Annotated in this window: 51 protein-coding genes and 6 pseudogenes (2 of these 57 running past the window's edge); 27 read left to right on the forward strand and 30 right to left on the reverse strand. The window is 70.0% G+C overall.

The annotated features are described in order from the left end of the window. The 3 genes in view from otnK to ABZ484_RS04025 are tightly spaced (each overlapping or abutting the next) and all read left to right on the forward strand, a layout consistent with a single transcriptional unit that may run on beyond the window. On the forward strand, positions 1-90 hold the end of the coding sequence (gene otnK / locus ABZ484_RS04015; RefSeq protein WP_358864319.1) for a 3-oxo-tetronate kinase. 1,194 nt of this gene lie to the left of the window's left edge; 90 of the gene's 1,284 nt are visible here — the last part of the coding sequence; its start codon lies off the left edge, out of view; the stop codon is at positions 88-90. After that, positions 87-749, forward strand: coding sequence for an aldolase (locus ABZ484_RS04020; RefSeq protein WP_358864320.1), 663 nt, complete (start codon positions 87-89; stop codon positions 747-749). The genes otnK and ABZ484_RS04020 overlap by 4 nt, the downstream gene beginning before the upstream one ends. After that, complete coding sequence (locus ABZ484_RS04025) at positions 746-2,461, forward strand: glycoside hydrolase family 13 protein (protein ID WP_358864321.1); 1,716 nt, start codon at positions 746-748, stop codon at positions 2,459-2,461. Before ABZ484_RS04020 ends, ABZ484_RS04025 begins: the two co-directional genes overlap by 4 nt. Before the next feature lie 148 nt (positions 2,462-2,609). Here ABZ484_RS04025 and ABZ484_RS04030 read toward each other — a convergent pair whose 3' ends face one another. Then, entirely contained in the window at positions 2,610-2,783 is a 174-nt protein-coding gene (locus tag ABZ484_RS04030; protein ID WP_358864322.1) for a CsbD family protein, read from the reverse strand. Positions 2,784-2,899: 116 nt separating this feature from the next. Further along, positions 2,900-3,265, reverse strand: coding sequence for a DUF6233 domain-containing protein (locus ABZ484_RS04035; protein ID WP_358864323.1), 366 nt, complete (start codon positions 3,263-3,265; stop codon positions 2,900-2,902). A gap of 104 nt (positions 3,266-3,369) precedes the next feature. Here ABZ484_RS04035 and ABZ484_RS04040 point away from each other — a divergent pair, with 104 nt between their 5' ends. Then, on the forward strand, positions 3,370-4,023 hold the full coding sequence (locus ABZ484_RS04040; protein ID WP_358864324.1) for a hypothetical protein: 654 nt from the start codon (positions 3,370-3,372) through the stop codon (positions 4,021-4,023). Positions 4,024-4,546: 523 nt separating this feature from the next. Here ABZ484_RS04040 and ABZ484_RS04045 read toward each other — a convergent pair. Together ABZ484_RS04045 and ABZ484_RS04050 are read right to left on the reverse strand one after the other, a co-directional pair. Beyond that, complete coding sequence (locus ABZ484_RS04045) at positions 4,547-4,924, reverse strand: hypothetical protein (RefSeq protein ID WP_358864325.1); 378 nt, start codon at positions 4,922-4,924, stop codon at positions 4,547-4,549. A 125-nt stretch (positions 4,925-5,049) separates the two neighbouring features. After that, complete coding sequence (locus ABZ484_RS04050) at positions 5,050-5,628, reverse strand: helix-turn-helix domain-containing protein (RefSeq protein WP_358864326.1); 579 nt, start codon at positions 5,626-5,628, stop codon at positions 5,050-5,052. 296 nt (positions 5,629-5,924) lie between these two features. Here ABZ484_RS04050 and ABZ484_RS04055 point away from each other — a divergent pair, with 296 nt between their 5' ends. Continuing rightward, a complete protein-coding gene (locus ABZ484_RS04055) occupies positions 5,925-7,358 on the forward strand; it encodes an MFS transporter (RefSeq protein ID WP_358864327.1) in 1,434 nt (477 codons plus the stop codon). A gap of 297 nt (positions 7,359-7,655) precedes the next feature. Here ABZ484_RS04055 and ABZ484_RS04060 read toward each other — a convergent pair whose 3' ends face one another. Then, a complete protein-coding gene (locus tag ABZ484_RS04060) occupies positions 7,656-8,567 on the reverse strand; it encodes a helix-turn-helix transcriptional regulator (protein WP_358864328.1) in 912 nt (303 codons plus the stop codon). Between the two features lie 84 nt (positions 8,568-8,651). Here ABZ484_RS04060 and ABZ484_RS04065 point away from each other — a divergent pair, with 84 nt between their 5' ends. Genes ABZ484_RS04065 through ABZ484_RS04075 form a run of 3 tightly spaced genes read left to right on the forward strand, consistent with a single transcriptional unit; the run spans position 8,652 to position 10,996 of the window. Then, on the forward strand, positions 8,652-9,254 hold the full coding sequence (locus ABZ484_RS04065; RefSeq protein ID WP_358864329.1) for a non-oxidative hydroxyarylic acid decarboxylases subunit B: 603 nt from the start codon (positions 8,652-8,654) through the stop codon (positions 9,252-9,254). Positions 9,255-9,281: 27 nt separating this feature from the next. Continuing rightward, positions 9,282-10,709, forward strand: coding sequence for a non-oxidative vanillic acid decarboxylases subunit C (vdcC, locus tag ABZ484_RS04070; RefSeq protein ID WP_358864330.1), 1,428 nt, complete (start codon positions 9,282-9,284; stop codon positions 10,707-10,709). Positions 10,710-10,750: 41 nt separating this feature from the next. Next, positions 10,751-10,996 carry a non-oxidative hydroxyarylic acid decarboxylases subunit D gene (locus ABZ484_RS04075; RefSeq protein ID WP_358864331.1) on the forward strand — a complete coding sequence of 82 codons (246 nt, stop codon included), beginning with the start codon at positions 10,751-10,753 and terminating at the stop codon, positions 10,994-10,996. 138 nt (positions 10,997-11,134) lie between these two features. On the opposite strand, the gene ABZ484_RS04080 is transcribed toward ABZ484_RS04075, so the two are convergent. Further along, positions 11,135-11,722 (reverse strand): helix-turn-helix transcriptional regulator, encoded by a 588-nt coding sequence (locus ABZ484_RS04080; protein ID WP_358864332.1) that lies wholly within the window; start codon positions 11,720-11,722, stop codon positions 11,135-11,137. A 140-nt stretch (positions 11,723-11,862) separates the two neighbouring features. Between ABZ484_RS04080 and ABZ484_RS04085 the strand changes: the two genes are divergently transcribed. Then, positions 11,863-12,849, forward strand: coding sequence for an alpha/beta hydrolase (locus tag ABZ484_RS04085; RefSeq protein WP_358864333.1), 987 nt, complete (start codon positions 11,863-11,865; stop codon positions 12,847-12,849). 176 nt (positions 12,850-13,025) lie between these two features. Here the strand turns inward: ABZ484_RS04085 and ABZ484_RS04090 are convergent, their stop codons facing one another. Further along, the gene (locus ABZ484_RS04090; RefSeq protein WP_358864334.1) at positions 13,026-13,304 is read right to left on the reverse strand and encodes a hypothetical protein; all 279 of its coding nucleotides are present in this window, start codon (positions 13,302-13,304) and stop codon (positions 13,026-13,028) included. Positions 13,305-13,933: 629 nt separating this feature from the next. Here ABZ484_RS04090 and ABZ484_RS04095 point away from each other — a divergent pair. Next, positions 13,934-14,554 carry a DUF6082 family protein gene (locus tag ABZ484_RS04095; protein ID WP_358864335.1) on the forward strand — a complete coding sequence of 207 codons (621 nt, stop codon included), beginning with the start codon at positions 13,934-13,936 and terminating at the stop codon, positions 14,552-14,554. Positions 14,555-15,027: 473 nt separating this feature from the next. Here ABZ484_RS04095 and ABZ484_RS04100 read toward each other — a convergent pair whose 3' ends face one another. The 4 genes from ABZ484_RS04100 to ABZ484_RS04115 form a co-directional block, all read right to left on the reverse strand. Then, complete coding sequence (locus ABZ484_RS04100; protein ID WP_358864336.1) at positions 15,028-17,538, reverse strand: FtsX-like permease family protein; 2,511 nt, start codon at positions 17,536-17,538, stop codon at positions 15,028-15,030. Further along, positions 17,535-18,323 carry an ABC transporter ATP-binding protein gene (locus tag ABZ484_RS04105; protein ID WP_358864337.1) on the reverse strand — a complete coding sequence of 263 codons (789 nt, stop codon included), beginning with the start codon at positions 18,321-18,323 and terminating at the stop codon, positions 17,535-17,537. Before ABZ484_RS04105 ends, ABZ484_RS04100 begins: the two co-directional genes overlap by 4 nt. Before the next feature lie 397 nt (positions 18,324-18,720). Next, positions 18,721-19,365 (reverse strand): response regulator transcription factor, encoded by a 645-nt coding sequence (locus ABZ484_RS04110; RefSeq protein ID WP_358864338.1) that lies wholly within the window; start codon positions 19,363-19,365, stop codon positions 18,721-18,723. Further along, complete coding sequence (locus tag ABZ484_RS04115; RefSeq protein ID WP_358864339.1) at positions 19,356-20,621, reverse strand: histidine kinase; 1,266 nt, start codon at positions 20,619-20,621, stop codon at positions 19,356-19,358. Before ABZ484_RS04115 ends, ABZ484_RS04110 begins: the two co-directional genes overlap by 10 nt. A 565-nt stretch (positions 20,622-21,186) precedes the next feature. Between ABZ484_RS04115 and ABZ484_RS04120 the strand changes: the two genes are divergently transcribed. Then, on the forward strand, positions 21,187-21,654 hold the full coding sequence (locus ABZ484_RS04120; RefSeq protein ID WP_358864340.1) for a hypothetical protein: 468 nt from the start codon (positions 21,187-21,189) through the stop codon (positions 21,652-21,654). 386 nt (positions 21,655-22,040) lie between these two features. Here ABZ484_RS04120 and ABZ484_RS04125 read toward each other — a convergent pair whose 3' ends face one another. After that, the gene (locus ABZ484_RS04125; RefSeq protein WP_358864341.1) at positions 22,041-22,202 is read right to left on the reverse strand and encodes a hypothetical protein; all 162 of its coding nucleotides are present in this window, start codon (positions 22,200-22,202) and stop codon (positions 22,041-22,043) included. 347 nt (positions 22,203-22,549) lie between these two features. Between ABZ484_RS04125 and ABZ484_RS04130 the strand changes: the two genes are divergently transcribed. Then, positions 22,550-22,870, forward strand: a complete 321-nt coding sequence (locus ABZ484_RS04130; protein WP_358864342.1) for a hypothetical protein — start codon at positions 22,550-22,552, stop codon at positions 22,868-22,870. 516 nt (positions 22,871-23,386) lie between these two features. Here the strand turns inward: ABZ484_RS04130 and ABZ484_RS04135 are convergent. Beyond that, the gene (locus tag ABZ484_RS04135) at positions 23,387-24,382 is read right to left on the reverse strand and encodes a LacI family DNA-binding transcriptional regulator (RefSeq protein ID WP_358864343.1); all 996 of its coding nucleotides are present in this window, start codon (positions 24,380-24,382) and stop codon (positions 23,387-23,389) included. Positions 24,383-24,431: 49 nt separating this feature from the next. Continuing rightward, positions 24,432-25,529, reverse strand: coding sequence for an alpha-L-rhamnosidase C-terminal domain-containing protein (locus ABZ484_RS04140; RefSeq protein WP_358864344.1), 1,098 nt, complete (start codon positions 25,527-25,529; stop codon positions 24,432-24,434). Between the two features lies 1 nt (position 25,530). Between ABZ484_RS04140 and ABZ484_RS04145 the strand changes: the two genes are divergently transcribed. Continuing rightward, the gene (locus tag ABZ484_RS04145; protein WP_358864345.1) at positions 25,531-27,822 is read left to right on the forward strand and encodes a glycosyl hydrolase; all 2,292 of its coding nucleotides are present in this window, start codon (positions 25,531-25,533) and stop codon (positions 27,820-27,822) included. A 504-nt stretch (positions 27,823-28,326) separates the two neighbouring features. Here ABZ484_RS04145 and ABZ484_RS04150 read toward each other — a convergent pair. Together ABZ484_RS04150 and ABZ484_RS04155 are read right to left on the reverse strand one after the other, a co-directional pair. Further along, positions 28,327-29,013 carry a TMEM175 family protein gene (locus tag ABZ484_RS04150; RefSeq protein WP_358864346.1) on the reverse strand — a complete coding sequence of 229 codons (687 nt, stop codon included), beginning with the start codon at positions 29,011-29,013 and terminating at the stop codon, positions 28,327-28,329. Positions 29,014-29,545: 532 nt separating this feature from the next. Further along, positions 29,546-31,009 carry a carboxylesterase family protein gene (locus tag ABZ484_RS04155; RefSeq protein WP_358864347.1) on the reverse strand — a complete coding sequence of 488 codons (1,464 nt, stop codon included), beginning with the start codon at positions 31,007-31,009 and terminating at the stop codon, positions 29,546-29,548. Between the two features lie 107 nt (positions 31,010-31,116). On the opposite strand from ABZ484_RS04155, the gene ABZ484_RS04160 reads away from it, so the two are divergent. Further along, positions 31,117-32,094, forward strand: a complete 978-nt coding sequence (locus ABZ484_RS04160) for an Lrp/AsnC family transcriptional regulator (protein ID WP_358864348.1) — start codon at positions 31,117-31,119, stop codon at positions 32,092-32,094. A 205-nt stretch (positions 32,095-32,299) separates the two neighbouring features. Here ABZ484_RS04160 and ABZ484_RS04165 read toward each other — a convergent pair whose 3' ends face one another. Both ABZ484_RS04165 and ABZ484_RS04170 read right to left on the reverse strand, forming a co-directional pair. Then, positions 32,300-32,764: a DUF417 family protein gene (locus tag ABZ484_RS04165; protein ID WP_358864349.1), complete on the reverse strand. Its 465-nt coding sequence runs from the start codon at positions 32,762-32,764 to the stop codon at positions 32,300-32,302. Positions 32,765-33,509: 745 nt separating this feature from the next. After that, positions 33,510-34,865 (reverse strand): mycothione reductase, encoded by a 1,356-nt coding sequence (locus ABZ484_RS04170; protein ID WP_358864350.1) that lies wholly within the window; start codon positions 34,863-34,865, stop codon positions 33,510-33,512. 459 nt (positions 34,866-35,324) lie between these two features. Between ABZ484_RS04170 and ABZ484_RS04175 the strand changes: the two are divergent. The 4 genes and pseudogenes from ABZ484_RS04175 to ABZ484_RS04190 form a co-directional block, all read left to right on the forward strand. Then, positions 35,325-35,495, forward strand: a pseudogene (locus ABZ484_RS04175) (IS5/IS1182 family transposase); the annotation flags it as partial. 65 nt (positions 35,496-35,560) lie between these two features. Next, a complete protein-coding gene (locus ABZ484_RS04180) occupies positions 35,561-36,091 on the forward strand; it encodes an IS5 family transposase (RefSeq protein ID WP_358864351.1) in 531 nt (176 codons plus the stop codon). Positions 36,092-36,938: 847 nt separating this feature from the next. Next, entirely contained in the window at positions 36,939-37,781 is an 843-nt protein-coding gene (locus tag ABZ484_RS04185; RefSeq protein ID WP_358864352.1) for a maleylpyruvate isomerase family mycothiol-dependent enzyme, read from the forward strand. An 84-nt stretch (positions 37,782-37,865) separates the two neighbouring features. Further along, positions 37,866-38,009, forward strand: a pseudogene (locus ABZ484_RS04190) (IS481 family transposase); the annotation flags it as partial. A gap of 36 nt (positions 38,010-38,045) precedes the next feature. Here the strand turns inward: ABZ484_RS04190 and ABZ484_RS04195 are convergent. The 3 genes and pseudogenes from ABZ484_RS04195 to ABZ484_RS04205 all read right to left on the reverse strand — a co-directional run. Then, positions 38,046-38,207, reverse strand: a pseudogene (locus ABZ484_RS04195) (carboxylesterase family protein); the annotation flags it as partial. Beyond that, positions 38,204-39,250, reverse strand: coding sequence for an alpha/beta hydrolase (locus ABZ484_RS04200; protein ID WP_358864353.1), 1,047 nt, complete (start codon positions 39,248-39,250; stop codon positions 38,204-38,206). The pseudogene ABZ484_RS04195 and the gene ABZ484_RS04200, both read right to left, overlap by 4 nt. Before the next feature lie 65 nt (positions 39,251-39,315). After that, positions 39,316-40,587: a lipase gene (locus ABZ484_RS04205; RefSeq protein WP_358864354.1), complete on the reverse strand. Its 1,272-nt coding sequence runs from the start codon at positions 40,585-40,587 to the stop codon at positions 39,316-39,318. Positions 40,588-41,109: 522 nt separating this feature from the next. On the opposite strand from ABZ484_RS04205, the gene ABZ484_RS04210 reads away from it, so the two are divergent. Continuing rightward, the gene (locus ABZ484_RS04210) at positions 41,110-41,574 is read left to right on the forward strand and encodes a hypothetical protein (protein ID WP_358864355.1); all 465 of its coding nucleotides are present in this window, start codon (positions 41,110-41,112) and stop codon (positions 41,572-41,574) included. A gap of 83 nt (positions 41,575-41,657) precedes the next feature. On the opposite strand, the pseudogene ABZ484_RS04215 reads toward ABZ484_RS04210, so the two are convergent. Beyond that, positions 41,658-42,077: pseudogene (locus ABZ484_RS04215) on the reverse strand (transposase); the annotation flags it as partial. 105 nt (positions 42,078-42,182) lie between these two features. On the opposite strand from ABZ484_RS04215, the gene ABZ484_RS04220 reads away from it, so the two are divergent. Together ABZ484_RS04220 and ABZ484_RS04225 are read left to right on the forward strand one after the other, a co-directional pair. Further along, a complete protein-coding gene (locus ABZ484_RS04220) occupies positions 42,183-42,767 on the forward strand; it encodes a DinB family protein (RefSeq protein WP_358864356.1) in 585 nt (194 codons plus the stop codon). A 39-nt stretch (positions 42,768-42,806) separates the two neighbouring features. After that, positions 42,807-43,510 (forward strand): annotated as a pseudogene (locus ABZ484_RS04225) (transposase). A 297-nt stretch (positions 43,511-43,807) separates the two neighbouring features. Here ABZ484_RS04225 and ABZ484_RS04230 read toward each other — a convergent pair. The 4 genes from ABZ484_RS04230 to ABZ484_RS04245 form a co-directional block, all read right to left on the reverse strand. After that, positions 43,808-44,464 carry a helix-turn-helix domain-containing protein gene (locus ABZ484_RS04230; protein WP_358864357.1) on the reverse strand — a complete coding sequence of 219 codons (657 nt, stop codon included), beginning with the start codon at positions 44,462-44,464 and terminating at the stop codon, positions 43,808-43,810. Positions 44,465-44,645: 181 nt separating this feature from the next. Then, the gene (locus tag ABZ484_RS04235; protein ID WP_358864358.1) at positions 44,646-45,851 is read right to left on the reverse strand and encodes a cytochrome P450; all 1,206 of its coding nucleotides are present in this window, start codon (positions 45,849-45,851) and stop codon (positions 44,646-44,648) included. Between the two features lie 696 nt (positions 45,852-46,547). Beyond that, complete coding sequence (locus ABZ484_RS04240) at positions 46,548-46,886, reverse strand: hypothetical protein (RefSeq protein ID WP_358864359.1); 339 nt, start codon at positions 46,884-46,886, stop codon at positions 46,548-46,550. Then, positions 46,867-47,439 carry a hypothetical protein gene (locus ABZ484_RS04245; protein ID WP_358864360.1) on the reverse strand — a complete coding sequence of 191 codons (573 nt, stop codon included), beginning with the start codon at positions 47,437-47,439 and terminating at the stop codon, positions 46,867-46,869. The genes ABZ484_RS04240 and ABZ484_RS04245 overlap by 20 nt, the downstream gene beginning before the upstream one ends. Before the next feature lie 156 nt (positions 47,440-47,595). Between ABZ484_RS04245 and ABZ484_RS04250 the strand changes: the two genes are divergently transcribed. Continuing rightward, positions 47,596-47,805 carry a hypothetical protein gene (locus ABZ484_RS04250; RefSeq protein WP_358864361.1) on the forward strand — a complete coding sequence of 70 codons (210 nt, stop codon included), beginning with the start codon at positions 47,596-47,598 and terminating at the stop codon, positions 47,803-47,805. Positions 47,806-48,592: 787 nt separating this feature from the next. Here the strand turns inward: ABZ484_RS04250 and ABZ484_RS04255 are convergent. Then, a complete protein-coding gene (locus ABZ484_RS04255; protein WP_358864362.1) occupies positions 48,593-48,895 on the reverse strand; it encodes a hypothetical protein in 303 nt (100 codons plus the stop codon). 133 nt (positions 48,896-49,028) lie between these two features. Here ABZ484_RS04255 and ABZ484_RS04260 point away from each other — a divergent pair, with 133 nt between their 5' ends. Next, the gene (locus ABZ484_RS04260; protein ID WP_358864363.1) at positions 49,029-50,450 is read left to right on the forward strand and encodes a DHA2 family efflux MFS transporter permease subunit; all 1,422 of its coding nucleotides are present in this window, start codon (positions 49,029-49,031) and stop codon (positions 50,448-50,450) included. After that, a complete protein-coding gene (locus ABZ484_RS04265) occupies positions 50,447-51,394 on the forward strand; it encodes a sigma-70 family RNA polymerase sigma factor (protein ID WP_358864364.1) in 948 nt (315 codons plus the stop codon). The genes ABZ484_RS04260 and ABZ484_RS04265 overlap by 4 nt, the downstream gene beginning before the upstream one ends. 62 nt (positions 51,395-51,456) lie before the next feature. On the opposite strand, the pseudogene ABZ484_RS04270 reads toward ABZ484_RS04265, so the two are convergent. The 3 genes and pseudogenes from ABZ484_RS04270 to ABZ484_RS04280 all read right to left on the reverse strand — a co-directional run. Further along, positions 51,457-52,202, reverse strand: a pseudogene (locus ABZ484_RS04270) (transposase family protein); the annotation flags it as partial. A gap of 144 nt (positions 52,203-52,346) precedes the next feature. Then, positions 52,347-52,970 (reverse strand): NAD(P)-binding domain-containing protein, encoded by a 624-nt coding sequence (locus ABZ484_RS04275; RefSeq protein ID WP_358864365.1) that lies wholly within the window; start codon positions 52,968-52,970, stop codon positions 52,347-52,349. 33 nt (positions 52,971-53,003) lie between these two features. Beyond that, the gene (locus ABZ484_RS04280) at positions 53,004-53,738 is read right to left on the reverse strand and encodes an SDR family oxidoreductase (RefSeq protein ID WP_358864366.1); all 735 of its coding nucleotides are present in this window, start codon (positions 53,736-53,738) and stop codon (positions 53,004-53,006) included. 144 nt (positions 53,739-53,882) lie between these two features. Here ABZ484_RS04280 and ABZ484_RS04285 point away from each other — a divergent pair, with 144 nt between their 5' ends. From ABZ484_RS04285 to ABZ484_RS04295, 3 genes are all read left to right on the forward strand, one after another. Next, on the forward strand, positions 53,883-54,494 hold the full coding sequence (locus ABZ484_RS04285) for a helix-turn-helix domain-containing protein (RefSeq protein WP_358864367.1): 612 nt from the start codon (positions 53,883-53,885) through the stop codon (positions 54,492-54,494). Between the two features lie 626 nt (positions 54,495-55,120). After that, positions 55,121-55,582 (forward strand): hypothetical protein, encoded by a 462-nt coding sequence (locus tag ABZ484_RS04290; protein ID WP_358864368.1) that lies wholly within the window; start codon positions 55,121-55,123, stop codon positions 55,580-55,582. A 46-nt stretch (positions 55,583-55,628) separates the two neighbouring features. Next, positions 55,629-56,046 carry the 5' portion of a hypothetical protein gene (locus tag ABZ484_RS04295; protein ID WP_358864369.1) on the forward strand. It continues 77 nt past the right edge of the window, so only the first 418 of its 495 coding nucleotides appear in the window; its start codon is at positions 55,629-55,631; the stop codon falls past the right edge of the window.

Raw genomic sequence — 56,046 nt, forward strand, 5'->3', positions numbered from 1 at the left:
CACGCAGGCCACACCGTCAACCTGGCGCTGAAATCAGGAAACTTCGGCGCCCCGGACTTCTTCACCACCGCCCAGGAGGCCCTGAAGTGAACGACCCGTGCCGTGCCGTCACCGAGGCCGGCCGCCGCCTGCACGCGCTGGGCCTGAGCCCCGGCGCCTCGGGCAACATCAGCGTGCGCACCCCCGACGGCATCCTGGTCACCCCCACCGGCCGCGGACTGGACGAGTTGGCCCCGGAAGAACTGGCCGCACTGGACGCCGACGGGACACACACCTCCGGCCCGCCGCCCACCAAGGAGGTGCCCCTGCACCTGGCCCTGTACGCCCGTGACCCGTCGGCACGGGCGGTCGTCCACCTGCACTCCACCCATGCCGTCGCCGTCTCCTGCCTGGAGCCCGAGGACCCCGACAGCTGCCTACCGCCGCTCACCGCCTACTTCCTGATGCGCGCGGGCCGCACTCCGCTGATCCCCTACGCGGCTCCCGGCGATCCGGCCCTCGCCGCCCATGTCCAGGCCGTCCCCTTCCTCTTCCGCGCGGCACTGCTGGCCAACCACGGACTCGTCGTCACCGGTAGCGACGTGGAGCAGGCGGTCCGGTCGGCGATCGAGGTGGAGGAGACCGCCCGCCTGCACCTGCTGCTGCACGGCCGCCGAGCCCGCCCCCTGGACCCGGCGCAGATCACCGACCTGGCCAGTCGGCACAGCGTGCACTGGCCCGCCCGCCCCAAGGAAGGCGGGGCCGCATGAAGAGCTCTCCTGCCCCCGCCTCCCAACCTGCCGCGCACGGAGCCGGGCGTGAACCCTGGTGGCGACACGCCGTCATCTACCAGATCTACGTCCGCAGTTTCGCCGACTCCGACGCAGACGGCGTCGGCGACCTGCCCGGCGCCACGTCCAGGCTGGCGTACATCGCCGACCTGGGGGCCGACGCCGTGTGGCTGACGCCCTTCTACCGCTCTCCGATGGCCGACGGCGGCTACGACATCGCCGACCACCGCGACGTGGACCCGGCCCTGGGCACTCTGTCCTACGCGGAAGAACTCGTCACCGAGGCCCACCGGCTCGGCCTGCGCGTCATCGTGGACATCGTCCCCAACCACACCTCCGATCGGCACCCGTGGTTCCGTGAGGCGCTGGCCTCGCCCCCCGGATCCGCGGAACGCTCCCGCTACGTCTTCCGTGACGGCAAGGGGCCCGACGGCTCCTTGCCGCCGAGCGACTGGCAGTCTGTCTTCGGCGGCAGCGCCTGGCAGCGGACGCCCGACGGTCAGTGGTATCTCCACCTGTTCGCCCCCGAGCAGCCCGACCTCGACTGGAGCCATCCCGAGGTCCGGGCCGACTTCGAGTCGACCCTGCGCTTCTGGCTCGACCGCGGGGTCGACGGCTTCCGTATCGACGTGGCCCACGGCATGGCCAAGGACCTCGTCGAGCCTCTGCGCGACCTCGGCGCCGACCAGGTGCACCACGGCATCGTGGGCGCGGGTGCGAACGGCGACCACCCCTTGTGGGACCGCGACGAGGTTCACGGCATCCTGCGCGGCTGGCGCGCCCTGCTCGACACCTACGAGCCGCCACGCGCAGCCGTGGCCGAGTCCTGGGCAGAGGGCTCCCGCCGGACCCTCTACACCAGGCCCGACGAACTCCACCAGGCGTTCAACTTCGACTTCCTCCAGGCCCCATGGGAGGCGTCCGCACTGCACCGGGTCATCGACACGTCCCTCGCCGCCGCCCACGCCGTGGGTGCGTCGCCGACCTGGGTGCTCTCCAACCACGACGTGGTCCGTCACGCCTCCCGGTTGGCCCTGCCGCCCGACACGGACCCGAATGCCTGGCTGCTCAGCGACGGCAAGCAGCCCCCGCTGGACCCCACGACCGTGCAGCGCAGGGCACGCGCCGCGGCCCTTCTCCTGCTGGCACTTCCCGGTGCCGCCTACCTCTACCAGGGGGAGGAGCTGGGCCTGCCCGAAGTCGCCGACCTGCCCGACAACGTTCTGCACGACCCGGTGCGGGTGCGCTCACGGCGGGCCAGGAAGGGGAGGGACGGCTGTCGCGTGCCCATCCCGTGGCAGCGCTCCGGGCCGTCGCTGGGCTTCGGCTCCGCGCCGCCGTGGCTGCCGCAGCCCGCGGACTGGTCTCAGCGGTCGGTGGCCGCGCAGAGCGACGCCCCCGATTCGGTGCTCAGTCTCTACCGGGCAGCCCTGCGCCTGCGTCGACGCCACGGCGGCGACGGCGACCTGACCTGGCTGGAGCCGGACTCCACGGCAGCGGTCCTCGCCTTCCGGCGGGACACCGGCCTGGTGTGCGCCGTCAACCTGGGCAGCGAGTCCGTACCTCTGCCGGCGTGCGATGTCGTCTTGGCCAGCGGCCCCCTGGACAAGGACCCATCAGGCCGGCAGGCGATCCCGGCCGACACGGCGGTGTGGCTCCTCCCGGACGTTCGGGGCGGATTCGGCGGGTGAGCCTGCGGCTCATGAGGTCGATGTGAGCTTGCCGGGCTCCACGGGCAGGGACGCTGCCCGCCGCACCCGACGCGCGCACCCCGCACAGGAAGGGCCTTCACCCCTTGGCCGGGGGTGAAGGCCAGCACTCATGAGGGGCGACCAGAGGTCAGCGCCTGAACATGTCCTTGATCTTCTCCTTGGCCTGGCGTGCGTCACCCTTGGACTTTTCCGCCTGGCCCTCTACGACCATCGGTTCATCGACAGCGGTTCGTCCCATGGCCCTCTTGAGCTTTCCCTTGACCTGCTCGGCCTTGGCCTTGGCCTTCTCACCAGCCGACATGGCAGACGCGCCTCCTGCCGTGTTAGGTGATCTGTTCGGGTTCTCTGGTAAATCCCATTTGCCCGGTATTGCCACTCGCAAACAGCCTGTAGAGCTGCAGCCCTCGTGTGCACCGCTCATTCCAGGATCCCCAGCCCGGTGCCCGGTCGGCGGAACGGGCACGGCTCGATGTCTGGACCGGTGAGCACTGCCCGTGCCTCGTCTGTCCTGATGCGGTGCGGTGTGCCCTCGATCATCGTGCAGTCGGACCAGGTGGATGAAGGCGGGCTCGCGGGCCTCGGTTCTCGGGGCCACTGATCAGTGCGGCCCGACCCGGATGACATCGCCCCCGGCCTGAAGGCATACGCCGGCCCTTCGTGCCGCGCCCGGCGCGATGGCCCACTACCGGCGGCGCCGCGACGATCACGGAGACTGGCATGCACCGTCTGCTTGATCACCCACCGCCACGTCCAACGCCGTTGCCAGGACCCTTTAACCGGCATCGACCCACAGATCACTCGCGACGGCGGCTGACGGTCTCGGTTCGTGGGCGGCGCCTTCGGTGCGAAGACGGTCCGCGTAGGATCACCGCTCGAGGGGTGGTGGCATGACCATGAGGAACTACCGGTGGTCCGTGGCGATCGCGGCGGCACTGCTGCTGGCCGGCTGTGGCGGTGGTGCGGAGAGCGACAGCGGGAACGGCAAGGCGGTGGCGCTCACGAAGGAACAGGTACGGCAGACGTTGCCCGATGGCGAAGCCATGACGGGCTGGAAGGAGTCCGCTCAGCCGACGGCCGTCGAGATGGACAAGCTCTACCGTTCGCAGGCCTGCCCCATCAAAGGCAACGCGGGCTGCGAGAACTCCCGCTTCTACGGCGCCTCGACCTTCCGGCACGACGACACTGCCGCCACCGTCACCTTTCTGATCATCGCCTACGACAGTGAACAGGCCGCCCGGGAGGCGTACGACGTGCTCTGGGACGGCTACTACGGCAAGAGGGCGGGACAGAGGGCCAAGACGTTCGGGATCGGCCCGATCGGTGACGAGCGCGACGCTCGATTCGGTTCCTCCGGCTTCGGCGGCGAGCCCGGCGCCGTGACCCAGACCCGGGTCGGCACGACGCTGCTGTGGACCGAGGCGGCTTCCTCGAAGAAGGGCGGCATCGACGAGGACGGAGTCCGGGACCTGGCCACGGTGCTCGCCGAGCGGGCCCGACAGGCTCAGAACGGGGACGCGCCTTCCGCCGCGCTCGACGGCTGACCGGACGGCCACGCCGGGACCGGGTGTGTCCAGCCGGCGGTGCAACTCCTTCGTCGGGTTTCCAGCGGCGGGCGGCCGAGAGCTGTTCCGCCGAAGGTGATGTCGAATGCTTACAGCGCCGGCTCCCACCGGATCGCCCGTCGTCGGCGTCCTGTCCCGGCCGCGGGTCTGGCGCCCGGTCCGGGCGGCCGCCGGACACGGCCAGGTCGCGGAGGGCAACCCCGTCACAGGGGTCGACCCGGCGGCCACCCTCGTGAACAATTCCGCCCTCGCCGAGCCTGCCGTGCAGCACGTACCCCGCGACGTCCGTCGGATCCTCCGGCACGAGTGCCTCGATCATGGCGGTGTTCCCTGCCCCCTTGTGTTCCCGGATCGAGCCGAGGCGTCAGGGTAGGGGATCGTGCCGGGCCCCGGAACACGGTTTTCGCCGCGCGAAGGCGGTGGCGTCGGCTTCGAGCGCGCTGACCCGCCGAGTCCGAGGGCACGTCAGGAGGTGTCGCTCACGTCGCGCGCTCGGCTGTCGTCACTCGATCCAACGGGCGGCGGCTTCGTAGGTAGTGGCTGGGGTGCTGTTGAACGCGATGGCCGCATCGGGTGCGTGCCGTCGAACCAGGTTGATCACCCGCTCGAGCAGTTCAACATGATCGCCCGAGTGCCGCAGGCCACCGCCGACGGTGACGCACTCCCACGGATGGGCTCGCAGCGCACTCCCGACGACCGCGTCCACATCATCACTTCCATCGAGGCCGATGAGGCACGTCTCGACGCCCACGTCGTGTTCGGCGAACTTGGCCAGTCCCGCCCGGATCGCCTCGGCTGCCGGTTCGGGGTCCCACGGCCCGGGCACACGATACGGGTCAAGCCCGATGACGAGGACGCGGGGTGACGCACTGGTGTCCATGTCCGGACGATAGACGTCGAATGGGCCGCGCGGGCCCCCTCGACGCCGCCCCACGACACGTCGCAACCCAGGCGTGACCGTCGGACTGGCCGGCGCCTGGGGGTGTGGAGGGAGCGACCGGGTGATCAGTGCGCCGCGCGTACTCCGTCCAGTGCGATGGACAGCACCCGCTCCCGCTGGGCCTCGTCGTCGAAGGCCGTCGCGGTGATCCCGGCGACCATCCGCAGCAGGTCCACGAAGGTCATGTCCCTGCGCGCCGCGCCGGCCTGCTGGGCCCGCTCGAACAGCGGGCCGCCCGCCGCGTACATCGACTCCCGGCAGGCCTGGAAGACCTCCGAGTCGTCGTTGAGGGCCTCACGGACGGCCCGTTTGGTGACCATGTAGCCCGCGAAGCGGTTCAGCCAGGTGTTGAGCGCCTCCCATGGCTCAAGGCCGGCTGCCTCGTCGGCGACCCGGCACAGCTCGTTCACCTCGTCCGCGTAGACGCACTCGAACAGGTCGCGGCGGGTGGGGAAGTTGCGGTAGAGCGTGCCGATGCCGACGCCCGCGCGCCGGGCGATGTCCTCCAGTGAGGCTTCCGCGCCGTGCTCGGCGAAGGCCTCGCGTGCGGCGGCCAGGAGGGCGTCGTAGTTGCGGGCGGCGTCCTTCCGGTGCGGCCGCCGGGACGCCACGATGTCGCTGACGGGGAACGGCTGGGGCGTCATGGCTGTCTCCCGGGACGGGTCGGTTGAACCGGAGGTGAGCCTCCGCTACAGTGGAGGTGTGCCTCCACTTTAGCAAGCGTGGAGGTGCTGTCGCGCCACTGGTGCACGCGGCCGTGCGCACGAGCGACGCGACAGCACTCCTGCACGACCTCCGGCACGGGCCTGCGCCGCGCGCATCGCCCGGCCGCCCGACACTTTCCGCGACCGCTCCCCGTCCTCGTCGGCGTGCCCGATGCGCACCATCCGTGCGACCGAGGCGGCACAGACCGGTCGCATCCCGTTCGGAGAGGCTCTTCATGCCCCGCAAGTCCACCCGCCTCACCTTCGCCGTGCTCGCGACCGGTGCGGGCGTGTTCTCCATGCTGCAGTCGCTGATAGCGCCGGCCCTGCCGACCGTCCAGCATGCGCTGCACACCTCGCAGTCCACCGCGACCTGGGTGATGACGGCGTATCTGCTGTCCGCCTCGGTCTTCACTCCCATCCTCGGCCGGGTCGGCGATCTGGTCGGGAAGAAGCGCACGCTCGTCGCCGTCCTGCTGGCGGTGCTCGCCGGCTGTCTCCTCGGCGCGCTCGCGCCGAATATCGGCGTGCTGATCGTCGCCCGTGTCGTCCAGGGCGTCGGTGGTGCGCTGTTCCCGCTGTCCTTCGGCATCATCCGGGACGAGTTCGCGCCCGCCGAGGTGCCCGGCAGCATCGGCAACCTGTCCGCCGTGATCGCCGCCGGAGGCGGCGTCGGCATGGTGGCGGCCGGACCCATCGTGTCCGCGCTCGACTACCGATGGCTGTTCTGGATCCCGGTCGGCGTCGTCGCCGTCACCGCGCTGATCGCGCTGCGCTGCATTCCCGAGTCCCGCAACAGGGCCGAGGGAGGCGTCAGTTGGCTCGGCGCCGGGCTGCTGTCGGCATGGCTGGTGGCCCTGTTGCTGCCCGTCAGCCAGGCCGGCACATGGGGGTGGACCTCGGCTCGCGTGACCGGCCTGCTCGCTGCCGCGGTCATCCTGTTCGTCCTGTGGGTGTACGCCGAGGCCCACTCCGCCACGCCGCTGATCGACCTGCGCGTGATGCGGCTGCCCGCGGTGTGGACCACCAACACGGCCGCGCTGCTGTTCGGCGCCGGTATGTACGCCATCTGGTCCTTCCTGCCCGGCTTCGTGCAGACCCCCGGCCGGGCCGGATACGGCTTCGGTGCGAGCGTCACGGCCGCCGGGCTGCTCATGCTGCCGATGCTGGTCGCGATGTTCCTCTCGGGTGTGCTCAGCGGCCGCCTGCAGCCGGTCCTCGGTGCCAAGGCCCTGCTGGTGGCCGGCGCCGGACTCGGAGCAGTGGCCTGCGGTTTCCTCGCCGCCTGGCACGACCAGCAGTGGCAGGTGGCCCTCGTCGCCGGCGTGTTCGGCTTCGGTATCGGCCTGGCCTTCGCCTCGATGGCAAACCTCATCGTCGGCAGTGTCCCGGCGGACCAGACCGGCGCCGCGACCGGCATGAACGCCAACATCCGCACCATCGGTGGTTCCCTCGGCACTTCGGTGACCAGTCTGCTGGTCACCGGTCACCTCCAGCCCTCCGGCCTGCCGTACGCCTCCGGTTACACCCACGGCTTCGCCCTGCTGGCCCTGCTGTGCCTGGGCGCGGCGTCGGCGGCGCTGCTGGTGCCGGTGGGGCGCACCGGTCACCGCACCGCGACGATCCCGGCCGTCGACGCCGAGCCGGAGCCCGCGGGTACGCGCCGTTGAGCGTGATGCGGCCGTCACGTCGCTGAAGCAGCAACACGGCCTGGGCCCGGACCACTTCGAGGGTCGCACCTGGCCGGCGTGGCCGGCACACCACGTCACCCTCGAACGGAGACCTGATCGGGCCGGCAGCGTGGTCGGCCCGGTCGGTGCGGGCGTCGCGGACCTGGGCAGGAGCCGTTCGAAGACGGACCCTGGCCCAGCGGCCCGAGCCGGGTGCTGAGGCCTCCGGCCGAGGGCAGGCCATGCGCCGACCCGTCCTGCGGCAGTCCCCGGGCGCCGACGGCGGAGCGAGGAGCGTCAGGTGGGCGTGTGGTGCCCGCTCTGATGACGCGGCGACGGGTCCTCGCGGAAAGCGCCCGGTGTCACGCCCGTCCGCAGTCGGAAGAACTTCGTGAAGTCGCTGGCGTCGGTGAACCCGAGCCGGTCCGCGACCTCCTTCGCGGCGAGTCCGCTGTGCCACAGCAGCCGCTTCGCCTCGAGCAGCACCCGGTCGTCGACGTACTGCTTGGCCGTACGTCCCGTCGCGGCGAGCGTCGCACGAGTCAGCGTGCGCGGGCTGTAGCCGAGCGCCGCCGCGTAGTCCTCCACGCGTCGGGTCACCGCATGGTCCCGCTCCACGGCCGCGTGGAAGCGGCTAAAGGTCGCTGACACGGGGGCCGGCCGGGGCGCCGGGCCGCGCGCCTGTGCGAGCCGCACCACGAGGACGGACAGCAGCGCGCGCAGCACCTCGGTGTGTGCCTGGAGGGGAAGCGAGGCCATCGCCGCGTACTCGTACGAGAGGTGGTCGAGAGCCCGCCGCAGCCCCTCCGCCGCCGCGCTGTCCGGCGTCATCGGACACTGCTCGTACGGCGGGTCCATGTGCGCCGCCGACACCGCGGCCGACGGCAGGAAGCCCGGCTGGAACAGCACCACCACCCCGTCCGCCACCACCAGGTCGGGGCCGAACCGCTGCACCTGGCCCGGCCGGATCCACAGCCACGACCCGGGCCGCAGCTCGTGCTCGACGAAGTCCACCCACATCCGCAGCGGTCGCGAGCGGGCGCCGATCAGCTGGTGGAAGGCGGGCCGCAGTGGCGCGTACGGGTCGTTGCCATGGCGGTGCGAGCGTTCGTAGAGATCGGCGAGCTCCATCACCTCGACCCCGGCCGCGGCGCCCACGGTCGGGGTGTACGCCAGCTCCCTGACCTCAGACTGTCCGTTTTTCCCCATCGTGAGTCCCGAGGGTACCGCCGCCCGCCCAGAACCGCCTCCTAGCGTGGAAACGCAGGTCAGCGACGTGTGAGGAGTGGTCTTGTGCGGTTGGTCGTGGGAATGACCGGGGCGACGGGAGCCCCCTTCGGTATCCGGCTTCTGGAGCATTTGCGACAGCTGCCGGATGTGGAGACACATCTGGTGCTGTCCCGGTGGGCGCGCACCACCATCGAGCTGGAGACCGGCCTGTCCGTGACCGACGTGTCCGCGCTCGCCGATGTCACGCACCATCCCGAGGACCAGGGCGCCACCATCTCCTCCGGCTCCTTCCGCACCGACGGCATGGTGATCGTGCCGTGTTCCATGAAGACCCTCGCCGGGATCAGGACCGGCTACGCCGAGGGGCTCGTGGCCCGCGCCGCCGACGTCGTCCTGAAGGAGCGCCGCAAGCTCGTCCTCGTTCCGCGCGAGACACCGCTGAGCGAGATCCACCTCCAGAACATGCTCGAACTCGCCCGCATGGGTGTGCACGTCGTGCCGCCCATGCCCGCCTTCTACAACAATCCGCGGACCGTCGACGACATCGTCGACCACATCACGGCCCGCATCCTCGACCAGTTCGACCTGCCCGCGCCCGCCGCCGAGCGCTGGGCCGGGATGCGCGCGGCGCGCAGCGCCTCCCGATCGTCGGCTGACGCCGCCTGAAATCTGCAACACACAAAGGAGTTCACCATGGCCTACGACGATCTGCGCGGTTTCCTGGACGCGTTGGAGAAGGAGGGGCAGCTGCTGCGCATCACCGACGAGGTGCTGCCAGAGCCGGATCTCGCGGCCGCCGCCAACGCGACGGGCCGCATCGGCGAGAACGCCCCCGCCCTCTACTTCGACAACGTCAAGGGCTTCACCAACGCCCGCATAGCCCTCAACGTCCACGGCTCCTGGGCCAACCACGCGCTCGCCCTCGGACTGCCGCGGAACACCCCGGTCAAGGAGCAGGTCGAGGAGTTCGCCCGCCGTTGGGACGCGTTCCCCGTCGCGCCCGAGCGCCGCGAGGACGCGCCCTGGCGCGAGAACACCCAGGAGGGTGAGGGCATCGATCTGTTCTCCGTGCTGCCGCTGTTCCGGCTCAATGACGGAGATGGTGGCTTCTATCTCGACAAGGCCGCCGTCGTCTCCCGCGACCCCGAGGACCCGAACGACTTCGGGAAGCAGAACGTCGGCACCTACCGGATCCAGGTCATCGGCCGGGACCGGCTCGCCTTCCAGCCCGTCCCGATGCACGACGTCGCCCAGCACCTGCGCAAGGCCGAGGAGAGGGGCGAGGACCTGCCCATCGCCATCACCCTCGGCAACGACCCGGTGATGGCGATCGTGGCCGGCATGCCGATGGCGTACGACCAGAGCGAGTACGAGATGGCCGGCGCCCTGCGGGGCGCGCCCGCACCGATCGCCACCGCGCCGCTCACCGGCTTCGACGTGCCCTGGGGGAGCGAGGTCGTCATCGAGGGCGTCATCGAGTCCCGCAAGCGGCAGATCGAGGGGCCCTTCGGCGAGTTCACCGGACACTACTCCGGCGGCCGCCGTATGCCCGTCATCCGCGTCGAACGCGTCTCGTACCGCACGAACCCGGTCTTCGAGTCCCTCTACCTCGGCATGCCGTGGACCGAGTGCGACTACCTCGTCGGGCCCAACACGTGCGTGCCATTGCTCAAGCAGCTTCGCGCCGAGTTCCCCGAGGTGCAGGCCGTCAACGCCATGTACACCCACGGCCTGATGGTCATCATCTCCACGGCCAAGCGGTACGGCGGCTTCGCCAAGGCCGTCGGCATGCGCGCCATGACGACGCCGCACGGGCTCGGCTACGTGGCGCAGGTGATCGTCGTCGACGAGGACGTCGACCCCTTCAACCTGCCGCAGGTCATGTGGGCCATGTCCGCGAAGGTCAATCCGAAGGACGACGTCGTCGTGATCCCCAACCTGTCGGTCGTCGAACTCGCGCCCGCCGCGCAGCCCGCCGGCATCACCAGCAAGATGATCATCGATGCGACGACGCCGGTCGCCCCGGACGTCCGCGGCAACTTCTCCACCCCGGCCAAGGACCTGCCCGAGACCGCCGAATGGGCGGCCCGCCTGCAGCGCCTCATCGCCGACCGCCACTGACGCCGGTCACTCCTGCCCTCCTCCCTGAAAGGACAAATCCCGTGAACGACGACCACCGTGAGTGCCCCCGTTGCGCTTTCGGCACGATCACCCAGCTCGCCGCGTCCCCGGTCCCCGGTGTGTGGGACGTGCTGCAGTGCAGCCGTTGCCTCTACACCTGGCGCACCATCGAACCCGCCCGCCGCACCCGCCGCGACACCTACCCCGAGGCGTTCAAGCTGACGGAGGCCGACATCGAGAACGCGATCGAGGTGCCCGCGATCCCGCCTCTGTCAAGCCGCAGTTGACGACGGAGCCGACGCCCCAGGTTGCGCCGGCGCCGCGCCGCGGGGCCCGGACAGCTGCGGCGAGGGCGAGCGGCACTACGGCTGTTCTTCTCGGCCGGCCTGGGCACGATGCGGCCGGCGGCTCCCGCGGCCAACGGCTTAAGGGGTGCGCGGCCGTAGGCGCTCGCCCTGCGGTCCGAACATGACCAGGTACTCGACCGGACCGCCGGGGCTGGTGTTCGCCACGCCGTGCGGGGTGCGGGTGTCGAACTCGGCGACGTCCCCGGCGGTCAGGACGAGGTCGTGGTCGCCGAGTGCGAGCCACAGCCGCCCGTACAGGACGCACAGCCACTCGTAGCCGTCGTGGGAGGCCTGACGCGGCCGCGCGGGCGGGTCCTCGAGGGCGGGCAGGACGTGCTTGTGGGCGTGCAGGCCGCCGACGTACCGGGTCAACGGCAGCACCGCCTTGTCGTCGCCGAAGCTCAGGGGCGCCATGGCGCGCGGCTCGGCCGCGGGGGCGGGTGCCGTGCCGGCCAGCTCGTCCAGACAGACGCCGTACTCCTTCGACAGCCGCAGCAGCACCTCCAGCGTGGGCTTGCGCCGGCCGGTCTCGATCCGGGACAGCGTGCTGGCCGAGATGCCGGTCGAGCAGCTGACACCGGCGAGCGTCGCTCCGTGCTGCTCGCGCGCGGCCCGCAACCGGGGCCCGATCGCGGCCAGTGTTCCGTCCACGTCGTCGACTGCCACCTTTCCCGTTCCTTCTTGGCGTGCCGCTCCACCGCTCTGTCCCGCGAGTTTGCCAGACTGGCAAGGCTGTTCGCGTCGGGTGGGTGCCGCACCGCATGATCGATGGGCTGCCGCGTCCGCCGTGAACCGAGGAGAGATCCATGCAGCCCGAGCCGACCGCCGAGTTCCGCCACCGTACCGTCGAGGCCCCGGCCGGGCGCCTGCACCTGGTCGAACAGGGCACCGGCCCACTGGTCCTGCTCGTGCACGGCTTCCCCGAGTCCTGGTACTCCTGGCGCCGCCAGCTCCCGGCCCTCGCCGCGGCCGGCCACCGGGCGGTGGCGATCGACGTACGCGGTTACGGCCGCTCCTCCAAGCCGGAGGCGACCGACGCCTACCGGATGCTTCACCTGGTGGAGGACAACGTCGCCGTCGTGCGCGCCCTCGGCGAGGAGAACGCGGTGGTCGTCGGCCACGACTGGGGCTCCAACATCGTCGCCGCCTCCGCCCTGCTCCACCCCGAGGTCTTCCGCGCCGTCGGCCTGCTGAGCGTCCCCTACGCGCCGCCCGGCGGCCCCCGCCCCACCGACATCTTCGGCCGGATCGGCGGCCCCGAGCAGGAGTTCTACGTCTCCTACTTCCAGGAGCCCGGCCGTGCCGAGGCGGAGATCGAGCCCGACGTCCGGGGCTGGCTCGCGGGCTTCTACGCGGCCCTGTCCGCCGACACCATGCCTGCCCGGTGCGAGCCCGACCCGCACTTCGTTGCCCGCGGCGGCCGGCTGCGCGACCGCTTCCCCACGGGGGTCCTCCCGGCCTGGCTGACCGAGGACGACCTCGACGTCTACGCCGGAGAGTTCGAGCGCACAGGGATCACCGGCGCACTCAACCGCTACCGCAACATGGACCGGGACTGGGAAGACCTCGCCCCGCACCGCGGAGCCCCGATCAAGCAGCCCTCCCTGTTCATCGGCGGCGCCCTGGATGCCTCCACCACCTGGATGTCCGACGCCATCGACGCCTTCCCCGCCACCCTCCCCGGCCTGTCGGCCTCCCACCTCCTGGACTGCTGCGGCCACTGGATCCAGCAGGAGCGCCCCGACGAGGTCAACCGCCTGCTGACCGACTGGCTCGCCACCCTCCAGGGCTGAACAAGGCGGGCTGCCTGGCCGCTGGGCGGTGCGTTCGGGGTGGGCGGCGGCGGTGACGTCGCGCATGGCGGCCTGCTCGGTGATGCACCATCCTGGCGTAGCCGACGAGCTCTCCCCAGGCTCTTGCCGACAGGCAATGCCCGTGAGCGGCCCCTTCCGAAGCGCCGGGCCGTACGTCACCCGGCGGGTTCGATGCGGAGGACGGCGGCCGCATGCAGGATGTCGACGACCTTCAGGCTCATGGCGTCGTTGATGGTCGCAGCGGGCCCTTCGCCGCAGCTGAACCCGACCCCGCCTTCGCCCTCCGACGACACGCCGCCGCCACCGGAACAGCCCGAAATGCTGTAACCCGACCCTGTCAGCCGGGCGGTCATGTCCACCTTTCCGCCGGCGATCGCCGTCACCTTGATCGGCCCCAGGCCGTACGTCTCCGGAACCGTCACGACGTCGCCCACGGCGACCTTGATCTCGCACGTCCCGTCAGCACAAGGCCCGGTCGGCGAGGGCGACGGCGTGGTCGTCCCCGTGGGATCGGACACCGGCCTGGATCCGGACCTGCTGGGCCGGCCCTCGGCAGGGGACCCGTCCGAAGAACCCGAGGAACACGACGTGAGAACGGCGAACACACAAGCGACGACAACGGCGACGGCGACGGCGGGGGATGACGTGCTTCTACGCATCATGATTGCCATTCAACCCCCGCGACCCGCCGCCCGGGGCCAGTGCGCCCAAGACCTCCCGGAGACGTTCGCCACCGCGCTGTGCGCAGGCTGCACAGGGTGTCCGGACACGCCGTAACGCCCCATCGGATGCCGCGCCTTGTATGCGAGAGAGATCAACGGCTCCGTGGCAGCTTCTGACCGCACGGCCACAGCCGCAGCGGCGCCCCGCCGGCACCCCCTTGGGTTCTGATCAACGTCGCAACACCCGGACAGGCGCGGCTCCCCGGACGGCACGGGAGGCGCAGCGCGCCAGTTGCGCGCCCCGGCCGCGACACGGAACCGTGCGCTCTACCCAAAGTCCGACGTGGTTGATTACATGGCAAGTCCGGTTGTCCAGCGAGAATCTGACGGAATGTGGAGCGTTGAAGCGGTGGAAACTCAGGCGGTTCTTCGCCCGGACTCCCGTGGTGCTGCTGGTCGCGTCCGTGTCGGTGCTCGCGGTCGTGGCCCTGTCGCCCTACCTCCTGCAGCGGTTGGCACCGCCGATGGGAGGAGACTGGAACGACCTCAGTGACATAGGGCAGACCTATGCCGCGGTGGCGGCCATCCTCTCCGCTCTCGCGGTGGCGGGCGTCGCCGTGTCCCTGGTCATCCAGTCGCGCCAGGCCCGCGTCGAGCAGTGGCAGACCGTGCGCGGCTTCCAGAAGGACCTGCTGCTCATGGCCCTTGACAACCCCATTTACCGGGACGCGTGGGGGGAGAAGGGGGAACTGACGGGCGAGGAGTGGCAGAAGCACACCTATACCCGGATGGTCCTGCACTACATGTGGCTGGGTGCGGACACCGGCGCGATCCCGTGGGGTTCGCTGCCCCGGATCGCGGCCAACACCTTCCGGGTCGAGTCGAACGTCCGTGTCTGGGCCCGCATGAGGCAGGGCTGGCTGGTGGAGGCCCAGACCGCTCGCGAACGGGAGTTCGTGGCCATCTTCGACACGGAGTACCAGGCGGCGCTCAGGCGGGCCCCGGCCCCCGTCCCGGAGTAGCAGTGCGGTGAGGAGGGCGCGCCGACGAGGTACCGTGCCGGCAACGGGGAGACACCCGCGGGCAAGGGTGCGCGGCACACGCTGGCTCGCCCTGCTCTGCCTGGCCCTCGCTTCGGCACGAGCATCGGCGAAGGCGCCCGCAGCGTCGCTCCCTCGCCGCCCTCACGGCCGCACCGGTGGAACAGCAGAGCATCCGGGATGACCCCTCACCACCCCCGATAGGGTGTGAGGCCTCGGGGATCCGGTCCAGCGGCCGGCAAAAGCTCCGCGCGCCGCCGCGCATCCCGCAGGAGGGCCAGGCCGGTCTCGGTCACCGCCAGAGGCGTGCCCGACCCGCAGCCGCACCGCGGTCCCGGTCCGGCACCGTCAGGCCCGCTGCCGCCCAGGCCCGCCTACCGGACTGGGCGGCTGCACGAGGCCCGTACCGCTCCCTGCACCGCACGCCGGCGCGGGTGGACGCAGCGCGACCGCGGCTATTCGCGGGCCGTGACGAGGTGCAGGGTGCGCGCCCGCAGCGCGGCGCGGACCGGCAGCACGGTACCGATCAGGGCGAGCAGTCCGGCGATCGCGGCGATGGCGGCGACGACACCGAGCGGGGCGCGCATCGGCCCGACGCCGAACACGCGCAGCAGCGCCACCCACAGGGCGCCGAGGTTCACCGCCGTCGCAGCGAGCGCCAGCACCAGACCGAGGGCGACTGCGAGCAACGCGTCGGCGACGAAGTAGCGCAGCACCTGCCGGGGCGTCGCCCCCGCGGTGCGCAGCGCGGCGACGTCGCGGCGCCGGTCGGCGGTGGCCATCAGCAGGGTGTTGAGAACGGCGACGAAGCAGAACAGCAGGATGATGACGGCGGTGGACTGCTGTCGCACCTTGATCAGACGGAGTGAGTAGGTGCTCTCGGACGACATCAGTTGGTGTCGTGTCACCAGTTTCGTACCGCTTCCGCGCAGGGCCTCGCCGATCGCCGCGACCGCCTGCTCCCGGTCGGTGCCCGCGGCGAAGGAGACGTAGGCGGCGTCGAGGAGCCCGTCGCGGGCGTAGGCGGCGCCGGCAGCGAACAGCTCGGGCAGGTAGGCGACGTCGCCGCCGCGCACCGCGTGGTACGTGGCGGCTACGCGCAGCGCGGCCCTGGTGCCGTCCGGCAGATGGACGGTGACGCGGGAGCCGACGTCCCAGTGCCAGGAGTCGGCTACGACCATGGCCGAGTCGTCCAGGCGGGCCAAGGAGCCGGCCGTGATCCGGAGGCTGAACACGTCGCGCAGCGCGGACGGCTGGAGGACGACCGCGTCGTTGACGTCCATACCGCCTCCGCAGTACGACCCGCAGTCGTTCTTGGTGAAGAAGGTCGTGCGCAGCGGCGTGGCCACGCGCACGCCGGGGATGCGCGCCACCTTCTCCGCGACGGCGGGACTGACGCCGGGCGTGCCGTCGCCGGTGAGCGCGTACGGCGCGGCCACCTGGTTCTGAGCGAGCCCACCCCGGGCCGCGCCGATGGAGTCGGTGGCGGCCGGCAGGGAGAAGGCGAGGCCGACGGTGAGGGCGATCGGCGCTGCTGTGGCGGCGGTGCGGCGCAGTGCGGTGACCGCACCCTCACGCACCAGCATCGCGGTCGGCCCGGACGAGTTGCGCCACGGCCGCATCAGCGCCCGGGTGAGGGGGCCGACGGCGAACGGGGCGAGTACGGCGGCGGCCACCACCGGGATGGTCAGTGAGATCACGTAGGTGGTGGGGGAGAGGACGGTGGCCGGATCGACCGCGGCGATCCACACCGCCCACCCGGTGCCGGCGACCAGCCCGGTCAGGCCGGACAGCCGCCGCCCGGAGCCCCGGCCGGTGTCGTCGGCGGCGGCCTCGCGCAGCGCGTCGATGGGCCGGATGTCACCGGCGCGGCGTGCTGCGACCGCGGACCCGCTCACCGAGACGGTCACCCCGGTCAGGAACGCCCCGACCAGCGGCGCAAGCACCGTCCAGTGCGGGGAGAACCCGACGTGGAACCAACTCGGCGTCACCCCCAGGAAGATGAGGAGGGCGGTGACGGCCTGTGCGCAGACCATGCCGAGGACCGTGCCGAAGGCCCCGCCGGTGACGCCGACGAGCAGGGCCTCGCCGCGCACCATGCGCCGCACCTGTCGCGGTGTGGCGCCGACGGCGCGCAGCAGCGACAACTCGCGGCGGCGCTGCACGACGGCGAACGCGAACGTCGAGGCCACCACGAAGACCGCGGTGATGCCGGCGACCGCGGCCATGACCGGCACGAGGGTGACGGTGTCGTCCAGGGCGCGCTGCTCGCGGTCCCGGCTCGGGTCCGCATTGTGCCGGTCGGCCCCGGTGAGGACGGCCGCGCGAGCGCCGGAGACGGCGTGACGCGCTCGGTCCACCGGACCGAGCACCGCGGCCGCGTTGATCCGGGGACACAGCCGAGCGGCCTCGGCGTCGGTGAAGAAGACGGCATGCTCGTAGGGGACGTCCGTGACCAGGCCGGTGACGGTGTAGCGGGCGGGCCCCGCGACGGTGTGGACGGTGACGGCCCGGCCGAGTCGTGCGGTGCCCTCGGGGACGGCGATCTGCCCTGCGGATTCCGGGGCATGACCGTGCGTCAGGCGATAGCCGCCGAGCCGGGCGACGGACCACGGGTGGCCGAGGCCGTCGCTCGGGCCATCCGTGGTCTGGGCGTAGAAGGACCGGTCGACGACCACGGGGCCGGTGTCGCGGAGCTTGGCCAGCAGCGCCGGTTGGAGACCCGCGGCCTCGGCGGGGGAGCGGGTGCCCAGGTCGTGGTGGGAGGGGTTCCAGCCGGGGTCCTGGGGGACGACGACGGCAGGGGCGTACGCGAACCGCTGAGCGGGCCGCTGCGGCGGATCGAGCGCTGCGATCAGCAGCACACCGAGCGCGGCCAGCTGGGCCACGCCGAGGACCAGGGCGACCAGGCTGCCGAGGAATGACACCCAGCGGCCGCGGAGCGTCTGAGCGGCGATGCAGATCACCTGGCCGCTCCCGTCCCCGTCCGATCCGCCACCGCGGTCAGGTCGGTCACGCGCGCGGCGACCGCGTCGGCGGTCGGCCGGGGCAGCTCGCCCACCAGCAGGCCGTCGGCGAGGAAGAGCACACGGTCGGCGTAGGCGGCCACGTTCGGGTCGTGGGTGACCATGATGATGGTGGTGGTACCGGGCGGCTCGGGATGCTCGTCGTCGACGGGGGCATCGCACAGACGGCGCAGCGTGCTCAGCAGCTCCCGACCGGTGGCCAGGTCGAGCGCGCCGGTGGGCTCGTCGGCGAACAGCACCGCGGGCCGGGTCACCAGAGCGCGGGCGATGGCCACGCGTTGCTGCTGACCGCCGGACAGCCGACCGGGCCGGGTGCCGGCTTTGTCGACGAGGCCGACCCGGGCCAGGGCGGCGCGCACCGCAGCGCGGTCCGGATGCTGCCCGGCCAGCCGCAGCGGCAGCGCGACATTCTGCTCCGCGGTCAGCGATGGCAGCAGATTGAAGGACTGGAAGACAAAACCGGTCGACTTGCGTCGCATCTCGGTCAGTCGGGTCTCGTCGAGACCGGAGATGTCGACACCGTCGATGACGACCCTGCCGGAGCCGGCACGGTCGAGACCGGCCGCGCAGTGCAACAGCGTCGACTTGCCGGAGCCGGACGGCCCCATGATCGCGGTGAAACTGCCTTCCGGGAACACGGCGTGCACGCCGCGCAACGCGGTCACCGCGCCGTCGCCGACTCCATGACTCTTGGTCAGTCCTTCCAGCCGAACGGCTGCGCGCATGCTTTCCCCCGGGGGTTCGTTGCGACGCCCGGATCAGCGCCGCGCCTTCACCGCCAAGCCTTCCGGACCCGCTCGGTGGGGGCAGGAGGGACAGGGCCCCGATTCACGGGTGGTGGCAGCACCACCCCCGGCGGTCGGATTCGGCTTGTGGCCAGCGGAACAGTGCTGCATCCGATGCGCTTCATCACCGCGCGGGCGCGAGTGGGAACAGCGAACCGGGCACCCGGCAACAACCGCGTGCCCCGCGGTGAATGACCGCCTCTCCAAGGGCTCCCGGAGCGTTCCCCGAAGCTGCGATCGGTCAGCGGCTACGCCGCCGAGGGAAGAGAAGGGAAGGGAAGGGAAGAGAAGGGAGCGGGGCCGGAGCCGACCCCGGCACCGCGAAGACCCGCACCCGTCAACCGTTCAGATACGCCAAAACCGCCAGCACTCGCCGGTTGTCGCTGTCCGAGACCGGCAGATCGAGCTTCACGAAGATATTCGACACGTGCTTGTTGACGGCCCGCTCCGTCACCACCAGCCGCTGTGCGATCGCCTGGTTCGACCGTCCCTCCGCCATCAGCGCCAGCACCTCCCGCTCCCGCGGCGTCAGCCCCGCGAGCGGCCCCGCCTGCGCCGTGCCCGCCAGCAGTTTGGCGATCACCTCCGGGTCCATGACGGTCCCGCCCCCGGCCACCCGACACAGCGCGTCCACGAACTGATCGGAGTCGAACACCTTGTCCTTCAGCAGATATCCGACCGCGCCCGTCCCGTCCGCCAGCAGCTCGCGCGCATACAGTTGCTCGACGTACTGGGAGAGGACGAGCACCGGAAGCCCCGGTGCCTCCCGCCGGGCCCGCAGCGCGGCCTGCAGTCCCTCGTCGGTGAACGTCGGCGGCATCCGCACGTCGACCACCGCAACGTCCGGCCGGTGTTCGAGCAGCGCGGCGACCAGATCGGGGCCGTTGTCGACCGATGCGACGATCTCGAAGCCGTATGCCCGGAGCAACCGCGTCAGCCCGTCGCGCAGCAGGAACAGGTCCTCGCCCAGTACTACCCGCACGGGATCTCCATGCCGAGCAGCGTCGGCCCGCCCGGCGGGCTGCTCACCGCGAGGACACCGTCGAACGCGGCCAGCCGTCTCTCGATGCCGCGCAGGCCGCCGCCCTTGGCCGGGTCGGCGCCACCTGAGCCGTCGTCCTGAACGCTCATGCACAGCCGCCCGTTCTCATGCCGCATCTCCACCCATACCCGCGAGGCACCCGAGTGTTTCGCGGCGTTCGCGAGGGCCTCGGCCGCGGCGAAGTACGCGGCCGACTCGACCGGAGCGTCCAGCCGCCCCGGCAGGGCGGCGTTGACCTCGACGGGCAGCGCGCAGTCCAGGGCGAGGGCACGCACCGCGTCGGCCAGGCCGCGATCGGCGAGTACCGGCGGCCGTATGCCGCGTACCAGGCCGCGTAGCTCGGCGAGGGCGCGCGCGGAGGCGTCCCGCGCCTCCAGCAGCATCGCCCGCGCTTCCTCCGGGTGCTTGTCCAGGAGCTGGGCGGCCGCGCCGAGGGTCATGCCCATCGCGGCGAGACGGGCCTGCGCCCCGTCGTGCAGGTCGCGTTCGATGCGGCTCAGCTCGGCGGCCTGCGCGTCGATCGCGTCGGCTCGGGACTCCGTCAGGTGCCGCACCCGGCCGGTCAGCAGCGCCAGCCGCGCCGCCTCGGTCGGCGCGAGCAGCATCGCCGTCCAACGGCCGTGCCAGGTGATGACCTTGAGCGCGCACCACAGGCCGAACAGGACGAGCGCGGCCGCGGCGAGCGCCATGAGGGTCAGGGGGCCCGTGTGGCCTTTGTGGACGGTGACGAACGGGTACCAGTCGATGTATCCGTTCCGGAACATCGTCCCGTTGGTGATCGCCAGGTAGAGACCGTACAGGCCCTCACCGACCGGGACGAGCGAGGAGAGCGCGAGCACTGGCCCGACGGCCGGCTCCAGCAGCAGCCACACCGCGTCGCGGCGGGTCGCCGGGTCCTCGGCGGGGCGCCGCTGCGGATCGTACGGGCTGTCGACCTCCTCGCCCGTCCACTCCTTGACGAGACCTCGCCTCATCCGGGCCGTGGCGCGGGCGGGCAGGATGACGGCGTCGACGGCGCTGTCCGAAACCCCGGAACGGGCCAAGGCGAGGCCGAGCACGGCCAACAGGCCGGCCGCCAGCGTGGGCGCCGCGAGCAGGCAGACGGAAGCGCAGCGCGCCGCCGCGCGGACCCGCTCCGCGATCCAGGGGAGCCAGCGATCCCGCGCGACCTCGCCGATGCGCGCACTGGTGGTCATGGTGCTCCTGTCCCTGTCTCCTCGTGGAGGCTGTTGATCCAGCCGTCCGGGCCGCAGAGACCCCAGTCTGCCCGCACCCGGGAAGCGGACGCACGGGTGCCAGGGACCGGACCCAGGGGTGGTGCCAACGCCACCACGCAGGCGGTGGCGAGGCGACGAAGTAGCTCAACCCTCGGCATCAAGGGGCGTCGATTCCTCCGCACGGGCACCGCCCCGGATTCTCGGGGCCGCGGGCGGGACCGAAAGGCCCCGGGGCGACTACCAGCGCCAGTTGCACACGATCGAGGGGCGCTCCCTTGCAGACCGACGCCGATGGAGCGCTCGCCCACCACACCGCGGAACGCGGAGCGGTTACGCGGGAGCGGTGTCGACGCTCTCGGAAATCCGAGCCCCGACCAGTCTCGGAAATCCGACCCCCGGCGCGGTTGTCAGCAAGCGCCCTGCTTGTGCCGGCCAGGCGGTCAGCCGTGGGTACTTCGAACGCCCTCGAAGCAGCTCCCGGCCAAAGTCGCTGCGCCGACCGCGCGGTATCGTGCCGCCGTCACGGGGAGGCGAGGAGCACACCATGGGCGAGAGCATCGGCGAACAGCAGTTCAAGGTTGGCGACGTCTTGCTGGTCAGCTGCCCGTCAGCGCGTGCACGAGTCGCCCATGTGACCCCGTTCGAAATCTCGGTCGAGTGGCCGTGGGCACAGATTGATCCGGACTCTGAGATCCGGTGGAACGGCCACAGGGCGATTCCGCGCGCTACGCCTGACGGTGAGTGGGGCGGGCTCTTTCAGGTGGACCCGCATCCAGGACAGCTGGAGGTCGGCGACTCCTGCCTGGTGGGCATCCCCGAGACCCTCGTGCGGATCATCGACATCGGTCGCTTCGACCCATCCGCAGACGTCGGATGGCTTCCGAGGCCCCACACCATGTTGATCGTGTTGCCGGTCGATCATCCTCACGATCCTCACGCAGAGGAAGAAGGCGACACCATCGACCTCGAATCCGCGGCTCCCATCAAGATCGAGCCTGTATCGCGCGGCTGAGCGAGCCCTCTGCCGGGCCGTCTCTGAGCCGTGCGAGGCGCATCTCGGATCAAGAGCGTGCGATGGTCACTCGTGGCGGCTCGGGGAGACCTGACAGGCGCTCAGTGGACACGGCTGGAATCGCTGCCGGCGACGGGCATTACGCCCGTTCGGCCGCCGGTTCACGCCAAGCATCAGCTGATCACGGCATACGGTTCCGCACTCGGACAGAGATACGTGGCGGGACCTGCCGGAACGGTACGGGCCGTGGGTGAGCGTGTACGGGCTGTTCCGCCGCCGGCAGGGCGAGGGAACGTGACACCGCATCTTTGAGCAAGCTCTCCGTCCGCTACGAGGCCACGGTGCTGATCGCGGCCATCAACGAGTGGCTCGAGTGGCTGTGACCGCTACCGCTTGCGGGCCAACAGCTGCACGGCCTGCGACAGGTGGCCATTCATCGTGGCGACCTCGATCCTGCGCTCCTCCACCAGGTCGAAGTCCGACAACAATGCTCGCGGCTCCGCAATGTCGTGGTGCCGGCACACCGCACCGTCGTCCGTGGCGAACACGCCACCTGAACGGAGTCTGGCTCATCGTTACTGAAGTCCTTGGGCCGTACGTGTGAGGCGGGAGCGGGGGGACCGTCAAGGAGTCACGAGCCGTCAGTCGCTTTTGCGCTGATCACGGGTGTGGTGTGCCGCGGGGTCGGACCGTGGCCCGCTTCCCTCCTCCGTATTGATGTCCCTTACAAGGGAGAGTTACGGATATATCCGGGTTTTGTCACGTGGATTCTTTGGCCGAGGTGGCGTCGGTGAGGAGGGCCACAGTGTCGGGTCTCGGCATTGAGCCGGGAATTGGGATCGCACGCCGGGCCCTGAGCGGGATGGGCGTGCGCGAACGTGAGAGGAAAAGCTTCATGTCTGTTGCTCGCACGACAGCCCGACTGATCGCCACCTGTGTGGCGTCGGGCGTCCTCGTCGGCGGGGCCGCCGTTCCGGCCCTCGCCGCCGGAGCCGGCCATGACCGCGACAACGGGAGGAGTTACCCGCAGAGCTACCACTCGCAGGGCATCAGGAGCGACCACGACCACGACGGGCGCCACGACCGTTTCGGCGACCGGGACCGCGGCTGGCACCACGACCACGACCGTGACCGCTGGGATCACGACCGCGGCCGGCACCACGGCTGGCACCACGGCTGGTACCGGCACCACGACCACCACTTCAACCGCCGCTAGACCGCTTGGACGGGCGTGCTGTGATGCGGTCGGGCCGACCGCACCCCACTGCCTCGTCCCATGACGGTCGTCTCGCCGGGCGATCGCTGGACTGGTGACCCGGGCCGGGAACCGCGAAGGGGCCCCTGCACTCGACGGTGCGGGGGCCTCAGCACGTGCCGACGAGCCCCTGCCAGCCCATCCCGAGCCGATCGGGATCGGGTCGCCGTTACGTGCGGCGAGATGGACGTGTACTGGGCGCACGTCGCCCACACCAGTGGCGGTGGCGCTACGACTGGGAGGGCAACAGGAGGGACGGGCGACTTCGTGCCCTACAGCCACCCTGCCCGCCCGCCGGCCGTCCTCTTGGCCGACGCCGCCGGAAGATCCGCGGGGCCTCCGTCACACGATGGTGGGATCTTCGGTGCACGACGAACCACGCCAAGCACGACGAACCACGCCAGACCAACCGCGGACCTTCGCGTCAGGTCACGCGCGCCGTGTCTGCGGTTCGGGCAGTCCTCAAGGGAACTGGAATCAGGAGGAGTTCCGTTCGATGAGTCGGGGTGGGAAGACCAGGCGGCGATGAGTGTGACCAGGGCGGTCCTCGTCCAGGAGCAGTTCGGCGGCCGCCCTGCCGAGGTCGTACCCGCCGACGTGGACGGAGGTGAGGGGCACGCCGGCCGTCGCGGCCGAGTGGATGTCGTCGTACCCGACGATGGCGAGGTCGTCGGGCACCCGCAGCTTCGCCCGGAACGCCGTTTGCATCATGCCCAGGGCGAGCAGGTCGTTGGCGCAGAACGCCGCCGTGACACGCTCACTCACGGTCAACAGTTGCTCACCAGCGCGTCGGCCCTGGTCCACGGTGAACGCCGAGGTTTCGACGACCTGGAGGGCGTCGGCGGGACGGCCGGCGCGCTCGAGGGCCTGGCGGCTGCCCGCGAGCCGGTCCTGGGACTGCCGCATGGTCATCGGGCCCGTGACGAAGGCGAGGCGCTGATGCCCCCGTGCCAGAAGGTGTGTGACGGCGGCGTCCGCGCCGGCCACGTCGTCGACGGCGACGGAGCAGACATCGGGGTATGTCTCGGCGTTGTCCAGCAGGACGACGCGCAGCCCCCGGGCGCGCAGCCCTTCCAGCCACTCACGGCTGAGGTCGGCGGGCGTGATCAGGGCCCCGTTGGCGTTCTGCTGGGCCAGTTGTCTGAGGTAGCGCTCCTCCTTGTCGGGCAGGACGTCGGTGTTGCACAGGACAACGGTCTGTCCGGCGATGTGCAGGACGTCCTCGGCCCCGCGGGCGACGTCGGTGAGGAAAGGGTTGCGTACGTCGAAGAGGACCAGTCCGATGACGTTGCCGCGGTTGCCGGTCAGCTGTCTGGCGGCCATGTTGGGGACGTAGCCGAGGATGCCGATGGCGTCCTCGACGCGTTCTCGGGTGGCTGGCGCGACCTTCTCGGGCCGGTTGAGCACGTTGGAGACGGTGGCGACGGAGACTCCGGCGCGCAGCGCGACGTCCTTGATGCCGATGGTGTTCATCTCCGTGCGTCCTTCAGGGTGCCGCCCTCGACCGGGCGATTGTAACGCTTCAATTCTGGACAGCCATGGTACTGGCCGAAGCCTGCCCTCCGGGCTGCCCGGACCAAGGTCGCTCGAAACGGTGAGTGCCGCTTCCGACGCGGGTCGTCAGCCCGGGCAGGTCGACGTCGGCCGTGGTGTTCGGCGGCACGGTGGCGTCGACGGTGAGTGTCCCTGCGGAGAGGGACCAGCGGACCTCTGCCGGTCCGTAGGGTGTGAGGTGCCGGGCGGCGGCGTGCGTGAGACCGCCGCCGGGACGCGGGGCGATCCGCAGGCGCCGGTAACCGGGTGCGGCGGGGGCCAGTCCCGCGACCGCGCGGTGCAGGAAGTCGGCCACGGCGCCGAGGGCGTAGTGGTTGAACGAGGTCATCTCACCGGGGTTGACGGTGCCGTCGGGCAGCATGCTGTCCCAGCGTTCCCACACGGTCGTGGCGCCCTGGGTGACCGGGTAGAGCCATGAGGGGCAGGCCCGCTGCAGCAGCAGCCGGTAGGCGGTGTCGATCCGGCCTGCGTCGGCAAGCGCGTCGCAGACCTCCGGTGTCCCCGCGAATCCGGTGGCGATGCGGTGTCCGTCCTTGCCGACCAGTTCCGCCAGGCGCTCGCCGGCCGTCGCGGCCGTTTCGGCGTCGGGCAGCAGGCCGAAGCGCAGCGCCAGGGCATAAGCGGTCTGGGTGTCGGAGGTCAGGCGGCCGCCGGGCGCGACGAAGACACGCACGAACGCCTCGCGGGCGTCCCCGGCGAGTCGGCCGTATTCCTCCGCGTCGGCGTCTTCGCCCAACTCCCCGGCGATCAGTGCGAGCACCCGCGCGGAACGAGCGAGGTAGGCCTGGGCCACCAGGTGGGGGTCGGTGCGTGCCTGCCAGGGGTCTTCCGCAGGTGCGGCCGGATCGAGCCAGTCGCCCAGCTGCTTGCCGTGCCGCCAGATCCCGTCGTCCTCGCGCTGGGATGCCGCCAGGTCGACCCAGGCACGGGCGCTGTCGTACTGGGCACGCAGTACACCGCGGTCCCCGAAGCGCTGGAACAGCGTCCACGGCACCAGCACGGCGGCATCGCCCCACACCGCGGCCGCCCAGGCCGGTGTCCACTCGGCTACGGGGATGGCGGGCACGATGAACGGCACAGTCCCGTCGTCGTACTGGTCGTGGGCCACCGTCGGCCTCGCAGGGACCAAGCAGACGACGTACCTCGTGGACCACTTCAGCAGCACGGGGTTCGAAGCGATCAAGGACTACTGGGAGAACCACGTCCTCACCCCCGAGCTGGAGAAATCCATCGAGAAGTCCGGCGGCTCGGTGTTCTTCGACTCCCTCGAACTGAACAGCAACGGCAACCAGGTCCGCCACTGGACCGCCGACTTCCTGAAGGAGTTCCACAAGCGCCGGGGCTACTCCCTCATCCCCTACATCGCCGCGATCGGCGTCACCGACCCCGCCTACGACTTCACCGGCGGCATCGGAGAGCGGGTGCGGGAGGATTACCGGACCACCCTGAGCGACCTGTTCCGCGACTACCACCTCAAGCCGCTGATCAAGTGGGCACACCAGCGCCACCTGACGGTGCGCGGCCAGCCCTACAGTTCGTGGGGGCCCACGCCTGTCGACACCCAGGAGATGGCGGCTCTGCTCGACGTCACCGAGGGCGAGGACCGCTCCTTCAACGCCGGCAGCGACCTCGACCCGCTGATGAACCGCAGCGCCGACGCCTGGCGATCGCTGGCCAGTTCCGTAGCCCAGTCGGGCAAGAACCTCGTCTCCAGCGAGTGTTGCGCGGAGGGGTCGGCGCACCGGGTGCCCCGGTCGACTCTGCTGGCCCGCGTCAATCAGCAGTTGGTCAACGGGGTCAACATGTTCGTCTGGCACGGCTGGGGTGACAGCACCGAAGGCGCGGCCACCTCCTGGCCCGGCTTCTCGCTGTTCGGCGGCGGTGTCGGCGACGCCTACGGGCCGCAGAGCCCGACCTGGTCGGACGATGCCACCATCAACGACTACACAGCCCGTATGCAGACGGTCATGCGGCGCGGTGAACTCCGCGACGACGTGGCCATCTACCGGCAGGGCGGCGGCCACAGCAAGGACGGAGCCACCGGCGACGCCTACTTCACCGACCGGAGCCTGTCCCAAGCCGGCTACACCTACGGCTTCATGAACCAGGACCTCGTCACCGACAAGGACGCCGAGGTCAGCCACGGGCAGTTGCTGTCGGGCAGTCTGTCCTACAAGGCGTTCGTCCTGAACAACACCCCCGACGTGAACTACGAGACGCCACTCGACCTCGACACCGCCACGCGGATCCTGTCGTGGGCCAAGGCCAGGCTGCCCATCGTGATCGTGGGCGACCCGGTCGAGCGCACCCGTGGACTGCATCAGGGCTCCGATGCCGAACTGCGCAAGGTGCTGGCCGAACTCCGCAGGCAGCCCTCCGTCACACAGGTCGGCAAGGAGTCCGAGGTGCTGTCCGCCCTGCGGTCGGCGAAGGTCACACCCGCCGCGTCCTACTCCGGGTCCTCCTCCTTCCTGAACATCCGCCGCACGACCGGGGACACCAACTACTACTACTTCTGGAACTCCGGCAAGAACCGGGAGACCACCACGGTCACCCTGACCGGTTCGGGCCGGCCGTACCGCTACGACCCGTGGACCGGGAAGGTCACCCCGATCCCCGAGTACACCCGCAGGGCCAACGGAGTCCGCGTCGAGATCTCCGCCGCGAGCGGGGACGGCGTGCTCCTCGCCCTCACCCCCGGCAACGACGACACCCGTACGTTGCCGCAGGCCCGCGCGTCGGTGGTGTCCACGACCGCCGACGAGGCCGTGGTCGCAGACAACGGCGACCTTCGCGTACGTGCCGGCTCCGCCGGCACCTACACCACCCGGCTGAGCGACGGCAGCACCGTCACCTCCCGCGTCCCGTCGGTCGCCGCCATCCAGACGCTCACCAGCTGGAGTCTGGACGTACAGGCATACGTGAAGGGCGACACCGTCGAGGAGACCCGCAAGGAACCACTCGGTCCCTTCACCGTGAACGCCGGGGACGACGGCAGCCTCCCCGCCTGGCAGCACATCTCCGGCCTGGAGAACCGCTCCGGCAGGTCGACGTACCGGTCCACCGTCGACCTCGACTCTTCCGTGATCAGGAATGGCGGGGCCCACCTCGACCTGGGCCAGGTCGACGGCACCTACACCGCCGAGATCAACGGCCACGAGCTGCCCAAGCCCAACCTCGTCGACGCCTCCACCATCGATGTCTCCGGCTACCTCAAGCCCGGCCGCAACGTCGTCGAGGTGCACGTGGCAACCCTGCTCGGCAATGCCGCGTACGACGCCAAGCAGCCCTACGGCCTCGTCGGCCCCGTCGTCCTCAGGCCCTACGCGGAGAAGACCGTCGCCGAAGGGGGGCGCTGAACTGCGGACACGCAGCCCGTGACACGCTGACCCGCCAACCGGCCGGTCGCGCGGGTTCCGATGACACACCGGTGGGGCACCGGCCACCCAGCGGCCGGTGCCCCCAGCCTCGGACAACTTGCCCCACGTGCACACGGCCGTGGGGCTGTCCGCCGGCGCCGATCGATGTCTGGGCTGTGCACCCGCACAGGAGTCGGGCGAGGGAGCCGTCCGAGGGGCCGCACACTGTCGCCTTGGGCACGCCGATCAGCTTCTCCGTCACCCCCAAGGCCCCCCGGGCAGCCCCGCCCGCATGACGGCAACAGGGGCACGCCATGGAGGGGTTACTGACCTTGCCGACGCGATGTCGCGGGGGCTGACCAGTCGACGATCGCGCCGGTTTCCTCGGCACCCAGGACTCTCTGGTGGCCGCCGGCACGCGACTCGATCCGGGCGATGCCGACCAGCCGGGTCCACGATCCGGCCGCAGAAGCGGTTGGCCAGCCCGTGGACGAGCTTCGGCTGTCACGTTCGGTGCCGGCGGCCGCGTCGACGCTGCACCTTGGCGATCTCGCCCGCGATGGGAAGCCAGTAGTACGGGATGAAGGCGGCGATCACGGCAACGCCGAGAGGGGGAAGCAGGAGACCGAGCAGGGTTCCGGTGGCGAGCCAGATGAGGGCGAGCCTGAAGCGGCGGCTGATGGCTGCGACGCCGGTCTGGTCGATGGTGTTGGTGAGCAGCCGACGATCACGGCGTGCGTACCACCAGATGATGTTGAACAGAAGGTCCATGAACCAGAAAGCGGTGCCCTCGAGGACGACGGCGGTGCGTTGCCCCTGTCCGTCGCGGAACGCCGCGGCCAGTACGGAGGTGACGAACGGCAGAAACGCGATGGCCATCAGCAGCACGGTGTTGAGGAACAGCACCACCCGGTCGGCGGTGCGGATGTGGTCGAACATGATGTGGTGGTTGGCCCACACCTGCCCGATCAGCATGAAGGTGACGACGTAGGCCAGGTAGGACGGCCAGAGTGCGGCGAGTCCGTGCAGCAGGTGGCTCGTGTCGTGGGGCGGGCGGATCTCCAGGACGAGCAGCGTGATGGCGATGGCGATGACGCCGTCGCTGAACGCGACAACCCGGGCAGGATGGCGCTCGACGCCGAACGGCGTCGACGTCTTTGGCCCGTCTGGTCCATGAACAGGCTCTGTCATCGCTCCGTTGCAACGTCACTGTCGGGGGAGGCCGGAAGAACCCGGGACGCCCAGGGGAGACCGCGGGTGGGGATGGCATGGCCCACTCTAGTGGCGACGGACACCACGAAAATCCAGATCGGAAAAGTCGGGTCATACCACCAGTCCATGCCGCACGCAGACAGCATGGACCCCTCCGCGTACCGCGTGGACAAGGGACAAGGGACAAGGGACAAGGGACAAGCGAGGTCTCGCTGACGGGAATGCCGTCGCTTTGCGCCAGGAACCCCGAACGTGGCTCGCCCAGCAGCCGACCGTCAACCGGGTGCTGGGCGGGCCCGGCCGTTTGAGGACACCCTGACCCCTTGGCGTCAGCCGACGGAGATGGCCCCCGGGAGCGGGCGCACGCATGGGTTCCAGTGCGCGAGCCGGTCGGCGGCGGTCAGGGCGTACAGCCGGTCCGAGTAGTTGATGGTGGCCGGCAGGGTGCGGAACTCCGACCGGTGAGGAATGGTCGGCTTGCTGAAGATGTGCTTTATGGTCCCCTTCTCGATCAGCCGAAGTGGCGGATGCGAGCTGTGGTCGCGGGGGCGTAGGGCAGCCAGTCATTGGTCGAGCCGGCGGTGACGAACCCGGCGACGGCGGTGGCGAATTCGTGGCCCAGGGCGCGCTGGGCGTCTCCGGCCCCGACGAGGACGGGGCTGCCGGGATAGGCGTCGAAGGTGTTGAAGAGGAAGGGCAGTTCGGCGCAGTGGGTGGCGCCCAGGGCGTACGGGTCCTCGGCGGGGGCGCAGTCGAACTGGTAGACGTAGGTGGTGTTGCCGCCGGCCGCGTGATGGTCGGCGATCTCCAGCGAGCCGTCGCGGAAGAGTCCGTCGGTCAGTACGGCGGTGAAGATCTGCGCCGGTGTCGCCTGCGGGTGACCGGTCGCGTGCTGCTGGTAGACGTCCTGGGCGGCCTGCCGGCCGATCTGGGCGGTGAGCAGGTCCAGGGCGGCGGTGGTGGTGAGGTTCTGGATGCGGGGGTCGAAGGCGGTGAAGGCCGTCGCTTCGTCGCGGGTGGTGCCGATCAGGAGCGGCTTGCCCTCCAACGCGCCATCCGCGAGCGCCTGTTGCCGGGTGCGGGGCATGCCGGGGGCGCCCAGGACCGGGTACATCGGCGGGGCCGCGTTGCCCGGAACCGCGAGCCGCATGGAGAGCCGGCCATAGGCGTTCAGCAGGCGCTCGACCGGCAAGGCGCGCAGGGCCTTTGCGGGGTCGGTGCCGGCCGGGATGTCCAGCAGGCGCAGATAAGCCTCCGCGTTCTCGGCGGCCTGGTGCGCATCCTGCGGGTTCAGCCCGAAGGGGCCGCTCTGCAGCAGCAGCCGCGTGATGGATCCGTTCGTCGCGGGGGCGAGGGCGAGCATCAGGGAGGAGTAGGCCCCGGCGGACTGCCCGCCAACCGTCACGGTGTGCGCATCGCCGCCGAAGGAGGCGATGTTGTCCTGCACCCAGCGCAGTACGGCAGCCTGGTCCTGGAAGCCTAGGTTGGCCGCGCCGATCTCCGGCAGGTACAGGTAACCCAGCGGACCCACCCGGTAGTTGGCGGTGACCACCACGATGTCACCCAGGGCGGCCAGGCGACCGCCGTCGTACCAGTCCCAGCCGCCGGAACCACTGGTGAAGCCACCCCCGTGCCACCACACCAGGACCGGGCGGGACGCCCCGTCCACCAGCGCCCGGCGCGGGGTGAAGACGTTGACGGTCAGGCTGCCGTCCTCGTTCCAGTCCGGCACGCGCGGCCCCTGCACCCGCTCCAGCCGGGAGGCCGCCTGCGGCACGGACGGTCCGGCCTGCGCCGCATCCCGCACGTCCGTCCAGCCCCTGTGCGGCTGCGGCGGCGCGAACCGCAGCTCGCCCACCGGCGATGCGGCATACGGGATACCCCGGAAGCAGACCGCCTCGCCCTCTGCGCTTCCCCTGACCTTGCCCCGGTCGGTGTCCACGACCATGTGCTCGATACCGGTCACAGTGCTCACCTGCTTTCTGCCGCCTCGGTTGCTCTGAGACGTTTTTAGGCGAGCACGAAAATCTGAGCCATATATAGCAGTTCTGATCGAGGAAAAACGACATAAAATCTTGATCTATGGAGAAAGTACGCCACCAGCTGAACGAGACGGACAGCCGGATCGCGGCCGCGATGCTGGCCGCCCCGCGTGCCTCGTGGCGTACGGTCGGCCGTGTCCTGGGCATCTCGGAGCGCACAGTGGTGCGGCGTGCGGCACCGCTTTTCGGTGACGGAACCCTGCGTGCCACGGCCGTGCGCAACCCCGTGTACTTCCCCGATCTGATCCCGCTGGCCCTGCGCATCCGCTGCAAGCCCAACCGGATCAGCGCCATCGCCGCCACCCTCGCCCGCCGTCCCGACACCATCTGGGTGGACGTCCTCGGCGGCGGGGACGAAATCTGCACGATCCTGTTCCTGGACGGCCCGAACGCCCGCAACAACCTCCTCCTGCGCGATCTCCCCGCCACCCCCGCGGTCCTGTCGTGGACCTCGCACGTCCTGCTACGCGTCTTCCCGGCCGCCTTCGACTGGAGCGGCGGGCTGCTGGCGCAGACCGAACTGGCCGGCCTGCGCCTGGACATGCCCGCGGCGCCCGCGCCCCCCGCTCTCCAGCCCCTCGACCATCAGCTGATCGCCGCGCTGATCGAGGACGGACGCGCCTCGTACACCGACCTCGCCCGCCGCGCCGGCACCACCGCCCTCAGCGCCCGTCGGCGTCTGGAAGCACTCGTCGGCGGCCAGGTCCTCCGGCTCGCGACCGAAGTCGACCTCGCCCGGCTGGGCATCCGTGCCGAAGCTTTCCTGTGGATCACCGCCGCGCCCGGCAGCCTGGAGGAAATCGGCCACCGGCTCAGCCGCCACGCTCAGGTCCGTTTCGCCTCGGCCACCACCGGCCCCGCCAACCTCCTCGTGGCCATTGCGGCAGCAGACCTCGACGCGCTCTACGTCTTCCTGAGCGAGACCATCGGCGCCTTCGAACACATCTCCACCGTCGAAGTCACCCCCATCCTGACCGGAGTCAAAAGGACCGGCCTGGTCCGCCCGGGCAGCCTCTGAGCCATCCTCGCGGATGAGGAGCTGCACCACCTTCCGTTGCCGACGGCGAAGGCGATCGAAGGCGATCGAGATCGAGACCTTCGTGCCGATGGACTCCATCGACCCGATCGGCGCCGGGGAGGGCTATTACCTCGCCTCGAGCGAGCGGTTGGCACCGTTGAACCGTCGCGGGCGGAGCCAGGAACGGCTGGGGAGCTGTGACAGGCTATGGTCGTCGGATTCTGCTCAGCGACTCCGCGGCGGTGATCAGGGAAGCGCCCAGCAGCACCACGTCCTTGATCAGAAATTGGCCGGCCGGTGAGAGCTTCGGCTCTCGGCCCCGCTGGTGCCACGCCTCGGGAGTGCTGATCAGGAAACTGAGCGTAACGGTGAACATGCCGGCCGCGAGCATGCTGCCGGCAGCCGATACCCTCGGCGCCCACCGCCCGGTGCAGATCATCCCGGCGATCGTGATTTCTGTGATCCCGATGGCTCTGGCCAGTCTCGTCTCCCCGAGTCCTCTCAGCGGCCGCCGCAGCAGTGGGCTCGAGACGACCACAGGACGGATGTTCTCCACCTCGTAATCCTCGAACTTGAGCCGTCCGATGCTGGCGAGGTTCAGCACGAGTCCGAATCGGCTCGCCGTGATCCCTCCGGAGTGCAACCTGGCGATGGCGGTGCGCGCGGCCATGGCATTCTCCTGTCTTCGCACAATGGCTGCCCCGACGGTCGGTCCGTGGGTGGCGTCCGCGCTTCCCGGCGCAGCCGCAGACCCGAGGCGGACTCTGTCCGAGTATTGGGCACCGGCCTCAACCCGTGTCCTCCAACTCGACCGAGCGGGAGGGACGTTTCCTCGGCATTTCTCCCATCATGTCAAGGGCTGTCGCCGTCGGCATCTCAGGGGCGGCCGGCGCGGCTGCAGCGGCATCACGGTCCCCCGAGGGGCAGGACGCCGGTCCGACCGTCCCAGCCTCGGCTTCGCCCGGGGCGTTGGTCCCGCCGACCCACCTGGGCTGTGGTCTCCGAACCCAAGAAACGATGAGGTACCCGACTGCGTCAAAGGCCGGCTTCGTGGCACGGTGGCCGGCTTCGGCAGGGCATTGCGCCCGGACAACACACACGGTGCTGACCTCTGATGAGCGTCTCCGACGGCGCCCCTCGGACCCGGTGATACTCCAGGTCATCCGTTCGGCAGGGGCAACAGTCCTGCCGGGCCCGGTGGACAGCGGCGCTCTTGGCGGACCCAGGAAGCATGAGGGGGCAGCACGCAGGGGCTCGTGCTGTCGGCGGTACCGGCTACGCGGCCGGCTTGGCGGGTCACACGCCGGGCGCCAGTTCGCTGACGGGCCCGTCCAGGGCCGAGCTCCGGCGTGGCTGGAACCCAGCCGGGCGCCCGGGCGTTGCGCACTCGCCCGTCCTCCGGAGCGGCCAGGGCGTCAAAGCGCCAGCAGGGCCTGTTCGACGACTTCGGTCAGGGCTGGGTGGATGTACAGCACATCTCGCCCCACCTGGTCCGCTGTCAGCCCCATGGTCATGGCCTGGATCAGCGGCTGGATGAGCGTCGCCGCCTGGGGGCCGATGATGTGGGCGCCGAGGATCCTGCGCTCGGCCGGGTCGGCCAGGATCTTGACGAAGCTTGTGGTGTCCTCCAGGGCCCATCCATAGGCGGTGTCGGCGTAGGCACGCACGCTCACGCGGTAGTCGATCCCCTTCCGGCGTGCGTGCTGTTCGGTGAGGCCGACACTGGCGATCTGCGGGCTGGTGAACACCGCATGCGGTGCCACCTTGTTGGTGAGCGTCCTTACGTCCTGGGGATGCAGGATGTTGTGCCGTACCAGTCGCGTCTCCGCGTTCGCCATGTGTTTGAGCTGGAAGTGGTTCGCCGCGTCCCCGAGCGCCCACACGCCCGGCACGGACGTGCGGTAAGCGTTGTCGGCGGCGATGTGGCCGTGCTCGTCGAGTTCGAGTCCTCCTGCGCGGGCCTGCAGACGGTCGGTGTTGGGCCGGCGTCCGGTGCAGACCAGCAGCATGTCGGCCTTGAGGACCTGCTTGCCGTGCCGGGCCTTCACGGTGACGGCCACGCCGCCCCCGTGGGGTTGGACGAGGGTGGCCTGGGCGCCGAGGAACACATGGTGCCGTCGCGAGGCGAGTTCCGTGAAGCGTGCCGAGACCTGCTCGTCCTCCGTCATCAGTAGGCGCGGCCCGCGCTGCACGATGGTGACGTCCGTGCCGAAGGCGCCGAAGACATGGCCGAACTCGGCGGCGATGAAGCCGCCTCCGAGCACGATCATGGACGTGGGCAGGTCATCGATTCGCATGATGGTGTCCGAAGTGTGGTAATGCACAGTGTCCAGGCCGGGGATGTCGGGCACCGCCGGCCGCGATCCGACGGCGACGACGAAAGTGTCCGCCGTGATCTGCTCGTCCCCGACCTGGACCACCTTGGGGGCGATGAAGTGCGCCTCCTCGGTGTACACGTCGACGTCATTCTTCCTGCGGTAGTCCACCGCACTGCCGTGCAGCGGATCGATGCGGCTGAACACCCGGTCGCGAACGGTCTTCCAGTCGACGGGCGCGACGCTCGCGTGCACGCCGAGGCGTTTCGCCGCCCGGGCGTTCTCGGCTGCGTCCGCCGTGAGGACGAACATCTTGCTCGGGATGCACCCGCGGTTGAGGCACGTGCCGCCGAAGCGGTCCGGTTCGACGATGGCGGTCCGAAGATGGCCCAACTCCTCGTTGAGCAGCATGTTGCCGCTGCCTGCCCCGAGGATGACGAGGTCGTAGTGCCGCATGCCCGTCCACCTTTCACCGGCTGGACGCTTACCCGGTGTTCGATCGTGAGAGTTCGGTCGTGAGCGCGCAGTCCCACTGATCACTATTGTGTCCGGCCCGTCCTGGATCCACCACCAGCACAAAGGCGGGCCCGGCGCTCCGCGCTCCGCCGGGGAAGGGGGACCAGTCGCGCCGGCTGCGTCGGACGCAGCCACGCGGCTGTCCACGCCCAGGTGCGCGGACGGCGTTGCCCGCCGGACCGCCAGGGCCGAACAGGTGACCAAGGCGGCCGAGCACCGCCCTCGGAGCCTCCGAGGGCACGCACGCGCCGGTTCCACCGCGGCGTCGGGGTCAGCGGCCGGAGGTCCGGTTGGTCAGCCCGCTCGTTACCCGCATCCGGATGCCGAACAACCGACAGAGATCCGGCAGGGGTGCCCTGCGGCCTCCTCGAATCCCTCGGCTGCCGCCGCGCTCCGTGCGGCCCGTGGAAGACGGTCTATGAACGTCACCGGCTGTGGTCGGCCGACGGGACGTGGGAGCGTCTGCTCCAGCAGGTCCAGGCCGCGGCCGCCACGGCAGGTGAGATCGACTGGGATATCTCAGTCGACTCCACCATGGTCCGAGCTCATCGGCACGCGGCTGGCGCCCGCACCGACCCGCCTCCGGCACCCGCCTCGAAGGGGGCGAAACCAGCAGAACACCAGGGCGAAACCGCGTGGCAGAGCCTCGTCGCCCGTCTGGTGGAGGTGGTTCGGGGGGCGAGGGCCTGGGCCGCTCGCGCGGCGGGTTCACCACCAAGCTCCACCTGAGCGCGGACGCCCGCTGCCGCCCGCCGTCCCTGATCACCACGCCAGGACTGCGGGGCGACTGCACCCAGTTCAAGCCCGTGCTGGAAAAGATCCGCGTCCCCCGACCGGGGCCGGGCAGACCCCGCAAGAAGCCGGACAGCCTTGCCGCGGACAAGGCAGACAACAACGGCCCCGTCCGCGACTACCTGCGGCAACGCGGCATCCGACACACTATCCTGGAGAAGACCGACAGCCAGGCCGCCCGCCTGCGCATAAGCTCACGCGGCGGGCGACCACCAGGTTTCGACGAAGAGCGGTACAAGAAGCGCGACACCGTCGAACGAGCCATCAACAAGCTCAAGCACGCCAGAGCCATCGCCACCCGATACGACAAGCGCGGCTACCTCTACCTCGGAACCGCAACCGCCGCAGCCCTCGTCATCCGGCTCCGCACATGATCGACCGGGCAGCGTCTACTCGGCGGAGTGCGGGCCCGTCTTGCCCGTGAACGGGAAGAGCGGATAGCCCTCCACGCACTGGCCCCCGGGTGGGTGGTACGGCCAACCCATCCCAAACCGGTACAGCAAAGTCAGTGCGACGACAAAGCCGAGCGGTGCGAGCCACATGGCGGCCCGCCGGCCTCGACGGGGCCACCACCGTAGCGAGAGTTGGAGCAGAAGCAGCAGCAGAGTCATGCAGAGCCACACGACAGGCATGAGCATCTGCAGCCCTATGTTGTTGCTGGCGTCGTTCCCGAGCGGGCAACTCGCCCACGAGCGAATGGTCCACACTGTGCCGCCATACACACCCAAGGCGGAGAGGGCGGGAGCCAAGAGGTACCAGCCACACCCCGGCGCAGAAGCGGGCGACCCGCCTTCCGCCCTCGAGACGTGCATCCCTGTGCCTCCCCCGAAGACCGCGCCGCAGAGTTGACCGAGCAAGCGAGCTCGCCCCCAGCGACCGAGCTACTTCACTCACATGGACCAAAGAACGATCAATTCGGTTCCCGCTTGAGCCGCCTACGATGATCGGCCGGGGAAGTCCACGCGCCGGGCATCAACCCTCAGGAGGGCACCTGGCCACTGGTCAAGCGCGAGATCGGCAACCTCGCCGCTGCTGACCTCGCTCAGATCACCAGGGCCGTCAAGCGTCGACTCAAGCAGATCCAGTACCGCCCCGACCTGGTGGACGCTTGCCTGGCCGGCACCGGACTGATCGTGGACGGCTGACACCGTGGGGCACCCCGACGCTCCCAGGCGGAGTCTTCGATGGCAGACCACGGCTGTTGGCTGACAGGCTGTGGCCATGAGTCCCGAGGCCAACGGCGTATCCGCCACTTCTTGGCTGGGCAATCCGATCGACGCGCGTGCGCTGTTCGGTCCGGAGCTCAGGTCGCTGCTCGATACCCTGCGTGGTCTGACACCATCCGACTGGAACAGGACAGCGGCCGGGCGCTGGACGGTCCACGACGTTGCCGCCCACCTCCTCGGTGACTACTACAGCCGCCTCGGCCACAGCTACCGGAACGGTTTCGCCGACGGCGAGACGCTCGAGGCGTTCATCCACCGCACGAATCAGGAATGGGTCGAGCTACACGCCGATGACAGTCCTGCTTCGCTCATCGACGCCCTGGCATCGGCAGGCACCCAGCTCGCCCAGCGATTCGCCACAGCCGACCTTGACGCGTCCGCCCTGGGCGTGTCGTGGGCAGGCGTCGACCCCGCGCCGGCGTGGCTGGACATCGCCCGCGAGTTCACCGAGCACTGGACTCACCGGCAGCAGATCCGCCATGCCATCGGCCGCAACACCGACCCGGAGCCGTGTGCCCTGGCCATGGTCCTCGATACCTTTATGCGGGCCCTGCCCCACACGCTCCGCCGCACGTCAGCACCAATCGGAGCGCAGGTCCAGGTGATCGCCGAGGGCCCCGCCGGCGGGAGTTGGACGGCGACTGCCACGGCACACCGATGGTCGTTGGCCGAAGCGCCGAGCGGCCGACCAACCGCAGCAGTGCTGATGGATACCGAGACCGTCTGGCGATTGTCTACGCGGAACATCGACCCTGCGGACGCCCTGGACCGCGCCCATGTGCAGGGAGATCGTCGGCTCGCCGAAGCCGCGTGCCAGATCGTGTCCATCCTCTACTGACGACCTGGCCTCACCGGCCTCCACTGGGCCTGACACCAACGGCGCCGGCGATGGGCACCGACATCACACATTCAACTTCAGTAAATCCACTCCGCTGTTGACGACCACTCCCGCCTGGCCTACAGCGAGGTCCTGTCCGACGAACGCCGGCACGGCGCGATCGCCTTCGGGCAGCGGGCGGACGGGTTCTTCGCCGTCCACGGCATCACCGTCGAACACGTGCTGACATCTAGGGCGCGTGGGGCGCGGTCGGCGATAGACGGTGGCGTCGCGTACGCCGATCCAGGGCTTCGGCGGGCCGGGTTCACGGAAGCGGCAGGGGTCGAAGGGCGGTGCCGCGTACGGGATGCCCAGGAAGGACGCCACGCCGTCCGGGGCGACACGGCCCCGGACGGTGCCCAGCCGGGCGGCGACGCACACCGTCATGCCGAGGTGCCCTCCAGCAGTTCCAGCAACGCCGCGGTGAACTCGTCGGGGCGTTCGAGGTGCACCGCGTGCCCGGCGCCGGGTACGGCCACCTCCCGTACCGTGCCGCCCGCTGCCGTGTAGCGGTCCAGGACGTGGCGGGTCTGCGCCACCATCGGCTGCGCGGGAGTGCCGTCCCAGTCCGGCACCGCGCCGAGCGCACCCAGGTGCGCCAGGTCGAACATCGAGGTGTCCGACACGATCACGTCGTCCTCGCCGCGGATCCACAGCACCGGCGGTTTGGGGTCGATCAGATGCAGTCCGTCGATGCGGAAATGCAGCGGCGAAAGGCAGTTGAGGACCCCGCGGGTGCCGGGGGCGACACCCGGCCACGCTGTGGACGGGGTGCTGTCGCCCGGGTAGTGGTCGTCGCCGGTGCGCGTGGTCAGCATGGACTCGACGTAGGCGTCCTCCTCCTCACGCCCGGGCCGCCATGGCGGCTTGACGTAGCAGTTCGCCAGGACGGACCGCGGGGACAGGGGCGAGTCCTCGCCCCGGTCGGCCTTGGCGAGCCGCGCCACGAACTCCGGGTTGGCCGTGGCACCGCCGGAGCCGGCGCCGTCCGCGGAGTTGAGGGTCCCCTCGACGCCGTGCGTGCCGCCGAAGCCGTACGGGGAGACCGGGTTGACCAGGGTCACGGAACGCACCGCGTCCGGACGGTCCGAGAGGTACTGCATGATCACGCCGCCGCCCATGGACCAGCCCACCAGGTGGGCGCTCTCGATACCGAGAGCTGTCATCAGGGAGTCCAGGTCGTCGGCGTAGTCGCGCAGGCCGCGCGTCGCGTCGACCGGCAGGGGGTCGCTGCCGCCGAAGCCGCGCAGGTCCGGCGCGAGGGGGCGGTAGCGGTCCGGGAGGAGGGGCAGAGTGGTGCGCCAGAAGGCTGCGGAGGAGACGTTGCCGTGGACGAAGACGACCGGTTCGCCCTCGTCACGCACCTCCGTGATCTGGACGGTGAGACGGTCGGTGGGCACGCGCCGGGTGCGTGGCTCGCTGGAGGTCATGTTCGCGGTCCTTTACGTCCTGTACGTCCTGTACGTCTGTGCGGGCTTCCCGGGGTTCACGGGCTTCACGAGAGCCAGGCGTCGATCTGGGCCTCGGCCGAGCTGTTCCAGCCGAGTTCCAAGTGGTTGGCGCCGGCGATGGTGGCGGTGCCGCCGACCGTGGGGATGCCGGTCGTGTCGAGCGCGCTGGCGATGAAGACGACACCGTCGCTGGGCCCCCGGTTCTCGTTGAAGATGCCTACGACATCGGGGGAGCCACCGGCCAGCAGGTAGGTGGTGACGGAGGCCGGAACTCCGGCGTTCTGCAGGGGCGTTATCAGCGACCCGGCGTCGATGGCGGCTTGGATGCCACTGCCCGCCGTGTAGAAGCCCTGGCCGCCGTAGTACGTCGTGTACCAGTCCTGCGCGGAGCCGTCGACGCCGTACACCCCGTCCCAGCGGGCGAGCATCTGACGCTGGCCAGGGTAGTTGTCGTAGCCGCCGGAAGGTGTCATCGAGAACTCGGGGTGCGCGGTGTACTGCCCGTAACACGTCATGCGCGAGTGCGGGGAAGGTGCATTGACGGTTCCACCGCACTCGGGCCAGATGGAGAAGTCGTGCGCCCAGCCGTGCGCGTACGGGTAGTCGTAGCCGCCGTTCGGACCGCCTACGGTGATCAGCCTGCGGACGTCACCGGCGTACCCCCGCCCCCAACTCGGCTTCAGGGACGACACATACGCCCGCGTCGACATCTCGCCCTTGCTCCAGCCGACGAGGTCGACCTTGCTGACGCCCAGCTTCGCCTTGATGACGGCGATCGCGTCGCCGACGATCTGGGCCTGCATCAAGTTGTCGCCCTGCTTGTGCGCGAATCCGACGGCGAAGACGCGGTGGCCGCGCCCGGCGAGGTACTGCATCAGCCCGGTCGAGGGGCAGGACAGCGCGCCGCATCCGTAGCCGCCCGCCTCGCCCGGGTTGGCCCACGCGCGGTCGGCGGTGTCGTTCGCGCCGTGAACCAGGAGGACGGGTGTGGTCCGGGCGCCTGTGTTCCAGCCGGGGGCCGAGTAGAGGAGGAAGCGGCCGGAGTACGGACGGGAGACGCCGCCGAAGTACGTGACCCGCTTGCCGTCCTGGTCACCGCGGCCGTCGGGCGGGAAGCCCTCGGTGCGGAACCCCGCCGTGGTGTCCAGGTAACGCTCCACGCGCTCCCAGCCGTTGGTGACGGTCCCGGCTCCGTACGTCGCCTCCAACGTGAGGTATGACGGCGGCGCGGCGGCCGATGCGATCCCCCCGGCGGCCGGCACCCCGGCCACCACCGCCAGCAGCAGGGCCAGCAGCAACCGCCATCGCCCTGACATGCCTCGTCCGTGCGGCATTTCCGGCCCCCTTCTCCGAGTCTCGAACTCGTCCACGTCTTCAGCACGTTGGTCCTCGCGGCGCACAGGCTAGGCAGCGAGCGGGGGAGAGTGCATGTGCGCGGGCCACACAAGGAGAACCGGCCGTATGGAGGCCCGGAGCGCCAGACTTCATCCTGCCTGCTGCCTGCTGCCTGCTGCCTGCCGCTTGCTGCCTGCCGCCTGCTGGGGCAGGGCGGCTGTATACCTCGCGCCGAAATGAGTACTCGGCGTCGAGCCGCCGCCAGATCCAGGGCATGGGAGGACGGAGCCGCGCTGGCGGGGGTGGGTGGCTCCAAAGACACCGTTTCCTTTGGCGGGCGGAGCATCGGCCATCATGGTCGCCAGGCGTTGGCGCGGGGGAGAGGACGGGAGTTGCGGGTGGCTGGAGACGGGCAGGCAGCGTTGACGGAGCTGTGGCAACAGCGATGGCCCCTCTGTCCTCCCGTCGGTTACAAGATCCGCGATCCTTACCGGGACGTCTGGGTGCGCTTCCACAGCCTCCCTGAGTCGAAGCGATATGCAGAGGACGAGGACGAGTACGCCATTGTCCTGGAGCGGTGCAACACCGTCCTCGACGAGCTGTTCGCCGGTATGGACGTGTACGTCATCACTCCCGTATGGACTACCGAGCCCGACGTCCCGGCGCACCGGCCGGACGGCGGCTACTGGCAGAGCCTGCTGGTGGAGGACGACCCCGACCCGGAGTTCCGCACCTACTGCCACCTCTTCACCGCCCGCCGGCCGTGGCAGCATGGATGCATCGACGAGATGCTACGAGACATCGCCGATGACAAGCTGGCGGGCGTCCTCGTCACCGACACCCGGATGCGGCGCATCTACCATCCCTACGACGGCGGTGCCGACGTCCTCCTGCCCACACCCCAGGAGCGGGATCGGATGCGCGATCGGCACGCCACCTGGCTTTCCAGCCATCCGAGTGGTCTCTGAGCAACCCGAGTCAGGTGACCAGCGGGCGGTAGCAGATGAACCTCGCCGCGATGCGGCAGACGGTGAGCAAGGAGATTGTGCGTGCCATTGCGGTCGCAGGCCAGGTGGATCTTCGATCCGTTCCTGCCGCCGTCGGTCGGATTTGGTCCGCTCAGCGGCCCCCCTGAGGACGAGGACGCTCACCGAGTCGATCGCGCATCGCGACGAGTCAAGCTCGCCATCCGCGCCGAGCCGGTCCAGCACGATGCGGTGCACCTTCGCCCACACCCGGGCCTTGGACCAGTCGGCGAAGGGCCGGTGCACCGTTTGCCAGGAGGCACTGAAGACTGGCGGCAACTGCCGTGATGTACAACCCGTAGTCGCCACGAAGATGATCGCCGCCAGCACCGCACTGTCGTCAATCGTCGCCGACCGCCGCCCTGGCTTCGCACCGGCGGCTCAGGCGCCACACCTTGGAAGATCTCCCACAGCCCGTCCGGCACCAACCGCTCAACTATGCCCATGCCCTGGCAACGAGCTAGCGCCGGCCAGGCTTCGGCCTTGTCGGTCGCTGCGGTCCACGTACGGGATCTTGAGGCCACGAGTAGCCCATGGCAGGCTCATGCCGCATGATCGACGAATTCGCGAAGGACCACCTGCACGGGAGACTGCGGCGGGACCGCAAGGCGCTGCTCTGGAAACTCGACGGCCTGTCCGAATACGACGCCCGCCGACCTTTGACGGCGACCGGGACCAACCTCCTCGGCCTGGTCAAACACGTGGCCAGCGTCGAGGCCAGGTACTTCGGTGAAGTCTTCGACCGGCCGTCCCCGGAACCGCTGCCCCGGTGGCAGGACCACGACGGCAGCGATCTGTGGGCGACTGAGGACGAGGCGCGCGATCAGATCATCGAGTCCTACCGGCGAACGTGGGAGCACTCAGACGCGACGATCGACGAGCTTGCCCTTGATGCCCCCGGCCACGTGCCGTGGTGGCCGGAGCCTTATGCCAACACGAACCTGTTCGCCATCCTGGTCCACGTCCTCGGCGAGACCAACCGGCATGCCGGGCACGCCGACATCCTGCGCGAAGGCGTCGACGGCCGAACCGGGATGCGCCCCGAACACGAGATGCAGATCGATGAAGAAGCCCGCGCCGCCTACTGCGCGAAGATCGAGCAGGCCGCCAGATCGGCCACATCAGGCAAGGGTTAGAGGGTGCCGCCCAACGTGACTTGATGTTCGAGCGGCATGATGCTGGCGGCAGGTGCTGACCTGTCGAAGCGTCTGGTTCCTGATGAGCTCTGGGAGCTGGTCGCCCCGTAACTGCCGTCGTTCGCGGCTCGACCGCAAGGTGGCGGGACCGCTCCGCGTGACGAGCGGGCCGTGTTCACCGCAGTGGTGTACGTGCTGACCAGCGGCTGTGCTTGGCGGCATCTGCCGCCGACGTTCGGCACGTCCTCCGCCACCGCGCGTCGCCGCTCCACGGTATGGACCGGCGTCGGCCTGTGGCGTCGGCTGCATCGGGCGGCGTTGGACGAACTCGGGGCCCGGGGTGAGGTGGACTGGACCTCGGCGACGTCGACGCGGCCTCCGCTCGCGCCAAAAGGGGAAGCGTCCTCAAGCCGCTCATCCTCGGCACCCCCGCCGTCCGATCCCGTCGGGGACCACGGCGGCGCCGGCCCGTCAAACTCCGCGCGGCCAAAGCATAGTTCTCCGCCGAACACCTGGCCCGGCTGCGCGAGCGAGGACTCGTCGCGCGGATCGCGCGGCCAGGCATCGAGTCCAGCGAACGCCTTGGTCGGCACCGCTGGAAGATCGAGCGGTCGATCGCTTGGCTCTTCGGCTACCGCCGCCTGACCGTCCGATACGAACGCAAGGGCTCCCACTTCCTCGCCTTCCTCGGCCTGGCCGCTGCCCTGACCTGCTACAAGAAGCTCGCGAAACTTGCCACGTGAGACGCCCTCTCAGTTCATAGGACAGTTCTGGCTAGCAAAAACCTGGCCCACGGGAGGATTGCGGCCCTTCGGGCACGGCGGCCAACCCACCGCGCTGCGCGTACGTCACGCTCAAGGGCTACCGGAACCGACGGGCCGGTGTCAGGCGAACGGCTTCGGCATCGCCCAATCAAGTTCAGTATCGCGGGAAAGGCATCCGCTGGGGCGGCCGCCCTCTCGACCCCGCGGCCTGAGCACCGCGCCGTGACCGTATGCGATCTGACACGAGCGGCCTCGCCGATCTCCCTCAGGACCCTTTCAACGCTGCCGGTGCGGGCCGAGCTCGAGGAGCACGTTGCTGAGCTGGGCAGAGGTGAGGGGCGGCACGGGCAGGGTGGACGCGGCCGGGTGGGCGCGGAAACCGTCGAGAAGCAAGGCAAGCGGGCGGTTCCAAGCGTCCGGGGCGACGGTGCTCAGCGCAGGCACGACCCGGCCCAGCGCCGCGAGGGCAATGAGGACGTCCTCGGTGGTGAGGTTCGCTCGGACGGTGCCCTGCGTCTGGCCGCGGCGGAGCAGGTCTGCGATGGTGTCGCGGTTATGGGCGTGGACGGCCTCCAGAGAGGTTACGCCTTCCAGGCTCGTGGTCATGAGGTCGTTGGTGCCGCGGTCTGCGGCAAGCGTCGCGAAAACGGTGTGCAGGTACTGCGTCAGCCCTGTCCACGCGTCCTCGGCGGTGCGTGCTCGCGCGCCGGCGGCCATGGTCTCGGCGAGAGCATCCCGGAAGACCTCGTCCACGAGCGCGGCGCGGGTCGGGAAGTGGCGGTAGAGGGTCGCGTTGCCGACACCCGCGCGCCGAGCGATGACGTCGAGCGGAGCGTCCAGCCCCTGTTCGGCGAAGACCTCGCGGGCCGTCTGCGTCAGCAGCTTCCGGTTGCGCAACGCGTCGCGGCGCCCGGTCGGCGCGTGGCCGCCCATCGCGTCTCCTTCTTTTCCGTCTCGCCCCATACCGGAGAGTGCTCCCCGGTATGGATGCTACCGACGATTGAGCAAACAGGGATCATCCCCCCTTCGTTGCTGTGGGCATGAGGCCCACCGACATCGAAAGGGGGACCCGATGTACAGATCGGCGTTCGTGCTTGGCGGCGGGTACCTCCGTCTACCAGCGCACCGGCAGCTCTCGTAGGCTCCGCATGAGACTGGTGCGCCACCGCGGTGTGCCGTCACCGTCGAAGGCCAGGCGGGGGAAGCGGTCCAGCAGGATGCGCAGGGCCAGGGTCGCTTCCAGGCGGGCCAGCGGGGCGCCCAGGCAGTGGTGCAGGCCGTGCCCGAAGGCGAGGTGGGCGCGGGTCGCGGCCGGATCGCGGCGGATGTCGAACCGTTCGGGGGCGGGGAAGCGCGCGGGGTCGCGGTTCGCGGCGGCGATGGAGAGCACGACACGCGCGCCCGCCGGTATCCGGGCGCCGCCGAGGGTGATCGGTTCGGCTGTGTAGCGGTAGGTGCCCGCCGGTGCGGGCGACTCGAAGCGGAGCGTCTCCTCCACGGCAGCCTCCAGCAATTCGGGGTCGACGCGGAGGGCGGCGAGCTGCCCGGGATGGCCGAGCAGTAGGTGGACGGCGTTGGCGATGAGGTTGACGGTGGTCTCGTGCCCAGCGACCAGCAGCAAGAAGGCCATTCCGAGCAGTTCCTCCGGGGTGAGCCGGTCGGCGCCGTCCCCGTCGTGGGCGCGGACCAGGGCGTGCAGCAGATCGCTCTCGTCCGCGTCCCGATGCCGCCGTTTCGCCTCCGCCAGCCCCGCGAGGTACGCGGCCATCTCCTGCTGGGCGCGGGCGGACTGCTCCGCATCGTCGAGGGCGACGACCTTCGTGGACCACGCCCGGAAGGCAGCCCGGTCCACGTCTGGCACGCCGAGCAGCTCGCAGATGATGGTGAGCGGCAGCGGATAGGCGTATGCAGCCACAAGGTCGGCACGGCCGTCGGCGGCCACGGCGTCCAGGAGCTCATCGGCCGCCTCCTGAACTCGGGGCCGCAGCGACTGGACGCGGCGGGCGGTGAACTCGCGGGCCACCAGCGTCCGCAAGCGGGTGTGATCGGGCGGATCGACCTGGAGCATGTTGCGGCCCACGGCGTACAGCCCGTCGTCCGCGAAGTCGGCAGAGTGCCGCACGTCATTGCGCAGCCTGGGGTCGGCGAAGGCGGCGCGCACTTCCTCGTGCCCGACCACCAGCCATGACTCGTCTCCGGTGGGGAAACGTACGTGGTGGACAGACCCGCGCGAGCGCAGCGCGCTGAAGGCGGGGTAGGGGTCGGCGGTGAAGTCGTCGGTGAGGTCGGCGAGTCGGACGGTGGGGTGCTGCGAGCGCATCGGCGGCTCCCGGACAAAAGTGGGGACCATTCCCCGATCAGACGGCAAGTGTGACCATAGCAGAAAACGGGGAGTGCTCCTCGTTTCGATTGCGAGGCAATCCTCGAGATGTCCGAATGGCCGCTGTGACGCCCTGCGCCCCTCCGCGGGAGCCGACCCGCATCTCGCTCGCGGTCGGCCGGGCCGTCCAGCGGATCGCCGGCGTCAACCGGCTGCCGGCATGGTCGGTCACGCGGTACGGCGATGTGCGGCACGCCTTCGCCGACGCTCGGCTGCCAGTTGGTGATCACAGGCACGGTGCGCGGCTGGTCACAAGGTCATGGCGCCCGTCCGCAAGTGAGCGTGCAGGTGGTGGGGAAGTTGGGCGTGCAGGAATGTCCGCACGCATAGCGAGGGGCGGGGAAGTTCAAAGTTCTGGCCGCAGTTCCGTGAATCCCCAGGTCAGGCGGGAACGCGGGGAGCGTTTCGGCAGCGTACTTCCTGCTGTGTCGAGCAAGACGGTAGAGGATGTGCTGTTTCCCGGGATCGCTGTGCGGGTGGAGGGGGTGAGCGATTCTTCCGGCATCCTGGTGGTGGAGGCGGTGTCGACGGCCCGCCCAGGCCGGTACCCGAACTGCCGCAAGCAGGCCCGCCGCATACACAGCACGTATCAACGCGCCCTGGATGAACGGCCGTTGGGTCCGCGCCGGGTCATCGTCAGATTTCGGGTGCGTCGTTCCCCCGACCGTGCCGGACCAGCAGCTGCGCGAGCTGGACAGCCGAGTTGGGGTCGTAGGCGGCAGGTTCGTCAGCCTGCCGGTATGCCGCAATCGCGCCCTCGACGTCACCGCGTTCTTCCAGCAGTTCCGCAAGGCATCGTGCGGCGTACCCCAGCTCCTCGGTTACTGCGTAGGCGCGCAGTTCCCCGGTCCGGTCGTGCCGGGCCAGCAGATCGGCCAACTGGTCCCGGCCGTTGACCGAGGTGACGTTCCGGGTGCCGAGCAGGGCGACGGCCTCATCCACGCGGCCCTGGCGTTCACGGATCGTGGCGAGCAAACCGATCGCCGTGTCGGGATCGAGGCCGCGACAGCACCACGGAGAGTCGGTGTTCGTCCGGGATCCGGGCGGCGAGCAACTCGGCTGCCTTCTCGTCTCGGCCGGCGCCCTCCGCTACGTCGACCAAGGCCGCAGCGAGGAACCAGTCGTCGATGTGCGGCTGCAGCAGAGTGAACGCCTCGTCGCTGCGGCCATGCCGGGCGAGCAATCGTGCAGAGAACTCCAGTGCCAGAGGATGCCCGACCTCCATGCGAGCACGGGTCAGCACGATCGCCTCGTCGGCCCGCCCCCAGATCTCCAATAGTTCAGCCGTGGTCCTGGTGGCCGTCCACCAGCCCGTAGCCAGATACGGGGCGAGCATCTCCAGCGCCTCAGCCCGTCGGCCCTGTTCACCGAGCAGCCGCGCACACTCCCGCGCGCAGAACCACTCCCCACGGCCGGCCCAAAACTCCACCGTCTCGGCATGGCCGAGTTCCAGAAGCCGGGAGACCAGGTGCGGCGGGATGCAGCCGGACTGCGTCCGGGCCCGATAGTCAAGATCAGCAGCGTCCACAGCGGCAGACCGTAGCCCCTCCCCCTGACATCACCTCCAGCTCCGAATATCGCGTACTTGGAATGACGCTCCCCACCAGTCGGCGCGTACGCGTGGACCGCCAAGGAGCGGGAGGCCTATGCCAACGACCTCGGGGACGGCCGGGCGCTGATCGCGGTGTCCGCCGCCTCCAACCGGTTCAAGGCGGACCAGGACCCCAGCACCTGGCCGCCGCCGGCTGAGGCCTACCGCGGCCAGTACGTCACCGACTGGGTGGCCGACAAGACACGCTCGGGCCTGAGCGTCGACGCAGGCGAACAGGCCGCACTGGCACAGATCTTGAGCAACTGCACGGATGCCCTCGTCACCGTGACCCTGGCCCGGTAGTCCGGGCACGGGGCAGCTCCGAGAGAGGCGTTCACGTCGGACTCCCAGGTATGGCGGTTGAGGCGCGGTCCGTCTGTGTTGGACCGCGCTCTGCATCGCATGCGCGCCAGTCCCGCAGTCGCCCCGCTCGGGCGGCATATGGCCCCCGACAGCGCCGTGTACCGCCCGTACCGCCCGGACGCTCCCGCGGTGAGAGAAACGGTGAGGGCCCCGGACGGCTCATCGTCCGGGGCCTTCGGGGCTCGTTACTGGTGGGATGAGTGGCCGCTGATGCTGGCCGGGGAGGTCGGGTGCGGGCTGGGGGTGTTCGCACTGCCCGTGCCTGCGCCGCTCAGGAGGGCCAGCAGCAGGAGTATGCACAGGATGGCGCCGCCTCCGCCGGCAGCCGCGGCGACCTGGTGATTGATACGCCGGTGGTGCCCGCGGACGTAGGTGCCGTCCGAGCGGTGATAGCCCCGTACCCATGTCGTCTGGCTCGCCGGGGTCGGCTGAGGGCGGGCGACGGCCGGCAGGTCCACCGGTGATGGCGATGTCTGAATCTCCCCACCAGGTGCTCGGGGTGGCCTCGGAGTTGCTCGGCTTGATTTCCCAGGCAAACCGGCGCTGACCTGCGGACGGACGCCACAAGGGACGGGCTGCCCGATAGCCGGCCTGCGACAGGGCCATGGTGGCCGGTCCAGAATGCGCGCAGCGCATCGCGTGAGCGACGCCGAAGGCGCCCTTGACGGGCCGGCGCGGCCCGGACACGGAACGAGCGGGTGGCCCCGGCTCACCCCGGGCCCGGCGTTCAACTGTGGGTGGTCACCGTCGTATCCGTGTAGGAGCCGATCAGGGTGGCCTCCTCACGAGTGAGGTCGTCGGCGAGCCTGGTGCCGAGTTCGCGTTGGAACTCCTGGAAGGCGGCCAGCTCGGCCAGGCCCTCGCCGTCCACGACATGGACGAAGGTGACTCCGTCGGCCAGCCGGAAGCTGCTGTACCGCAGCCCGGCCGGCGCCGCCGTCGTCGTGAGCTCGGCGAAGACGTTCTCGATCAGTCGCTGGTTCTCGTCGGCTGATTCCGGCTTCGTCCGGTAGCGGATCACTGCGCTCATCGGGCTCTCCTCGGTGCGATCGGTTCGCTGTCACTGGTTCTGACAACGCGAACGCGTCTGACTCATCGCGGCGATGAGTCGGAGCCCTCTGGGTTGTCAGAACCAGTGACAGCGACTTTCTGGAGGACCTCTCGTGGGCAGCAAGGACCGGACAACCGTCGGCCAGCGCTGGGTGCTGGGCCTGGCCTCGCTCGGCGCCGTGATGGTGGCGCTCGACGTGCTGGTGGTGGCGGCGGCGCTGAGCAGCATCAAGCAGGATCTCGGTGCCTCGATCGAGCAGCTGGAGTGGACGGTCAACGCTTACACCCTCAGCTTCGCGATGCTGTTGATGATCGCGGCGGCGCTGGGCGACCGCTGGGGCAGGCGGCGGATGTTCGCGGCCGGCCTTGGCTTGTTCTCGGTCGCCTCGGCAGCCTGCGCGCTGGCCCCGTCCGTTCAGTGGCTGATCGCGGCTCGGGCTGTGCAGGGGGTCGGAGCGGCCGTCGTGATGCCCCTGGCGATGGGCCTGATCGGCGTGGCTTTCCCGCCCCACCGCCGGGGCTGGGCAACCGGTGTCTTCAGCGGGCTGACGGGCCTCGGTGTGCTGGCCGGCCCGGTCGTCGGCGGCGCCGTGACAGAGGGTCTCGCCTGGCAGTGGATCTTCTGGATCAACGTGCCCGTCGGCGCGGTGGCGGTCCCGCTCGTCCTGCTGCGGATCGGCGAGAGCAGGGGCGCGGCTCGCCGCCTGGACCTGCCCGGCGTCGCACTGATCACCCTGGCCGTTCTCGGCATCGTCTGGGGAGTGGTCCGTGGTGCGCCGGCCGGCTGGTCCAGTGCCGAGGTGATCGGCTCGTTGTCGGTCGGGGGCCTGCTGCTCCTGGCCTTCCTGGTCTGGGAGAGCCGTGCGCAGCAGCCGATGGTGCCACCGGCCTGCTTCCGGTCCAGAGCGTTCTCGGCCGGTAACGCGGCGGGCTTCTTCCTCACCGCGGCGCTGTTCGGCGCGGTGTTCTTCATGGCCCAGTACATGCAGGCGGCCTTCGCCGCCGGTCCGCTTCAGGCCGGGCTGCGGTTGCTGCCGTGGACCGGCACGCTCTTCCTCGTGTCACCGCTCGCAGGCCGCCTCGTGGACAGGGTCGGTGAACGCCCGCTGGTCGCGGCGGGTCTGGGGCTGCAGGCGGTCGGCATGTTCTGGATCAGCCTGGTGAGCACTGGTGCGGCGCGGTACGGGGAGCTGGTGGCACCGCTGATCGTGGCCGGGTGCGGCGTCTCCATGGCACTGCCGGCGGCGCAGAGCGCGAGCGTCGGAGCTCTGCCCCGCGAGGCGGTCGGGCTCGCCTCCGGCGTCTACGGCATGATGAGGCAGCTCGGTGGGGCTGTCGGAGTCGCCGTCCTGACCGCGGTCTTCGCCGCCGCCGGGGGCTATGCATCCTTCTCCACCGGATTCACCCGTGCCTTCACCGCGAGCGGCGTACTGTCGCTGCTCGGCGCGGCGGCGGGACTCTGCATCGGCGTACGGCACAGCGTGGAGCCCAGCGACCCGATCGCCCGCCCGGAACCGGTCGAGGAGCTTCGATGAACCTGGAGGACGAGTTCGCACAGATCCGCGGTGAGCTGATCGCGCACTGCTATCGGATGCTGGGCTCGCTGCACGACGCGGAGGACGTGGTACAGGAGGCGTATGTGCGCGCCTGGAAGGGCTTCGCGGACTTCGAGCAGCGCTCCTCGGTCAGGACTTGGCTGTACCGGATCGCCACGCGGCTGTGCCTGAACGCCCTGAAACACAGCAGTCGCCGCCTGGTGCCTTCAGCGCTGGGTGCGCCCGGAACCGATCCGGACGACCTGGACGCGCCGATGCTGGAGGCCAGCTGGCTCGAGCCGCTCCCCGATCACCTGATGAGCGCCGACCCGGCAGTCGTCGTGGGGACTCGCCAGAGCCTGAGGCTGGCGATGGTCGCGGCGCTGCAGCATCTGCCGCCGCGGCAGCGCGCGGTTCTGATTCTCCGGGACGTCCTGGTCTGGCCGGCATCCGAGGTCGCCGCCGTGCTCGGCACCACGACCGCGGCTGTCAACAGCTCGCTGCAGCGCGCACGGGCCGAACTCGCCAGGGTCGCCCCGGCCGAGGACCAGTTCAGCGAACCGGACGAGCCCCGGCGCCGGGCCCTGCTCGATCAGTACGCCAGAGCCTTCGAGCGGGCGGACCTGGTCACTCTCGAAGGGCTCCTGACGCAGGACGTCCGGTGGGAGATGCCCCCGATCCCGACCTGGTTCCGCGGCCGAGAGGATGTACTGCGTCTCATCGCGGCCAAACTGGTGCCTGGCGACGGACGGCGCGTCATGGTGGAGACGTCAGCCAACGGCCAGCCCGCGTTCGCCCTGTACAGCCGCGGTCGTGACGGCCTCTTCCACGCGCGCTACCTGCAGGCGCTGACGCTGTCCGAAGCGGGAGTGTCCGCGGTGCTCGCGTTCCACCGGGCCGACCTCTTCCCCTCCTTCGGCCTGCCGCTCGAACGTCTTGCCTGACTCCCGTTCGACGGCCAGCCTTCAAGATCGGAAAGACGACAGCGAGTCACTGAGCGATTTGAGCGTTGCCTCTGCAGGGTGAGGACGGCTTTGGCGATGACGGTCATGCGGTTGGGGCTGATGGGGGATCTGCGGAGGATCTGCCAGGATTTCAGTCGCGCCATGCCGCGTTCGAGGGGAGCTCGGGCCTGGGCGAGGGCACGGTTCACGGTGCGCTGGGTGGGGGTGAGTTCCCCGCCGGGCGGCGGTCTCAGGCCAGTGGTGACGTGCGGGCCGGCACCGGTGCAGGCGCCCGTCGGCGAGGATGGGGCCGCCCTGGCGTTCGCAGATCCGGATGATCTTGTGGGTGCGGGCCGCGGTCAGGTCGTGGGCGGGCCCGGCAACGCGGGCGAGATCCACAGAAGCTCGCCGATCGGATCGGTGACGACCTGGACGTTCACGCCGTGGCGGCGGTGCTTGGCGGAGCAGTCGGCGCGGCTGCCGCCGACGCGGTCGCACGCGGCGAGGGTGCCGTCCAGAAGGACGAACTCGGGATCGTGGTCGCGCAGCGTCTTCAGCAGGCCCGGGACCCGGTCGGCGAGCAGGCCCATGACGGTGGTCACGTAGGCGTGGGCGGTACCGACGGATATCCGAAGCCGGCCGCGATCCTCGCGAGGGTGTCGTGGCGGCGCAGGTACACCAGCACGACGAGTGCGCGCCGGTGCGGCGGGAGTTTGCAGCGCCTGTCACCCTCATGGGTGACGATGAGCATCGTGACCCACTCGACCAGGGTGTGTGGGAGGTCGAGTGCGGCAGGATGGTGAACCAACTGGACTCCCATGCTGCTGAGTTGAGACTTGGAACAACCCCTCCCTCAACAGCACAGGAGCCCTGTGCGTTGCGCACCCCGCCCTCACGCCGGCTCCGTCCCCCGGTCGGCAGCCGCTCCGAAAAGGCTCAGTCAATCGTTCGCTCAGGCAGGAAGTTCGGTGATGCTGAGGGCGAAGTTCAAGTTCCCCACCCCATGGTTGGCGAGGCCCACCGTGACCACGCCCGCTCCTTCCAGCCAGTGCGCCATTTTCAGGCCGCCGACGTCCAGCGGGCGCAGCCCGAGGCTTTCGATGAACGCCTCCACACTTGCCTTGGCCTGCGCATTGTCGCCGGCGAGGAAGACGTCGGGCCGACCCTTCTCCAGGACATGGCGGAAGACGGTGTTGAACGCCTTCACCACGCTGGCGCCGGCCGGGGCGGCCTTGGCGACTTCCTGCGCGATCGAGGTCTCCTCGCGGTGGGCCAGCCCGTCGAACGTGGAATTGAAGGGGTTGCTGATGTCGACGATGACCTTGCCCGCGAGAGCGTCTCCGTACTGGGCGACGGCCGGCACGACACCGTTGTACAACAGGGCCACGATGACGATGTCCCCGGCCGGGGCGGTGCCCCATGCTCCGGTCGTGGCGCCGTCGCCGAGAGCCCTGGCCAGGTCAGCGGCCTTGGACTGATCGCGGCCCATGACCTCGACGGTGTTGCCGCCCGCTATCGCCCGCGCGCCGATGGTGCGGGCCATGTTCCCGGTACCGATGATGCTGATGCTGCTCATGAGATGTCCTGCCCTGGTTGTGGGTTGTCCGGTTCAGATGGCGGTGGTGCCGCCGTCCGCGACCAGTTCCATGCCGTTGACGTAGCTGGAGTCGTCGGAGGCGAGGAAGAGGGCGGCGGTGGCGATCTCGTCGGGGCGGCCCATCTGGCCGCGGGGGATGAGGGACTCGAACTGGCGCTTGGTGGCCTCGTCGAAGAGTTCTTCCTGCTTGACGGTGGCGACCTGACCAGGGGTCAGGACGTTGACGCGGATGCGGCGGTCCTTCAGCTCGTTGAGCCAGATGCGGGCCCAGGCCTGCTGGACGGCCTTGCTGCCGGCGTAGACGCTCCAGCCGGGGAAGGCGCCGAGGGAGGCGTTGGAGCCGGTCATGAGGATGGAGCCGCCGTCGTTGAAGAGCGGAAGGGCCTTCTGGACGGTGAACAGGGTGCCGCGGGCGTTGAGCCCGAACCAGGTGTCGAACTGGGCCTCGGTGATCTCGCCGAGCAGGGCGGGCTCGCCCCCGCCTGCGCTGGCCCACAGCACGTCGATGCTGCCCTTCTCCCGCTTGACGGTGTCGTAGAGGCGGTCCAGGTCGTCCAGGTCGGCGGCGTCGCCCTGGACGCCGGTGACGTTGCGGCCGATCTGCTTCACGGCCTCGTCCAGGGCGTCCTGGCGGCGGCCGGTGATGAAGACGTGCGCTCCCTCGTCGACGAACAGCTTCGCGCCTGCCAGCGCCATGCCGGTGGTGCCGCCGGTGATGACCGCGACCTTGCCGTCGAGCTTTCCCATAGTCGTTCCCTTGGGTCGGTGGTGCCGTGTGTACCTGGGACGACGGTGTTATGTACACCGCCCTGTTTACGTACCGTACGGGGTGGGTGGCCGGGAGGCAAACTATGTACACCGGTCGTTACCCAGCCGGGGTACCATGGACCCATGACGGAGTTGGAGAAGGGCCCCACGGGCCGCCGCCGCGGCCGGGGCGCCCGCGAGCGCATCCTCAGCGCGTCCCAGCAGCTGTTCCGCGAGCAGGGCATCAACCGCACCGGCATGGACCAGCTCTGCGCGGCGGCCGAGGTGTCCAAGCGCACGGCCTACCAGCACTTCACCAGCAAGGACGAACTCGTCGCCGAGTACCTGCGCCGGTTCGACCCCTCCGTTCTGCCCGGCGTGTTCGACCGCACCGACCTCACGCCCCGCGAACGGCTCCTCGCCGCCTTCGACATCCCCCCCACCACCCCCCTGTGCCCCTACATCGCCGCCACCGTCGAACTGAACGACCCCCAGCACCCCGCATCCCAGTACGCACGCGACTACAAGAAAGCCGTCGCCGCGCGGCTCGCCGACACCGCCCGCGAAGCCGGCGCCGCCGACCCTGAACAACTCGGCGAGCAACTCGCGCTGCTCCTCGACGGCGCCGCGGCCCGCACCCGGGTCCTCGACGCCGACGCCTTCCCCACCGCCGCCGCCATCGCCGCCGTCCTCATCGACAACGCCATCCCCGCCACAGCCGGCGATGACCGGCGACGAGAGGAAGTGCCAAGCTGACTTGGCACTCCGCGACCGGGCTGGGCGCGCTGCCGGTCGCGCGGCTGCACCCGCTGGTACGCGACACCAGCCGCCCGGCACCTGGCCCGGACCTGCCGGCTTCTACGAAACTGGCCACCCGCCTGCTGAAGGCCGCAGCAGAAGCCGCCGAGGAGAGGCCGTCTATCCCGAGGAGGCCATCAACGGGCACTGCGCGTTCATCGCCCGCCGCAGGGATCTGCGGCCCAGTGAGGAATACCGCAGCCCCACCGAGCAGGAGTGGGAGGAGTTCCTCGGCCACTTCGAACGACGCAAGGTCGCCTCGGCGACTGCGGCCGGGCCTAGGCACCAACTGCGTCCACGAGCACAGCTGCATCAGATGCCCGCTCCTGCGGGCCGCCCCGGAGCAGCGGCCGCGACTGGCAGACATCCTCGACAACCTGATCGCCCGGATCGCCGAGGCCGAACGCGAGGGCAGGCGAGGCCGAAGGGCTCAAGGTCAGCCTCGCCCAGCTCGACAACCTCATCACCCACCGCGCCGCCGCCATCCACCTCGGCATGCCGACCTTCCCCGACGTCGCGGGGGCGTCATGTCACCGCCGAAACCATGCTGCCAGCGGCAAGCCGCGAGCTGGGACAATCAAGCGATGGCCAACAATGAGATCCGGTTCGATCGCCGGCAGCGCGACGATCGTGGCGTGCTTGAGATCGTCCTACACATCGACGGAACACCGCTCACTGAGCTGATCGACAGGTTCGAGATGGACGCTGGGATGCAGCCCGCAGGCGACGCCTACGGTGGTCTCATCCCAGAGTTCTTCCGCTTCGGCCCGATGGAGGACCACTTCCACGGTCGATCCACCAACGCGATGGGACCGAAGACACCGTTGCTTGGCTGCGAATGCGGCGAGTGGGGATGCTGGCCGCTCATGGCCCGCATCACCGTGACACCCGAGCTCGTGACCTGGGACTCCTTCGAGCAGCCCTACCGCAAGACCCGCGACTACACGGGGTTCGGCCCGTTCCAATTCGACTGTCACCAATACGATGACGCCTTGCGGGTCCTGAGCGCGGTGATCGGCTCCGACGCCGACGACGCGCGTGTATGAGCACCACCGGGTGCAGCCTGTTGGGCTGAAGGAGGGGAGGCGGTCTATGGAACGGTTCGAGACAGAGAGTCTGGCGCTACTGCCTGGCCAGAGAGTTCAGGCCAGGGTCCTCAGCCATCACCCGTGGGGTGTGATCGTTGAGATCATCGGTTACGAGAACGCCGGTCTGTCGGCCTCTATCGACATGATCCAGCAGTTCTCCCGGACCACGAGCAGCCATGACGAACTCCTCGCGCTCTTTCCACCCGTAGGTGCGCAGATCGATGCAGTGATTGAGCAAATCCACCGCTGGCATCCGCCGGTATCAGTGCGGCTCAGCATCCGACCTGCCGACCTGGAGTCGCTGGCCTGGCGCTGCGACTTCTGTGGCGAACCGATCACGTTGAGCCCAGGTGGAGGCGCGCTCGTCCTCGACTCGCGGAGCAACGACGGCCCAGGAAGTCACACCGTCATCTCCCACCGGC

The organism is Streptomyces sp. NPDC006393, from assembly GCF_040628575.1.
In the GTDB taxonomy this organism is placed as follows: domain Bacteria; phylum Actinomycetota; class Actinomycetes; order Streptomycetales; family Streptomycetaceae; genus Streptomyces.

Coding starts and splice junctions, on each gene's coding strand:
- ABZ484_RS04045 (WP_358864325.1), bottom strand. CDS start 4,924: ATGGACACCAGTGCGTCACCCCGCGTCCTCGTCATCGGGCTTGACCCG.
- ABZ484_RS04185 (WP_358864352.1), top strand. CDS start 36,939: ATGAGTCCCGAGGCCAACGGCGTATCCGCCACTTCTTGGCTGGGCAAT.
- ABZ484_RS04255 (WP_358864362.1), bottom strand. CDS start 48,895: ATGAGCGCAGTGATCCGCTACCGGACGAAGCCGGAATCAGCCGACGAG.
- ABZ484_RS04040 (WP_358864324.1), top strand. CDS start 3,370: ATGACCATGAGGAACTACCGGTGGTCCGTGGCGATCGCGGCGGCACTG.
- ABZ484_RS04135 (WP_358864343.1), bottom strand. CDS start 24,382: ATGAACACCATCGGCATCAAGGACGTCGCGCTGCGCGCCGGAGTCTCC.
- ABZ484_RS04280 (WP_358864366.1), bottom strand. CDS start 53,738: ATGGGAAAGCTCGACGGCAAGGTCGCGGTCATCACCGGCGGCACCACC.
- ABZ484_RS04290 (WP_358864368.1), top strand. CDS start 55,121: ATGGCCAACAATGAGATCCGGTTCGATCGCCGGCAGCGCGACGATCGT.
- ABZ484_RS04115 (WP_358864339.1), bottom strand. CDS start 20,621: ATGACCACCAGTGCGCGCATCGGCGAGGTCGCGCGGGATCGCTGGCTC.
- ABZ484_RS04205 (WP_358864354.1), bottom strand. CDS start 40,587: ATGTCAGGGCGATGGCGGTTGCTGCTGGCCCTGCTGCTGGCGGTGGTG.
- ABZ484_RS04085 (WP_358864333.1), top strand. CDS start 11,863: ATGCAGCCCGAGCCGACCGCCGAGTTCCGCCACCGTACCGTCGAGGCC.
- ABZ484_RS04150 (WP_358864346.1), bottom strand. CDS start 29,013: ATGACAGAGCCTGTTCATGGACCAGACGGGCCAAAGACGTCGACGCCG.
- ABZ484_RS04145 (WP_358864345.1), top strand. CDS start 25,531: ATGAACGGCACAGTCCCGTCGTCGTACTGGTCGTGGGCCACCGTCGGC.
- ABZ484_RS04230 (WP_358864357.1), bottom strand. CDS start 44,464: ATGGGCGGCCACGCGCCGACCGGGCGCCGCGACGCGTTGCGCAACCGG.
- ABZ484_RS04160 (WP_358864348.1), top strand. CDS start 31,117: ATGGAGAAAGTACGCCACCAGCTGAACGAGACGGACAGCCGGATCGCG.
- ABZ484_RS04170 (WP_358864350.1), bottom strand. CDS start 34,865: ATGCGGCACTACGACCTCGTCATCCTCGGGGCAGGCAGCGGCAACATG.
- ABZ484_RS04060 (WP_358864328.1), bottom strand. CDS start 8,567: ATGGGGAAAAACGGACAGTCTGAGGTCAGGGAGCTGGCGTACACCCCG.
- ABZ484_RS04025 (WP_358864321.1), top strand. CDS start 746: ATGAAGAGCTCTCCTGCCCCCGCCTCCCAACCTGCCGCGCACGGAGCC.
- ABZ484_RS04200 (WP_358864353.1), bottom strand. CDS start 39,250: ATGACCTCCAGCGAGCCACGCACCCGGCGCGTGCCCACCGACCGTCTC.
- ABZ484_RS04030 (WP_358864322.1), bottom strand. CDS start 2,783: ATGTCGGCTGGTGAGAAGGCCAAGGCCAAGGCCGAGCAGGTCAAGGGA.
- ABZ484_RS04120 (WP_358864340.1), top strand. CDS start 21,187: ATGGGCGAGAGCATCGGCGAACAGCAGTTCAAGGTTGGCGACGTCTTG.
- ABZ484_RS04130 (WP_358864342.1), top strand. CDS start 22,550: ATGTCTGTTGCTCGCACGACAGCCCGACTGATCGCCACCTGTGTGGCG.
- ABZ484_RS04220 (WP_358864356.1), top strand. CDS start 42,183: ATGATCGACGAATTCGCGAAGGACCACCTGCACGGGAGACTGCGGCGG.
- ABZ484_RS04105 (WP_358864337.1), bottom strand. CDS start 18,323: ATGCGCGCAGCCGTTCGGCTGGAAGGACTGACCAAGAGTCATGGAGTC.
- ABZ484_RS04275 (WP_358864365.1), bottom strand. CDS start 52,970: ATGAGCAGCATCAGCATCATCGGTACCGGGAACATGGCCCGCACCATC.
- ABZ484_RS04165 (WP_358864349.1), bottom strand. CDS start 32,764: ATGGCCGCGCGCACCGCCATCGCCAGGTTGCACTCCGGAGGGATCACG.
- ABZ484_RS04285 (WP_358864367.1), top strand. CDS start 53,883: ATGACGGAGTTGGAGAAGGGCCCCACGGGCCGCCGCCGCGGCCGGGGC.
- vdcC (WP_358864330.1), top strand. CDS start 9,282: ATGGCCTACGACGATCTGCGCGGTTTCCTGGACGCGTTGGAGAAGGAG.
- ABZ484_RS04035 (WP_358864323.1), bottom strand. CDS start 3,265: ATGCCGGTTAAAGGGTCCTGGCAACGGCGTTGGACGTGGCGGTGGGTG.
- ABZ484_RS04265 (WP_358864364.1), top strand. CDS start 50,447: ATGAACCTGGAGGACGAGTTCGCACAGATCCGCGGTGAGCTGATCGCG.
- ABZ484_RS04235 (WP_358864358.1), bottom strand. CDS start 45,851: ATGCGCTCGCAGCACCCCACCGTCCGACTCGCCGACCTCACCGACGAC.
- ABZ484_RS04050 (WP_358864326.1), bottom strand. CDS start 5,628: ATGACGCCCCAGCCGTTCCCCGTCAGCGACATCGTGGCGTCCCGGCGG.
- ABZ484_RS04055 (WP_358864327.1), top strand. CDS start 5,925: ATGCCCCGCAAGTCCACCCGCCTCACCTTCGCCGTGCTCGCGACCGGT.